Annotated in this window: 49 protein-coding genes, 1 tRNA gene, 1 pseudogene and 1 riboswitch (2 of these 52 only partly in view); of the genes and pseudogenes, 36 read left to right on the forward strand and 15 right to left on the reverse strand. The window is 59.8% G+C overall.

What is annotated here, in order from left to right; translation table 11 throughout:
* On the reverse strand, positions 1–1,181 hold the 5' portion of the coding sequence (locus tag ACZ9BX_RS16610) for an MDR family MFS transporter (protein ID WP_476218972.1). 358 nt of this gene lie to the left of the window's left edge; 1,181 of the gene's 1,539 nt are visible here — the first part of the coding sequence; it begins with the start codon at positions 1,179–1,181; the stop codon falls past the left edge of the window.
* 117 nt (positions 1,182–1,298) lie between these two features.
* Here ACZ9BX_RS16610 and ACZ9BX_RS16615 point away from each other — a divergent pair, with 117 nt between their 5' ends.
* The 3 genes and pseudogenes from ACZ9BX_RS16615 to ACZ9BX_RS16625 all read left to right on the forward strand — a co-directional run bounded on the left by ACZ9BX_RS16615 (position 1,299) and on the right by ACZ9BX_RS16625 (position 4,352).
* Entirely contained in the window at positions 1,299–1,844 is a 546-nt protein-coding gene (locus tag ACZ9BX_RS16615) for a MarR family winged helix-turn-helix transcriptional regulator (RefSeq protein WP_476218973.1), read from the forward strand.
* 21 nt (positions 1,845–1,865) lie between these two features.
* Complete coding sequence (locus tag ACZ9BX_RS16620) at positions 1,866–2,522, forward strand: thiamine diphosphokinase (RefSeq protein WP_245505754.1); 657 nt, start codon at positions 1,866–1,868, stop codon at positions 2,520–2,522.
* 2 nt (positions 2,523–2,524) lie between these two features.
* A pseudogene (locus ACZ9BX_RS16625) lies at positions 2,525–4,352 on the forward strand (ABC-F family ATP-binding cassette domain-containing protein).
* Positions 4,353–4,400: 48 nt separating this feature from the next.
* Here the strand turns inward: ACZ9BX_RS16625 and ACZ9BX_RS16630 are convergent.
* On the reverse strand, positions 4,401–6,236 hold the full coding sequence (locus ACZ9BX_RS16630; RefSeq protein ID WP_476218974.1) for an ABC transporter ATP-binding protein/permease: 1,836 nt from the start codon (positions 6,234–6,236) through the stop codon (positions 4,401–4,403).
* A 152-nt stretch (positions 6,237–6,388) separates the two neighbouring features.
* Positions 6,389–6,466, forward strand: a riboswitch (SAM riboswitch).
* Between the two features lie 60 nt (positions 6,467–6,526).
* Between ACZ9BX_RS16630 and metA the strand changes: the two genes are divergently transcribed.
* From metA to ACZ9BX_RS16660, 6 genes are all read left to right on the forward strand, one after another.
* Positions 6,527–7,450, forward strand: a complete 924-nt coding sequence (metA, locus tag ACZ9BX_RS16635) for a homoserine O-acetyltransferase MetA (protein ID WP_476218976.1) — start codon at positions 6,527–6,529, stop codon at positions 7,448–7,450.
* A 120-nt stretch (positions 7,451–7,570) separates the two neighbouring features.
* Positions 7,571–8,593, forward strand: a complete 1,023-nt coding sequence (locus tag ACZ9BX_RS16640; protein ID WP_476218977.1) for an aldose epimerase family protein — start codon at positions 7,571–7,573, stop codon at positions 8,591–8,593.
* Between the two features lie 116 nt (positions 8,594–8,709).
* Positions 8,710–9,483: a GntR family transcriptional regulator gene (locus ACZ9BX_RS16645; RefSeq protein WP_476218978.1), complete on the forward strand. Its 774-nt coding sequence runs from the start codon at positions 8,710–8,712 to the stop codon at positions 9,481–9,483.
* Positions 9,480–10,511 carry an SIS domain-containing protein gene (locus tag ACZ9BX_RS16650; RefSeq protein WP_476218979.1) on the forward strand — a complete coding sequence of 344 codons (1,032 nt, stop codon included), beginning with the start codon at positions 9,480–9,482 and terminating at the stop codon, positions 10,509–10,511. Before ACZ9BX_RS16645 ends, ACZ9BX_RS16650 begins: the two co-directional genes overlap by 4 nt.
* Positions 10,511–11,662: an N-acetylglucosamine-6-phosphate deacetylase gene (nagA, locus tag ACZ9BX_RS16655; protein WP_476220052.1), complete on the forward strand. Its 1,152-nt coding sequence runs from the start codon at positions 10,511–10,513 to the stop codon at positions 11,660–11,662. The genes ACZ9BX_RS16650 and nagA overlap by 1 nt, the downstream gene beginning before the upstream one ends.
* Positions 11,663–11,677: 15 nt before the next feature.
* Positions 11,678–12,406 carry an SIS domain-containing protein gene (locus ACZ9BX_RS16660; RefSeq protein ID WP_476218980.1) on the forward strand — a complete coding sequence of 243 codons (729 nt, stop codon included), beginning with the start codon at positions 11,678–11,680 and terminating at the stop codon, positions 12,404–12,406.
* Between the two features lie 56 nt (positions 12,407–12,462).
* On the opposite strand, the gene efp is transcribed toward ACZ9BX_RS16660, so the two are convergent.
* Positions 12,463–13,032: an elongation factor P gene (efp, locus tag ACZ9BX_RS16665; RefSeq protein WP_027512097.1), complete on the reverse strand. Its 570-nt coding sequence runs from the start codon at positions 13,030–13,032 to the stop codon at positions 12,463–12,465.
* Positions 13,033–13,183: 151 nt separating this feature from the next.
* On the opposite strand from efp, the gene epmA reads away from it, so the two are divergent.
* The 9 genes from epmA (at position 13,184) to ACZ9BX_RS16710 (ending at position 25,993) form a co-directional block, all read left to right on the forward strand.
* Positions 13,184–14,248, forward strand: a complete 1,065-nt coding sequence (epmA, locus tag ACZ9BX_RS16670; RefSeq protein ID WP_476218982.1) for an EF-P lysine aminoacylase EpmA — start codon at positions 13,184–13,186, stop codon at positions 14,246–14,248.
* Positions 14,245–15,297: a lysine-2,3-aminomutase-like protein gene (locus ACZ9BX_RS16675; protein WP_476218983.1), complete on the forward strand. Its 1,053-nt coding sequence runs from the start codon at positions 14,245–14,247 to the stop codon at positions 15,295–15,297. Before epmA ends, ACZ9BX_RS16675 begins: the two co-directional genes overlap by 4 nt.
* 266 nt (positions 15,298–15,563) lie before the next feature.
* Complete coding sequence (locus ACZ9BX_RS16680) at positions 15,564–15,815, forward strand: acyl carrier protein (protein ID WP_027512100.1); 252 nt, start codon at positions 15,564–15,566, stop codon at positions 15,813–15,815.
* On the forward strand, positions 15,815–16,996 hold the full coding sequence (locus tag ACZ9BX_RS16685) for an acyl-CoA dehydrogenase family protein (RefSeq protein WP_476218985.1): 1,182 nt from the start codon (positions 15,815–15,817) through the stop codon (positions 16,994–16,996). Before ACZ9BX_RS16680 ends, ACZ9BX_RS16685 begins: the two co-directional genes overlap by 1 nt.
* A gap of 5 nt (positions 16,997–17,001) precedes the next feature.
* Positions 17,002–17,910 carry an amino acid--[acyl-carrier-protein] ligase gene (locus ACZ9BX_RS16690; RefSeq protein WP_087001840.1) on the forward strand — a complete coding sequence of 303 codons (909 nt, stop codon included), beginning with the start codon at positions 17,002–17,004 and terminating at the stop codon, positions 17,908–17,910.
* Between the two features lie 8 nt (positions 17,911–17,918).
* Positions 17,919–18,881, forward strand: a complete 963-nt coding sequence (locus ACZ9BX_RS16695) for a DUF1839 family protein (protein ID WP_476218986.1) — start codon at positions 17,919–17,921, stop codon at positions 18,879–18,881.
* 16 nt (positions 18,882–18,897) lie between these two features.
* Positions 18,898–21,375, forward strand: coding sequence for a glycosyl hydrolase 2 galactose-binding domain-containing protein (locus tag ACZ9BX_RS16700; protein ID WP_476218987.1), 2,478 nt, complete (start codon positions 18,898–18,900; stop codon positions 21,373–21,375).
* Between the two features lie 47 nt (positions 21,376–21,422).
* Complete coding sequence (locus tag ACZ9BX_RS16705; protein ID WP_476218988.1) at positions 21,423–22,607, forward strand: glycosyltransferase family 4 protein; 1,185 nt, start codon at positions 21,423–21,425, stop codon at positions 22,605–22,607.
* Positions 22,608–22,687: 80 nt separating this feature from the next.
* Positions 22,688–25,993, forward strand: a complete 3,306-nt coding sequence (locus tag ACZ9BX_RS16710; RefSeq protein ID WP_476218989.1) for an oligosaccharide flippase family protein — start codon at positions 22,688–22,690, stop codon at positions 25,991–25,993.
* Positions 25,994–26,010: 17 nt separating this feature from the next.
* On the opposite strand, the gene ACZ9BX_RS16715 is transcribed toward ACZ9BX_RS16710, so the two are convergent.
* The 3 genes from ACZ9BX_RS16715 to ACZ9BX_RS16725 all read right to left on the reverse strand — a co-directional run bounded on the left by ACZ9BX_RS16715 (position 26,011) and on the right by ACZ9BX_RS16725 (position 28,514).
* Entirely contained in the window at positions 26,011–27,192 is a 1,182-nt protein-coding gene (locus tag ACZ9BX_RS16715; RefSeq protein ID WP_476218990.1) for a glycosyltransferase family 4 protein, read from the reverse strand.
* 119 nt (positions 27,193–27,311) lie between these two features.
* On the reverse strand, positions 27,312–27,548 hold the full coding sequence (locus ACZ9BX_RS16720; protein WP_027512108.1) for an Lrp/AsnC ligand binding domain-containing protein: 237 nt from the start codon (positions 27,546–27,548) through the stop codon (positions 27,312–27,314).
* Between the two features lie 72 nt (positions 27,549–27,620).
* Positions 27,621–28,514: a LysR family transcriptional regulator gene (locus tag ACZ9BX_RS16725; protein ID WP_476218993.1), complete on the reverse strand. Its 894-nt coding sequence runs from the start codon at positions 28,512–28,514 to the stop codon at positions 27,621–27,623.
* A 91-nt stretch (positions 28,515–28,605) separates the two neighbouring features.
* Here ACZ9BX_RS16725 and hglS point away from each other — a divergent pair, with 91 nt between their 5' ends.
* The 6 genes from hglS (at position 28,606) to ACZ9BX_RS16755 (ending at position 37,017) form a co-directional block, all read left to right on the forward strand.
* Positions 28,606–30,036, forward strand: coding sequence for a 2-oxoadipate dioxygenase/decarboxylase HglS (hglS, locus tag ACZ9BX_RS16730; protein ID WP_476218995.1), 1,431 nt, complete (start codon positions 28,606–28,608; stop codon positions 30,034–30,036).
* A 67-nt stretch (positions 30,037–30,103) separates the two neighbouring features.
* The gene (locus ACZ9BX_RS16735; protein WP_476218996.1) at positions 30,104–31,387 is read left to right on the forward strand and encodes an NAD(P)/FAD-dependent oxidoreductase; all 1,284 of its coding nucleotides are present in this window, start codon (positions 30,104–30,106) and stop codon (positions 31,385–31,387) included.
* Between the two features lie 43 nt (positions 31,388–31,430).
* Entirely contained in the window at positions 31,431–32,969 is a 1,539-nt protein-coding gene (gene amaB / locus ACZ9BX_RS16740) for an L-piperidine-6-carboxylate dehydrogenase (protein WP_476218997.1), read from the forward strand.
* Positions 32,970–33,227: 258 nt separating this feature from the next.
* A complete protein-coding gene (locus tag ACZ9BX_RS16745; RefSeq protein ID WP_476218998.1) occupies positions 33,228–34,244 on the forward strand; it encodes an iron ABC transporter substrate-binding protein in 1,017 nt (338 codons plus the stop codon).
* 221 nt (positions 34,245–34,465) lie between these two features.
* Positions 34,466–35,980, forward strand: a complete 1,515-nt coding sequence (locus tag ACZ9BX_RS16750; protein WP_476219000.1) for an ABC transporter permease — start codon at positions 34,466–34,468, stop codon at positions 35,978–35,980.
* On the forward strand, positions 35,977–37,017 hold the full coding sequence (locus ACZ9BX_RS16755) for an ABC transporter ATP-binding protein (protein ID WP_476219001.1): 1,041 nt from the start codon (positions 35,977–35,979) through the stop codon (positions 37,015–37,017). The genes ACZ9BX_RS16750 and ACZ9BX_RS16755 overlap by 4 nt, the downstream gene beginning before the upstream one ends.
* Here the strand turns inward: ACZ9BX_RS16755 and ACZ9BX_RS16760 are convergent.
* Entirely contained in the window at positions 37,014–38,345 is a 1,332-nt protein-coding gene (locus tag ACZ9BX_RS16760) for a glucoamylase family protein (protein WP_476219002.1), read from the reverse strand. The genes ACZ9BX_RS16755 and ACZ9BX_RS16760 overlap by 4 nt on opposite strands.
* Before the next feature lie 627 nt (positions 38,346–38,972).
* A tRNA-Gly gene (locus ACZ9BX_RS16765) sits at positions 38,973–39,047 on the reverse strand.
* A gap of 253 nt (positions 39,048–39,300) precedes the next feature.
* Here ACZ9BX_RS16765 and ACZ9BX_RS16770 point away from each other — a divergent pair.
* The 4 genes from ACZ9BX_RS16770 to ACZ9BX_RS16785 all read left to right on the forward strand — a co-directional run bounded on the left by ACZ9BX_RS16770 (position 39,301) and on the right by ACZ9BX_RS16785 (position 41,821).
* Positions 39,301–39,810 carry a prolyl-tRNA synthetase associated domain-containing protein gene (locus tag ACZ9BX_RS16770; RefSeq protein ID WP_476219003.1) on the forward strand — a complete coding sequence of 170 codons (510 nt, stop codon included), beginning with the start codon at positions 39,301–39,303 and terminating at the stop codon, positions 39,808–39,810.
* A gap of 52 nt (positions 39,811–39,862) precedes the next feature.
* Positions 39,863–40,834: a thioredoxin gene (gene trxA / locus ACZ9BX_RS16775; RefSeq protein WP_476219004.1), complete on the forward strand. Its 972-nt coding sequence runs from the start codon at positions 39,863–39,865 to the stop codon at positions 40,832–40,834.
* Positions 40,835–40,938: 104 nt separating this feature from the next.
* The gene (locus tag ACZ9BX_RS16780) at positions 40,939–41,622 is read left to right on the forward strand and encodes an LON peptidase substrate-binding domain-containing protein (protein WP_476219005.1); all 684 of its coding nucleotides are present in this window, start codon (positions 40,939–40,941) and stop codon (positions 41,620–41,622) included.
* A gap of 10 nt (positions 41,623–41,632) precedes the next feature.
* Positions 41,633–41,821 carry a Trm112 family protein gene (locus ACZ9BX_RS16785; protein ID WP_027511792.1) on the forward strand — a complete coding sequence of 63 codons (189 nt, stop codon included), beginning with the start codon at positions 41,633–41,635 and terminating at the stop codon, positions 41,819–41,821.
* Here the strand turns inward: ACZ9BX_RS16785 and ACZ9BX_RS16790 are convergent.
* Positions 41,818–43,080 (reverse strand): ubiquinone biosynthesis hydroxylase, encoded by a 1,263-nt coding sequence (locus ACZ9BX_RS16790; RefSeq protein ID WP_476219006.1) that lies wholly within the window; start codon positions 43,078–43,080, stop codon positions 41,818–41,820. The genes ACZ9BX_RS16785 and ACZ9BX_RS16790 overlap by 4 nt on opposite strands.
* Before the next feature lie 35 nt (positions 43,081–43,115).
* Here ACZ9BX_RS16790 and tesB point away from each other — a divergent pair, with 35 nt between their 5' ends.
* The 6 genes from tesB to ACZ9BX_RS16820 all read left to right on the forward strand — a co-directional run bounded on the left by tesB (position 43,116) and on the right by ACZ9BX_RS16820 (position 50,658).
* The gene (gene tesB / locus ACZ9BX_RS16795; protein WP_476219007.1) at positions 43,116–44,000 is read left to right on the forward strand and encodes an acyl-CoA thioesterase II; all 885 of its coding nucleotides are present in this window, start codon (positions 43,116–43,118) and stop codon (positions 43,998–44,000) included.
* A gap of 223 nt (positions 44,001–44,223) precedes the next feature.
* Complete coding sequence (locus tag ACZ9BX_RS16800; protein ID WP_027511789.1) at positions 44,224–44,562, forward strand: P-II family nitrogen regulator; 339 nt, start codon at positions 44,224–44,226, stop codon at positions 44,560–44,562.
* A 28-nt stretch (positions 44,563–44,590) separates the two neighbouring features.
* On the forward strand, positions 44,591–46,027 hold the full coding sequence (locus ACZ9BX_RS16805; protein ID WP_476219009.1) for an ammonium transporter: 1,437 nt from the start codon (positions 44,591–44,593) through the stop codon (positions 46,025–46,027).
* Between the two features lie 243 nt (positions 46,028–46,270).
* Positions 46,271–48,931 (forward strand): FtsK/SpoIIIE family DNA translocase, encoded by a 2,661-nt coding sequence (locus ACZ9BX_RS16810; RefSeq protein ID WP_476219011.1) that lies wholly within the window; start codon positions 46,271–46,273, stop codon positions 48,929–48,931.
* Between the two features lie 136 nt (positions 48,932–49,067).
* Positions 49,068–49,736, forward strand: a complete 669-nt coding sequence (locus ACZ9BX_RS16815; RefSeq protein WP_476219012.1) for an outer membrane lipoprotein carrier protein LolA — start codon at positions 49,068–49,070, stop codon at positions 49,734–49,736.
* Between the two features lie 118 nt (positions 49,737–49,854).
* Positions 49,855–50,658, forward strand: coding sequence for an exodeoxyribonuclease III (locus ACZ9BX_RS16820; protein WP_027511785.1), 804 nt, complete (start codon positions 49,855–49,857; stop codon positions 50,656–50,658).
* A 3-nt stretch (positions 50,659–50,661) separates the two neighbouring features.
* Here ACZ9BX_RS16820 and ACZ9BX_RS16825 read toward each other — a convergent pair whose 3' ends face one another.
* On the reverse strand, positions 50,662–51,117 hold the full coding sequence (locus ACZ9BX_RS16825; protein ID WP_476219014.1) for a cyclic nucleotide-binding domain-containing protein: 456 nt from the start codon (positions 51,115–51,117) through the stop codon (positions 50,662–50,664).
* A gap of 13 nt (positions 51,118–51,130) precedes the next feature.
* Complete coding sequence (locus tag ACZ9BX_RS16830; RefSeq protein WP_476219015.1) at positions 51,131–51,814, reverse strand: response regulator transcription factor; 684 nt, start codon at positions 51,812–51,814, stop codon at positions 51,131–51,133.
* A gap of 142 nt (positions 51,815–51,956) precedes the next feature.
* Between ACZ9BX_RS16830 and ACZ9BX_RS16835 the strand changes: the two genes are divergently transcribed.
* Both ACZ9BX_RS16835 and ACZ9BX_RS16840 read left to right on the forward strand, forming a co-directional pair.
* Positions 51,957–52,505 carry a L,D-transpeptidase family protein gene (locus ACZ9BX_RS16835; RefSeq protein ID WP_476219016.1) on the forward strand — a complete coding sequence of 183 codons (549 nt, stop codon included), beginning with the start codon at positions 51,957–51,959 and terminating at the stop codon, positions 52,503–52,505.
* Between the two features lie 129 nt (positions 52,506–52,634).
* Positions 52,635–53,465, forward strand: a complete 831-nt coding sequence (locus ACZ9BX_RS16840) for an aldo/keto reductase (protein WP_476219018.1) — start codon at positions 52,635–52,637, stop codon at positions 53,463–53,465.
* A 56-nt stretch (positions 53,466–53,521) separates the two neighbouring features.
* On the opposite strand, the gene ACZ9BX_RS16845 is transcribed toward ACZ9BX_RS16840, so the two are convergent.
* From ACZ9BX_RS16845 to ACZ9BX_RS16860, 4 genes are all read right to left on the reverse strand, one after another.
* Positions 53,522–54,064: a SixA phosphatase family protein gene (locus ACZ9BX_RS16845; protein ID WP_476219019.1), complete on the reverse strand. Its 543-nt coding sequence runs from the start codon at positions 54,062–54,064 to the stop codon at positions 53,522–53,524.
* A gap of 103 nt (positions 54,065–54,167) precedes the next feature.
* Positions 54,168–55,577: a 3-isopropylmalate dehydratase large subunit gene (gene leuC / locus ACZ9BX_RS16850; protein WP_476219021.1), complete on the reverse strand. Its 1,410-nt coding sequence runs from the start codon at positions 55,575–55,577 to the stop codon at positions 54,168–54,170.
* Positions 55,578–55,813: 236 nt separating this feature from the next.
* Positions 55,814–56,635, reverse strand: coding sequence for an amino acid ABC transporter permease (locus ACZ9BX_RS16855; RefSeq protein WP_476219022.1), 822 nt, complete (start codon positions 56,633–56,635; stop codon positions 55,814–55,816).
* Between the two features lie 16 nt (positions 56,636–56,651).
* Positions 56,652–57,116 carry the 3' portion of a transporter substrate-binding domain-containing protein gene (locus ACZ9BX_RS16860; RefSeq protein ID WP_476219023.1) on the reverse strand. Its footprint extends 333 nt past the window's final position, so only the last 465 of its 798 coding nucleotides appear in the window; its start codon lies off the right edge, out of view; the stop codon is at positions 56,652–56,654.

Raw genomic sequence — 57,116 nt, forward strand, 5'->3', positions numbered from 1 at the left:
GGAGCTGCATTCTGCACGCCGATCACCGGCACCTGCTGAGCGAGACCGATGCCGATCCCATGTATCATCATGAGCGCCCCGATGAAGGCGATCGGCGTACCCGCATGAACTTGCGAGAGCGTGGCGAAGGCGACCGCACTGCACGAGAAGCTTGCAACTGCGAAGGGTTTGTAGCGTCCTGTCTTCGAGATGATCCGCCCGGCGGAAAGCGAACCGCAAACCAGCCCGCCCGTGAGAAGAATGAAGAGCAAGCCCGCCCGCGATGGCGAAAGGCCCGTGGTCGTCTGCAGAAACAGCGCAAAATAATTCACCATGCCGATCGCGATTCCACCACTCATGACGGAGATCACCAGCAAGAGGCTGAAGGTCGAATTGCGAAAGAGCGGCAGCGGCAGGATCGGCTCGGGCGCACGACGCTCCACAAAAACCCAGGCGATCGCGCAGATGGCGCCGAAGCCGATGATGCTCAGACTTAAAGGCGAAACGAGAGAGCCGAAAAGTTGGCTGCCATCGGCCGTCAACACAATGCTCGTCGTTGTCATCGCCAAAAGTGCTGCGCCGGCGTAGTCGATCTTCGGGCGGCGATGCGGCTTGCGGTAGGGTAGCATGAAGGCAAGGCCCGCGAGCACCGCAAAGCCGATTGGCACATTGATGAGAAAGATCGAACGCCAGCCGAAGAGGTCGCTCATCATGCCGCCAAGAACTGGACCAACGGCGCTCGACGCCATCAGGACGAGGCTGGAGTAACTCTGGTAGCGGGCTCTTTCGCGCGGTTCGAAGAGATCGGCATTGACGGCAAAGATTGAAACCATAATGCCACCACCGCCAAGTCCCTGCAGAATGCGAGCAGCAATCAGCGTATTCATCGATACGGCCAAACCGCATACGGCCGAGCCGATGGTGAATATGGCGACTGACGTCATCATCACATATTTGCGGCCAAACAGATCGCCGAGCTTGCCGTAGACCGGCATGACGGCGCTGAGCGACAGCAAATAGGCCGAGCCGATCCATCCGAAGCGTTCCAAATGGCCGAACTCGCCGACGATCGTTGGAAGTGCCGTCGAGACGATCTGATTATCGAGCGTCGCCATGAACATGGCCGTCATCAGGAAAAAGAAGAGTATGAGCCGCCGCCGGTGATCCGTCACGAGCGGCGTGGGCACTGTTTGCATATCCATGAAAAAATTGTTCCGACTTTTACGGGTTGTTTATGTGCCTATGGCATATAAATGTCAATGGCATGCGAATGACACAAGCATGTTCTCATTTGGCAAACGCTCTGTTATGATTCATATATGAGCGAAACCGCGTCCCAACTTGATGAATCCGACGCCACTTCTCTTGATGTGGACGGCGTTCCCCGCATTGGCCGGAGCATGACCCGCATGCGCCTGATGACCGGCCGCCGGCTGATTGGGCGGCTGGCGATCCAGAGTGTGGCGCCGGGTCTCGAACTCTCCCATCTCGATGTTTTGGATGCGATCCGCAGGGCCCAGCCGGCCGGCGAAGTCACAGTTGGCGCGATCGCCGAGATGCTGCGCATCGACCCATCTCGCGCAAGCCGCGTGGTCGCGGATATGGTCGGACGCAACGTGCTTCGCCGCGAGGCATCGCAGGCGGACGCACGGCGCATCATCGTCGTGATGACTCCGCTTGGACAGCGGCTTCTTTCGGAAATCAAGGCGCAGAAGCTGTCGATCGTTTCTGAGATCGTGGCCGATTGGCCGAAAGAGGATGTGGATACCTTTGCCGCGCTCTTCGAGCGTTTCATCGGCGGCTACGAAAAGGTCTTCCTGTCGCGCGACAAGGATATGCCCGGCCGACCTGCCCCTTTCCCTTGACCCCCGCTTTGCGCTATGGGCATGCCCATGAGCCAATCCATCTTCACGATCCTGCTCGGCGGCGAACTCAGCCCGACCGAACGTCTGCGTTCTGCAATCTCGGGCAGCCGCTTCATCGCGGCCGACGGCGGCATGCGGCATGCGGCAGCACTCGGCGTGGTTCCGGAGCTTTGGGTCGGGGATTTTGATTCGACGCCGCCGGATCTGGAAGGCACGTTTCCGGATGTCCCGAAACAGCCCTACCCCGCCGCCAAGGCCGCAACGGACGGCGAAATCGCCGTGGCAGAGGCAATTGCCCGCGGTGCACGGCGCCTGGTCCTTGCCGGCGCGCTCAGTGGCGAGCGCTCGGACCATGCGCTGCAGCACCTGCTCTATGCCGTCAGCCTCGCCGAACAGGGTTTTGACATTCTGCTCACCTCCGGAACGGAGGAGGCCGTGCCGCTTCTCGCCGGTTCGATCGCGCTCGACTTGCCGAAGAACAGTTTGTTTTCGGTGTCCGGCTTCAGCGAGCTGCATGGTCTTTTCATCGAGAATGCACGCTACCCGCTCGCCGATTTTCATTTGCCCTTCGGCTCCTCGCGCACCATTTCCAACGTTGCGGAAGGCAAGGTTCGCTTCACGCTCGGCAGCGGCCGGGCGATCATCCTTGCCCGTCCCTATGATCTTTCCGGAGTCTGATTTTGGCCCCTCCCATTCTGAAACTCGATGATATCTTCCTGAACTTCGGCGGCACGCCTCTCTTGGCCGGCGCGAACCTGCAGGTCGAGTCCGGCGACAAGATCTGTCTGGTCGGCCGCAACGGTTCGGGCAAATCGACCCTTCTGAAGATCGCGGCCGGGATCGTTGAAGCGCAATCGGGCGAGGTTTTCCGCCATCCGTCCTCGACGGTGCGCTATCTGGAGCAGGCTCCGGATTTTGCGGGGTTCAAGACCGTGCAAGCTTACGCGGAAGCCGGTCTCGGACCGGGCGATGATCCTTATCGCGTGGCCTACCTTCTCTCGCATCTCGGCCTCACCGGCGAAGAGGACCCGAACAACCTCTCTGGCGGCGAAGCGCGACGGGCCGCGCTCGCCCGCGTGCTGGCGCCCGAACCGGATATTCTCCTACTTGATGAGCCGACGAACCATCTCGACCTTCCGACCATCGAATGGCTGGAAGGTGAACTTCAGAAAAGCCGGAGCGCGCTGGTCCTAATTTCCCACGACCGTCGTTTCCTCGAAAAGGTCTCGACCGCGACCGTCTGGCTCGACCGCGGCACGTCGCGGCGGCTCGACCGTGGCTTTGCGCATTTCGAAGCGTGGCGCGATCAAGTGCTTGAGGCGGAAGAGCTGGAACAACACAAACTTGGTAAGGCGATCGAGCGCGAGGAGCATTGGCTGCGTTACGGCGTGACGGCGCGGCGCAAGCGCAATATGCGCCGCCTCGGCGAACTGCAAACGATGCGCTCCCAGTATCGGGGCCACAAGGGGCCTCAGGGAACTGTGCAGGCTGCCGTGTCCGACGCGCAGGAATCCGGCAAGCTCGTGATCGAAGCAGAGAAGATTACCAAGACCTTCGGCCACCGTTTGATCGTGGCGCCGTTTTCGATCCGCGTCCATCGCGGCGATTGCATCGGCCTGGTCGGGCCAAACGGCGCGGGAAAGACGACGCTTCTGAAGATGCTGACGGGACAGCTCGCGCCGGATAGCGGCACGGTGAAGCTCGGCACCAACCTCGAAATTGCAACACTCGACCAGAAGCGCGACGATATCGATCCAGAGAATACGCTCGCGAACTACCTGACAGACGGGCGCGGCGAGAGCCTGCTGGTGAACGGCGAGCAGCGGCATGTGACCGGTTACATGAAGGAATTCCTCTTTCAGCCGGAACAGGCGCGCACGCCGATCAAGAACTTGTCGGGCGGCGAGCGCGCGCGGCTGATGCTGGCGCGCATCCTCTCTCGGCCGATCAACCTTTTGATCCTCGATGAACCAACCAACGATCTCGATCTCGAGACGCTGGACCTGCTGCAGGAAATCGTGGCGGGGTTCCCCGGCACCGTCATCCTCGTCAGCCACGACCGCGATTTTCTCGACCGCACGGTGACATCGACCATTGCACCCACCGTTCCCGATGCGCCCGATGGGCGCTGGATCGAGTATGCCGGCGGCTATTCCGACATGCTTGCCCAGCGCAAGGGCGCAATGGAGGAGCGAAGGAGGGCCGAAAAGGCCGGCGGAAAAGCCGAGAGCGGAGCCCACGACGCCTGCAGCAGACACCTCGAAGGGCAAGGTCAAGCTCTCCTACAAGCAGAAATTCGCCCTCGACAACCTGCCGAAGGAGATAGCCAAAGCAGAAGCTGAAATCGCAAAGCGCGAAGAAAAGATGGCAGACCCCAATCTCTTCAGCAAGGATTCCGCTACCTTCAATCGGCTTGCGGCGGAGATGGAAAAGCTACGCGACAGCTTGACGACAATGGAAGAGGAATGGCTGGAGCTCGAAATGCTGCGCGAAGCGCTGGAAGGCTGACACGAAAGTGCGTCCTCCCGTTTCATGTGGCAGATGTGAACCAACTATTCAAAGGGCAGGAGCCGGTGCATGTGCTGTGCCAGTCCCGGTCTTCGGAACAGTCGGTTGCTCGATTTTTTCCGCCAGCGGGTGCAAATGCAAGGTGCGCGGATTGAAAGCTTCGAGGTAAGCGTCGGATCTTCCGATATAGATCATGGTGGACCCGGACAGCATCGTTAGTACTGCCATCAGCGTTGATTGCCATTCCAGCTCAAGCCCTTCCAGCACTTCATCGAAAATGATCCAGCGCGGGCGAACGAGCAGCAGGCGGGCAAAGCCGATCGCCTTCTGCTCGTCGGAATCCAGCACCTTGTCCCAGCGGGCTCGTGTATCGAGACGTGTGACGAGGTGACCAAGGCCGGTTTTTTCAAGTGCTGTTTCGACATCTTCCTTATTGTAGGTGGTCGCCGGTTCCGGGAAGGACAGTGCTTCGCGTAGCGTGCCGCCCGGTACATAGGCTACCTGCGGAAAGAAGAGAATGTCGTTGGCAGGCGGCAGCCCTATCTTGCCGTGGCCGCAGGGCCAGAGGCCGGCGAGCGCCTGGAACAGCAGTTTGCGATTCACATTGTGATCGCCATTGATCATGACCTTCTCGCCGGCCCTGATCGTGACATCCGTCTCGCGAACGGCAAAGCCGCCGCACTGGTCGATCTCCTCGCCGAGCTTGGCTGCGATCGTGACATTCCTGAGGGTCAGCGTATCCGCGTTATCCTCGTAGGCGATCGCATTCTTCGGATTGAGCGGCTCGTCCATGCCCTGCAAGGCGTGGCGGAAATCAGTCACGCGCATCAGCGTGGCACGCCATTCGGCAATCGGACCAAAATTGGCGACATACCAGCGCAGTGCGGTGTTCACCTGGTTAAAGGCGCCGACGGACATCATCAGTTCACCGAATGTCAGGCTTCCCGAAAAATAGGCGGGAGCGGCAACGATGATCGGAATGACGATGACCAGCCAGCCGTAGCCGGCCGAAACCCAGGTGAGGTTGGTGGTCGCCATCGTCAGGCGCTTCAGGATGGCGAGTACCGAGGTGATGTCTCCATTGATCCGCTGACGTTCGTTTTCCTCGCCGCGGGCAACGGTAATCGCCGGCATATTCTCGTTGGCATGCATCAGTGAAAAGCGAAGCTCCGCCTCCTTGGAAAAGCGGTCGGCGTTCAGCCTCACCAGTTTCCGGCCGACGATCTGGCTGAGAATCGAGGCGGACGCCGCATAAAAGATCGCGGCCCAGACCATATATCCTGGGATGGCAAAGGCATAGGTGCGGAAATGGAAGACGAAGCCGCTCGAAAGCTCCCAGAGAACGCCGATGAAGCTGACAAGCAGGATCGTCGACTGGAGGAGGCCGAGCGTGAGGCCGGTCGTGCTTTCCGCAAGATTGCGGGCGTCTTCATGCAATCGCTGGTCCGGATTGACGCCGATCAGCCCGGTTGAAGCGAGGCGCAGCGCACGCTTGCGTTTCAGCCATTGATCCACGAGATCGCGGGTTAGCCCTTCGCGCATGTAAAGCGCGGTCATCTGATTGAGCCACGCCTGGCCGACGTTCAGGAGCAGCAGTGAACTGGCAATCAGCGCGAAAACCTGAAGCTGATGGAAGAATTCGGTGACGTCCCGGCGTTGCAGGGAATCGTAGAACGGCGCATTCCAGCGATTCAAGATAACCTGGCCATAAGCGGTCGCCAGAATCACAGCAACTAGAATCAGCGCGAGAAGTACGATCTTGCTGCGAACCTTCGAATTCCAGAATGCCGCAAACATCAGCTTCAGGCGATATCCGAGGCTCAGATCGTAACCTACCCTATCCTGTCCTTGAATGCTCGGTCTGACTTTGACGTCGTCTGCCATTATGCTCTTCCATGCGGATCATGATCTTTGATTAACATGGTGACGCGCCCTGTCTATCAACAGATTCTACCAGTCATTAACGCGTGAGTTACCTTGGTTCAACGCGCCACTTCGAGAATCGCGATTGATTCGCGTGGGCTCCAGCGCTATTTAGTGTGCTCCGTGGTGATTTGGCCGGCCGGCTTGCAGCCACGTTAAATAAATCGCTAAAGGGCCGCGTGCGGACCGGTAGCGATTCTTTCGCCGCCGGTTTTTGTTTGCCGGTACCTTTGTTTGATCGAGTGACCGCAATGCCTATCAAGATCCCCGATACCCTGCCCGCTTTCGAAACTCTCGTTCATGAGGGCGTGCGAGTGATGACCGAAACGGCGGCGATCCGTCAGGATATCCGCCCTTTGCAGATCGGGCTTCTCAATCTCATGCCGAACAAGATCAAGACGGAGTTGCAAATGGCTCGCCTCGTGGGCGCTTCGCCGCTGCAGGTGGAGCTCTCGCTGGTCCGCATTGGAAACCATAGGGCCAGGAACACGTCCGAAGATCATTTGCTTGCCTTCTACCAGACCTGGGAAGAGGTAAAGCATCGCAAGTTCGACGGCTTCATTATCACCGGCGCGCCGATCGAGGCTCTGCCTTACGAGGACGTGACCTATTGGAAAGAAATGGAGCAGATCTTCGATTGGACCGAGACGAACGTTCATTCGAGCATGAATGTTTGCTGGGGCGCAATGGCGGCGATCTACCATTTCCACAAGGTTCCGAAATACGAGCTCAAGGAAAAGGCCTTCGGCGTCTATCGTCACAAGAACCTCAAGCCCTCATCTGTCTACCTCAACGGCTTTTCCGATAATTTCGAGGTGCCGGTTTCACGCTGGACCGAGGTCCGGCGCGCCGATATCGAAAAATCCGCAAACCTCGAAATCCTCATGGAATCCGATGAGATGGGCGTGTGTCTCGCGCACGAGGAAAAAGGCAAGCGGCTCTACATGTTCAACCATGTGGAATACGACTCCACGTCGCTTTCGGACGAATATTTCCGCGACGTGAATGCCGGGGTGCCGATCAAGATGCCGCACAATTATTTCCCGCATAACGATCCGTCGCTCGCACCCCAGAACCGCTGGCGCAGCCACGCGCATCTGCTCTTCGGCAACTGGATCAACGAGATTTACCAGACGACGCCTTATAATCTCGACGAAATCGGCACAAAAATCTGAGCTGCAGCCGCCGCTGACCTTGCGGCTGCAGCGTTTCTTTTTGTGCTTGGTGGTTGCGGTCCTTGGCAAATGGGGGCAGGTTCGCGACCTGAAATCAACACAGATTGGGAATGGCGGACCATGTCAGAAAAGCTGGAACGGGAAATTTTCGGAACGGCGAAAGACGGCGAAACCGTCTATCGCGTCGAGATCAAGGGCGGCGGTCTCACCGCCAAGATCATGACGTGGGGTGCGGTCATACAGGATCTCCGGCTCGATGGGCATGATGCCCCTCTCCTGCTCGGCTTCGACGACTTTGCCAGCTATCCGGCCCATTCCTCCTATTTCGGCGCGACGCCCGGCCGCTGCGCCAACCGCATCGGCGATGGCAAGTTCATGCTCGATGGCAAGGCCTATCAGCTCGAACTCAACGAAAAGGGCGTTTCGCATCTGCATGGCGGAAGCGACAATATCGCCAAGCGCAACTGGACGATCGTCGAGCATGAGGTCGATCGCGTCGTGCTGAAGATCGTCGATCCGGACGGCCGTGCCGGCTATCCGGGCAATTGCACGGTCCAGGCGACTTACCGGGTCCATGGCAATGGCGAGTTCTCGGTTCTCTATGAAACGACCACCGACCAGCCGACGCTCGCCAATGTCTGCCAGCATGCCTATTTCAACCTCGACGGCCGCGAGGATGCGCTCGGCCACGACATCATGATCGCTGCCGATCATTATCTACCGACCAATGACAAGCAGATTCCGACCGGCGAGGTCCGTCCGGTCGAAGGCACGGTGTTCGATTTCCGCGAAATGGCGCCGATGAAGCGGCTCGAAGGTGGAGAGCAGGCGCTTTACGATCATAATTTCTGCCTTTCGACGGAACGCACGGCAAAGCGCTCCGTCGTTCTGGCACGCAGCGTCAATTCCGGTGTCTCGCTGGAGGTTCGGACTACCGAACCGGGCGTGCAGTTCTATGCCGGCTTCAAGCTCGACGTTGCGGTACCGGGCATCGGCGGCCGGAAATACGGGCCCTTTGCCGGTTTCTGCCTTGAAACGCAGGTCTGGCCGGATGCGATCAATCACGAAGGCTTTCCGAATGCGGTGCTGCACCCAGGCGACGTGCTGCGGCAGGAGACGGACTACATCTTCACGAAGAGCTGATCTCTGCGGGGATTATTGCTTCGCCCTTGACCCCTCGTGCCCCGTCACGAGGGTTTTATTTTGCCTATATAGATTCAACTTGAAAAGTGGTTCTAAATAGGTTCTATTGCCTATCCATGGATAGAACCAGTCTGGTAGCGGAGCTCAATGCCCGCGGTCTGCGCGATGACGTGATGGCGGGACCGCTGTACAAGCGGTTGGCACTGGCTTTGACGGGCCTCATTCAGGAAGGCCTTCTTAAGCCGGGGGCGCCTCTTCCCGGAGAGCGTGACCTCGCCGAGGCCCTGAAGCTTGGCCGCGTGACAGTGCGGACCGCCTATCGTGATCTGATGAGTTCCGGTGCATTGGAGTCGCGACACGGCAGCGGTACTTTCGTTTCCAGCAAGGTCGAGCGCATGGAGCAGCCGCTCTGGCGTCTTTCGTCTTTCTCGGCCGATATGCGGTCACGTGGCCGTTCGCCGGCGGCAAGGATACTGTCCCGTACGATCAATTCGCCGTCGCCGGAAGAATCCTTCCTCCTCGGTTTGGGGCAGGATGAGACCGTTCTGCGCTTGGATCGTCTGCGCCTTGCGGATGGCTTGCCGCTGGCGATCGAACGGGCAGTTGTGCCGGTCAAGTTCCTCGGCAACAATGCTGGCGGCGAGGGATCGCTTTATGATGCGCTGGCGGCAAGCGGCCACAGGCCGGTGCGTGCTCTGCAGCGGCTAACCGCCGTGACGCTCGACCCTTCCTCGGCCTCGATGCTGAATGTGAAGACCGGTGCGCCGGCGCTTTTGATCGAACGGATTTCCCGCCTGGAAGATCAGCGCGTCGTGGAATACACCCGCTCGCATTACCGCGGCGATGCCTATGATTTCGTAGCCGAACTGAGAATTGGAGATGACCTATGAGTGAGAACCAGTCGCTGATGCTGCAGGAGGCGGGTCAGTCGCCGGACGTGGTCGCCTCGCTGCTTCAAAAGGAAAAGCCGGTGTTCGCCGAGATCGCCAAGCTGTTTTCCTCGGCTCGTCCGAGCGTCGTGACGACGGCCGCGCGCGGCTCTTCGGACCATGCCGCAACCTTCTTCAAGTATCTCTTTGAAATCACCACCGGTGTTCCCGTGGCCTCTGTCGGCCCATCGATCGCGTCTGTCTATGGTACACCTCTGCAGCTGAAGGGTGGCGTTCACTTCACGGTTTCGCAATCGGGCGCCAGCCCGGATATCGTCGCCCTTCAGGAAGCCGCCAAACGCGGCGGCGCGAAGACGATCGCCGTCGTGAACGTCACTGACAGCCCGCTTGCGAAGCAGGCGGATATCGTTCTGGACCTCAATGCGGGTGCAGAAAAGAGCGTTGCCGCGACCAAGTCGTTCATTGCCTCGGTCGCAGCGCTTGCCGGCGTCACGGCTGCGATTGGCAGCAAGGCTGATCTGCAAGCCTCATTGGAGAAATTGCCGGAGGCTCTATCGGCGACTGTGGGTATCGATACAGGTGCCGCAGAAGACGTGCTCTTCGATGCGACCTCGCTTTATACAGCAGGCCGCGGTCCGGCATTCGCGATCGCGCTTGAGGCCGCGCTGAAAGCCAAGGAAACGTCCGGCCTTCACGCGGAAGCCTTCTCGCTGGCCGAACTGATGCATGGCCCGATGCGTCTCGTACAGCCGGGTTTCCCGATCGTCGCCTTCATGCCCGACGATGCGGCCTATGCCAACAACGTTCAAGCGCTGGAACGGTTGCAGAAGCTCGGCGCAACGACGGTGCCGTTTTCGGCGCAACCGCTTTCCGGGGTCAATCTGCGCGTGCCGACGACGGGCAACGGCCTGCTCGATCCGCTGGTGTCGCTTCTCGTCTACTATCGCCTGATCGAGTCGGTTACGCGCCGCAAGGGTTTCGATCCGGATAAGCCGGCGAACCTGCTCAAAGTCACGGAGACGATATGATGCCCCGCAAGATTTTCACCGGTGCCCGCATCTTCGACGGCGAGAGGTTCCACGACGGAAAAGCGCTGATCGTTACTAATAGCCGGGTCGAGGCCATCGTTCCGCGCAACGGATTGCCCGAGCGCGAGACGATCTTGCTTGACGGCGGCGTGCTTTCGGCAGGTTTCGTCGATGCGCAGGTGAATGGCGGCGGTGGGCGTATGCTGAACGATGAGCCGTCGGCATCGTCAATGCATATCATCGCCGAGGGGCACCGGCGTTACGGCACGACGGCACTGCTGCCGACGCTGATCACCGATACGGCAGAGGCGACGGCGGCGGCGATCGAGGCAGCGAAGGATGCGGTCAAAACCAACCGCGGCGTGGCCGGCCTTCATCTGGAAGGTCCGCATCTGGCACCCGCCCGTAAAGGTGCGCATCTTGCCGAACTGATGCGCTCGGTCGAAGACAGGGATGTCAAAGCCTTAATCCGCGCCCGCGAGGCCATCGGTACGCTGCTCGTGACAATGGCGGCCGAGCAGGTGACGGTCGCGCAAGTTCGCGAACTGAGCGAAGCCGGCGTCATCGTTAGCATCGGTCATTCGGATTGTTCCAGCGAAGCCGCGGAAGAGCGGTTCGATGCCGGTGCGCGCGGCGTCACTCATCTTTTCAACGCCATGAGCCAGATGGGCCATCGCGCGCCGGGTCTGGTCGGGGCCGCGATCGACCATCCGTCGACGTGGTGCGGCATCATCGCCGACGGCCACCATGTCGATCCGAAAGCGCTGCGCACGGCACTTCGTGCCAAGCGCGGGGAGGGTAAGCTCTTCTTCGTGACGGACGCCATGTCGCTGGTTGGATCCGAAAAAGATACGTTCACATTGAACGGCCGCACCGTTCGGCGTGAGAAGGGGGGCTTCTGCTCGAAGCTGGTGCTTTCGGACGGAACGCTTGCCGGATCCGATGTCGATATGGCGTCGACCATCCGCTATGGCGTCACCTATCTTGATCTGACGCTTTCCGAGGCACTGCGCATGGCAACGCTTTATCCGGCCCGCTCTCTCCGGCTCGATGATTATGGCCATCTTTCACCGGGAGCGCGCGCCGACCTCGTGCATCTGACGGATGCGATCGAAGTTACTGCCACTTGGATCGGCGGCGAAGCGGCCTGAAGTGAAGGAAATGCCATGACCGCGGTTACGGATGCTTATTTTTCCAATCTGATCGGCCGTTTGGAGGCTTTGAAGAAAAGTCTTGAAGAACCGATGGCGAAGGCGGCCGCAGCAATCCTCGATGCGGCACGTGACGACAAGCGCGTTTATGTATTCGGCACTGGCCATTCGCATATGCTGGCTGAGGAGGTGCACTATCGCGCCGGCGGTCTGGCCTTCACCGTGCCAGTTCTGGTCGGCTCTGCCATGCTGCACGAGGGGGCGGTCATCAGCTCAGTCTATGAGCGCACGGAGGGTCTCGTCCGTCCGGTGTTGGAGCGCTACGGCATGCAACCGGGCGATGTCATCGTCATTGCTTCGAACTCGGGCGTGAATGCCGCACCGATCGAGGCTGCGGATTATGGCCGCGAGATCGGCGCCAAGGTGATTGCCATTACCTCGCTTGCCTACTCAAGCGCGATTGCCAACGGCCGCCGGCGGCTCGCGGATATCGCAGATGTAGTGCTGGACAACGGCCTTCCGCCCGGCGATGCCGTGCTCGATCTGGCTGGAAGCGGCCTCAAGGTCGGCCCGGTGTCGACGGCAGTCGGAGCAACGGTGCTGAATGCGATCTTTGCGGAGGTCGCGGCGGAGCTTTCGAAGTCCGGCGATGCACCGGTCTATCTCAGCGCCAACATGCCGGGGGCTGCTGCCGTCAACCAGCAGCTCGTCAAGAAATACCGGCCGCGTAATCCTCATCTCTAAGCACAACAAAAAAGGCCGGCGTCAGGCCGGCCTCTCTGTCTGACATGTCCGAAGGATCAATCCTTGGCGCGTTCGACGTAGGAGTTGTCTTCCGTTGCGACAACGACGCGGGTGCCGGCGTTGATATGCGGCGGCACCATGGTGCGCACGCCGTTCGAAAGCATTGCCGGCTTGTAGGAGGAAGACGCCGTCTGCCCTTTGACGACCGGTTCCGTCTCGACGATCTCGAGCGTGACGTGGCGCGGTAGTTGGATCGCCAGCGGAATGCCTTCATGGATCGACAGAACGCACGTCATGCCTTCCTGGAGGTAAGCCTTCTGGTCGCCCATCGTTTCATTGTCGACGACAACCTGGTCGTAGTTCGCCGGGTTCATGAAGTGGAAGCCTTCGCCGTCTTCGTAGAGGAACTGGAAGTTCACGTCTTCGACGAAGGCGCGCTCGACCTGCTCTGTCGTGCGCCAGCGCTCGGAGACCTTTACGCCATCAACGATCCGGCGCATGTCCACCTGGGTGACTGGCGTGCCCTTGCCAGGGTGGAAGTTCTGCGCGGTGAGAACGACGTAGAGTTTGCCGTCGACGTCGAGAACGTTGCCCTTGCGGACCGAAGAGGCGATGACCTTGACCATAAGACTTCCTTGTAACTCGGCTTTTGGCGTCGTAGAGGGACTGTCGAAAAGGCCCCGATGACGCAAATTGTTTTTCGTTGGGGCGCAACTAACCTAAAATCCGGCAAAAGGCCAGCCCTCGCATTGGCTGGCTAGACGAAGAAAGCTGAGTATGAACCTTGTCAGCGCCAAAGCGTCTCCCTGGTGGACGCCGAGCGTCCATGCGGATCGCCGCCCTTTCCTGATCGGGCGGAATGCAATCCAGGGGGCGCTGCGCGGCTACTTCGCTCGCGAGGATTTCATCGAGGTTGACACGGCGACACTGCAGGTTTCGCCGGGAAACGAGGCGCATCTGCACGCTTTCGCAACGGAGGCGCTGACGACAGACGGACAGGCGACGCCATTCTACCTGCACACTTCGCCGGAATTTGCCTGCAAGAAGCTGCTCTCGGCCGGCGAGCAACGCATTGCCTGCTTCGCGCATGTCTATCGCAACCGCGAGCGCGGCCCGCTGCATCATCCCGAATTCACGATGCTGGAATGGTATCGTGCTGGCGAAAGCTACGAGACGCTGATGATGGATTGCGTGCGGCTTCTGGCGCTGGCCGCCGAAACCATCAAGACGCCGAAGCTGGCCTACCGGGGCGCCGAGACCGACCCCTTTGCTGGGCCTGAACGCATCAGTGTCGCAGAGGCATTCGAGCGCTATGGAGGCATTGACCTGCTGGCGTCGATCGCCGCAGATGGATCGACTGACCGGGAGTATTTGGCTTCCGAACTGCGCCGGAATGGCATCCGCGTTTCTGCCGACGACAGCTGGGCTGATCTTTTCAGCCGCGCGCTTGTTGAAAAGATAGAGCCGCACTTAGGTTTCGGGCGGGTGACCATTCTTGACGAATACCCGGTTTCCGAGGCCGCACTTGCCCGTCCCTCGGCGCGCGATCCGCGAGTGGCGGAGCGTTTCGAGCTCTATGCCTGCGGTGTCGAGTTGGCGAACGGCTTCGGCGAACTTACCAATGCGGCAGAACAACGCCGCCGTTTCGAGATCGAGATGGCTGAGAAAGCGCGCATATACGGTGAACGCTACCCGGTCGACGAGGATTTCCTTAATGCGCTTTCGATCATGCCGGAGGCAAGCGGCATTGCGCTTGGCTTCGATCGGCTAGTGATGCTGGCAACGGGCGCATCGCGTATCGACCAGGTGCTCTGGACGCCGGTTGCGGAGTACGGCCGATGAATATCGTCCGGCCGATCAAAAGCGTCGATGACCTGGCGAATGCCGGGTTGGTATCCGATCGCGATCGGCAGGCATTGGAAGAGGTGGCCGCACGATATGCGATCGCTCTGACACCAACCGTTACCAAACTTATCGATCGGACCGATGCGGTCGATCCGATCGCGCGTCAATTCGTGCCCGATACAGCCGAGCTTATTGCAACGCCTGAGGAGCGCGCCGACCCGATCGGCGATCATGCGCACAGCCCGGTTGAGGGCATCGTGCACCGCTATCCGGATCGCGTGCTGCTGAAGGCCGTGCACGTCTGCCCGGTCTATTGCCGCTTCTGCTTCAGGCGAGAGATGGTCGGTCCTCAAGGCCTTGGCACGCTTGAGCCGGCGGCGATGAAGGCTGCTTTCGACTATATAAGCAGCCATCCGGAGATATGGGAAGTAATCCTCACGGGCGGCGACCCGCTCGTCCTTTCGTCGCGGCGGCTTGATGAGATCACGCGGGAGCTTGCAGCTATCGATCATGTGAAGATCGTCCGGTTCCACACGCGCGTACCCGTTGTCGATCCGCCGAAGATCGATGCCGCATTGATCGCCGCCTTGAAAGCGAGCGGCAAGACAACTTATGTCGCGCTCCATGCCAATCATCCGCGCGAGCTGACAAGCGAGGCCCGCGCAGCCTGTGCACGGCTCGTAGATGCCGGTCTCGTCATGATCAGCCAGTCCGTACTTTTGAAAGGCGTGAACGACGATGCTGCTGTTCTGGCAGATTTGATGAAGGCCTTCGTCGAGACGCGTATCAAGCCTTACTACTTGCATCATCCCGATCTGGCACCCGGCACCAGCCATTTCCGGCTGACGATCGAGGAGGGTCAGAAGATCGTTTCTTCGCTGCGCGGCCGTATCTCGGGCCTCTGTCAGCCAGCCTATATTCTTGATATTCCAGGTGGTTACGGGAAAGCAGTGATCGGCGAGAGCGCTATCCGGAAGAGCGCGGATGGCTGCTTCTCCGTGTCGGATTACCGGGGCGGCGAACATTCCTACCCTCCCTCCGAGTGACAGAAAGCAAACACGAACGTCTCATTTCCGCACTTTCACCCCGGATACCAATTTTATCATTTGCGGCAGGAGTAACGGCTAAGTATCTGTCACGAAAAAGATAAAAGCTGTTGCGGCAAGGTATTTGCTAAGATTTTAAGTGCGAGTCTTCCTCATATTTAACCAGACAAGTTAGCGGAATATTTGGTTTTCCGGCCTAAAAGAACGCTCATGATGAAGGCGATAATCGCCAGCTCGGGATCATGACAATCTTGGAGGTGCTAAGGATGAACAAGACAATCCGCGAACTGCTCGCCAAATTCGGCAAGCTGCCCGTTTCGATCGATCAGGTGGCCGACGACGCCGATCTTTATGCGGTTGGTCTAACGTCCTTTGCTTCCGTGCAACTCATGCTCGGTATCGAAGAAGCCTTCGATATCGAATTCCCGGACAATCTCCTCAACCGCAAGTCCTTTGCCAGCATCTCCGCGATCGAAAAAACCGTCGATATCATCAAGGACAACCGGAAGGTCGCGTGATGAACTTTCCGGTCAAAATCACGGAAGAGAGTTTTACCGTCAGAACGGCGCGCGTTGCCGAGATCGCCGCGAAATATGCCGACGATGTCGACGCCGAAAGCCGCTTTCCGCGCGAGGCTGTCGACGCAATGAAAGCCGAGCGGCTGCTCGGCATTCAGGTGCCGCGCCATCTCGGCGGCGAGGGCGCTTCAACGACCGAAATCGCCGAACTCTGCTCCGTTCTCGGCCAGGCCTGCGCCGCGAGTGCCATGGTTTTTGCCATGCACCACATCAAGCTTTCGAGCGTTGCCGAGCACGGTACCGAAAGCGAATGGCATGCAGGCTTCATGCGGCGCATCGCGGCCGAGCAATTGCTGATCGCATCGGCGACAACCGAAGGCGGTATCGGCGGCAACCTGCGCAACAGCATCTGCGCCATCGAAGTCAGCAGCGATAGCTGCCGTCTCGAAAAGGACGCGACCGTCATCTCCTACGGCTCGCATGCCGACGCGATCCTTGTTACCTCGCGCAGCCATCCGGAGGCTGCCTCCTCCGATCAAGTTCTGACCGCCTTTCTCAAGGACCAATACACGCTCGAGCGCACGCACGTCTGGAATACGCTCGGCATGCGCGGCACCTGCTCCGACGGCTTCCTCTTCAAGGGGGAAGCGCCCGCCGTTCAGATCCTGCCGAAGCCTTTCGCCGAGATCGCCGCACAATCGATGCTCGCTTCGTCGCACCTGCTCTGGAGCGGCGTGTGGTATGGCATCGCGGTCGATGCCGTTTCCCGCGCGCAGGCTTTTGTCCGCGCCGCCGCCCGCAAGTCTCCCGGTACTCCACCTCCCGGTGCGCTGCGGCTCGCCGAAGTCTCCAACCTGCTGCAGATGGTGAAATCGAACGTCGTGGCCGGTCTCAAAGCCTATGAAGATGCCAAGGCCGATCCGGACAAGCTTTCCTCGATGGGCTTTGCGGTGGCAATGAACAACGTGAAGATTGCGTCGTCGAAAACGATCCTGGAGATCGTCAACCACGCCATGCTGATCTGCGGCATCATGGGCTACAAGAACGGGACGCCCTTCAGCCTCGGCCGTCATTTGCGCGACGCCCATTCCGCACAGCTTATGATCTCGAATGACCGCATCCTCGGCAACACGTCGAGCATGCTTCTCGTCCACAAGCAGGACACTAGCCTATTGGGGTGACAGTCATGGATATGCAGACCTCGTTTTTGGACCGGCTCTTCGAATCCGGCCTTTTGATCGATACCGGTATCGATGGTCTTTATGGCCGCAGCGGACAGTTCGAAGACGTGATTACTGCCTTCGAGCGCCTGATCGACAAATTCGGCGGTGCCGATGGTGCCGAAGCCATGCGCTTTCCGCCCGGTATGAACCGTGCCCTCTTCGAAAAGAGTGGTTACATGAAAAGCTTCCCGCAGCTTGCTGGCACTGTCCACAGCTTCTGCGGCAGCGAACTTGACCACATGAGCCTGCTTCAGTGCATAGAAGTCGGCGACGACTGGACAAAGGGCCAGGAAGCGACGGATATCGTGCTTACGCCGGCCGCCTGCTATCCGCTTTACCCAGTGATCGCCAAGCGCGGCAATCTGCCTGCCAAAGGCGGTCTCTTCGACCTGCAGTCCTATTGCTTCCGCCATGAACCATCGAAGGACCCCGCCCGCCAGCAGCTTTTCCGCATGCGCGAATATGTCTGCATGGGCACGGAAAGCCACGTCACCGACTTCCGCCAGCGCTGGATGGATCGCGGTGTCGAGATGATGAAGCAGGTTGGCCTCGAAGTCGTCATCGACGTCGCCAATGACCCATTCTTCGGCCGCGCGGGCAAGATGATGGTCAATAACCAGCGTGATCAAAACCTGAAGTTCGAGCTGCTGATCCCGATCACATCGACCGCCAAGCCGACGGCCTGCATGAGCTTCAACTATCATCAGGACTCCTTCGGCCAGAAGTGGGGTCTCAATCTCGAAGACGGCAGCGTCGCACACACTGCCTGCGTCGGCTTCGGTCTCGAGCGCATCGCGCTTGCGCTGTTCCATCATCACGGACTCGACGTGAAGGAATGGCCGGCGGATGTCCGCAACGCGCTCTGGGGCTGAGCGGTCTCATGTCCTCCGTCTTCCTGGCCATCCGCCCAGATGGCTACCGTCAGCATGCACTGCACTCCAGCGAGCGCATGTGGCCGGAAACAAACTGCTATATCGACCTCTGGATCGAAGTGCTGAACACGTTAGGTCTGCCGCCTGAAGCGATGCTCGGCTTCACGCTGACGCAGGATTTCGAGGGGGATCAGTTCACCTTCTTCAAGGTGCCGCTCGAAGATCTCGAGGCGCTCTACGACATCCGTGTCACCGAACTCGCAATCTTCGACCGCGTCGAGCGTCACATCGAAACGCAGATCGGGCGGGGCCGTCTCTGCCTGATCGAGATGGACTCCTTCTATATGCCGGACACTCAGGGCACGGCCTATCGTTCCGAGCATGGCAAGACGACTGTGGCCATCAATCGGCTGGACACTGCCGCGAAGCGTGTCGAGTATTTTCACAATGCCGGCTATTTTGAACTCGAGGGTGAGGATTTCGACGGTCTCTTCCAAGCGCAACTGACGGACAAGGATCGGCCCTTCCTGCCTTATACCGAATTTGCAAAATTTCCGCGAACGTTTGCCGGCGAGAATTATATTCGGGATGTGGCTGGCCGTCTTTTCAAGGTCCATTTTTCGCGCCGGCCCGCCGAAAATCCGATCCGCGCCTTCGCCAAACAATTCCCGCAGCAGGTGGAGGCTGTCGCAGAGCGGCCTTTCGGCTTCTTTCACAAATACGCCTTCAACACATTGCGACAGTTCGGCGCCAATTTCGAGCTGGCTGCAGATCATCTCGCGTGGCTTTCGCGGGGCAAGTTCGTGCAAGCCGAAGAGAGTGCCCGGCGCATCTCCGAAGTGGCGAAGTCGGTACAATTCCAGCTTGCCCGTGCCGTCACGCGCAGGAAGTTCGAGCCATTGCAGACGGCGCTTGATCCGGCGGCAGATGCGTGGGATGCCATGATGACGTCGATTTCCGATCGGCTTTGATACCGGGGGCTTGAGCATGCGGGGGCGGTTGGCGAGCGTCGGTGCCGAAGAGGTCTTGCTTTCCGAAGGCTGGAACCTGGTTCTGACGGAACCGGGAACCTGCGCGACGCCGCGCGACATTCCGCCTTCTTCGAAGTTCATTGCCGCGCCCGTTCCCGGTACAGTGGCTGACGCTCTGGAGCGCGCGGGTCTCTTCGATCGCGAAAATCCGGAGCCGCTGAATACGAAGGACGCGTGGTATGTCTGCAGGCTCTTCGACGCCGTGCCTGGCGATGCTATCCTTCGTTTTGAAGGGCTTGCGACGCTCTGCCATGTTTTTCTGAACGGCCAGGAAATCCTTTTTTCCGAGAGCATGTTTGCGGCGCATGAGATCCCGGTCACGCTTTTGGGCGGCGATGATGTCGCCCTTTGCTTCCGTGCCCTCGGTCCCCGTCTAACGGAGCCCGGCGCCCGTGCCCGCTGGCGTCCCCAGATGATAGTACCGCAAGGGCTCAAGAATGTTCGCACGACGTTGCTTGGCTATATGCCTGGCTGGTGCCCCGAAATTCATGCTGTCGGTCCTTGGCGGCCGATTACGCTTGTCCGCCGCAGCGTGATGTCGATCGACAACGTCTCGATCCGGGCTGTGTTGGAAGAGAGCGGCATCGGCCGTCTCAGCGTTTCGCTGCACACGGACGCTGAAAATCCCGAGATGCTGTTTCGCTGCGGAGAGGTGGAGCAAAAATTCGAGAAGGTCGGCGGAAATCATTATTCGGCGATCCTCAAGCTTCCGCAGGTCACGCCGTGGTGGCCGCATACGCATGGGACCCCGCATCTTTACGGACCGATGCTCGTTGCGGATGGCACCGAATATTCGCTCGGAAGGACCGGCTTCCGGCGGATCGAAATCGATCATGGTGTCGATGGCAACGGGTTCGGCCTTCGGGTGAATGGCGAGCCCGTCTTCTGCCGTGGTGCTGTCTGGACGACGGCCGACATCGTTCGACTGCCGGGTGTGCGCGCGGACTACGAGCCCTTCCTGCGCCTTGCTGCCGGCGCGGGTATGAACATGATCCGCATCGGCGGCACGATGGCCTATGAGACGCCAGAGTTCTTCGGGCTCTGCGATGAACTCGGCATGCTCGTTTGGCAGGACTTCATGTTCGCCAATTTCGACTATCCGCGAAGCGACAAATCATTCATGGGCCATGTCCATGCAGAGGTCGAAGGGTTCCTTCATGGAGTCCAGGCCTCTCCTTCGCTTGCGGTTCTTTGCGGCGGGAGCGAGATTCATCAGCAAGCCGCGATGCTTGGGCTACCGCAGGAATTCTGGAACAACCCCCTGTCGGAGGACGTCATTCCGGCGATTGCAGCGCGTATGCGCCCCGATGTGTCCTATGTGCCGAACTCCCCTCATGGTGGGGCCATGCCTTTCTCGCCAAATGCTGGCGTTACGCATTTTTACGGCGTCGGCGCCTACATGCGCCCGCTCGAGGACGCCCGTCGCGCCGATGTTCGCTTTGCCGCCGAAAGCCTCGCCTTCGCCCATGTTCCGCAGCAAAAGACGCTGCGGCGGCATCTGGATGTCCCGGCGGTCCATAGTCCGCTGTGGAAGGCTCGCGTTCCGCGCGATCGAAGTGCCTCCTGGGATTTCGAGGATGTTCGCGACTTCTACCTGAAGGAACTTTATGACGTCGACCCAGCGGCGCTGCGCCGCGAAAATCCTGAGCACTATCTCGATTTGTCCCGTGCCGTCACCGGCGAGGTTCTAACGGAAACCTTCGCCGAATGGCGGCGCAAGGGTTCGAACTGCAATGGTGCTCTTGTCTGGACGCTTCAAGATATTCTGCCCGGTCCCGGCTGGGGCGTTGTCGATTCCACCGGGGAGCCGAAGCCCGTCTGGTATGCCATGCGCCGCGCCTTCCGCACGGTTCAGGTGCTGCTGACGGACGAGGGCACGAACGGCCTCGACGTCCATGTCATCAATGAGACCGGCGAAAGCTTGCCGGTTGAACTTGAAGTCGTCTGCCTGCGAGACGGCAAGCAGAGGGCCGTCGGCGGCAGCCGTGCATTGGCAATCGCGCCAAGATCCAAGGAAAAACTCGCGGCAACCGAGCTCTTCGGTGCATTTTTTGACACGACCTATGCTTTCCGTTTCGGTCCGCCTTCCCATGACGTGACCGTCGCGCGGCTGCGCTCCGCCGATGGCGACCTTCTTGCCGAAGCATTCCATTTCCCGCTCGGACGGTCGAAGGCGCTTCATGACGCGACGATCGAGGCATCGGTCCTAAGGGATGGCGATGCCTGGCTAATCGATCTGAGGACCGATCGGCTGGCACAATCGGTGCATCTCGATGTCGATGGTTTCCGGGTGGATGAGGATTGGTTCCACCTCGCGCCCGGCACTTCCAAGCGCGTCCAGCTGCAACCCATCCGCGGGATGGCGAAAGATGAAGTGCCGACGGGCGATGTCAGAAGTCTAGGCAGTTCGCGCCGTTTCGGGCTTCAGGCTTAACGGTCCATGCAGAAGGCCAAGATCGACACAACCGGAAAGGCTGCAGCTTGAGAACGACGTACCGCTTTCTCCGCGCCCATGTACTTCAGCGGCTCGTCCCGAAATCACGTCTCGCCTTCGATCCCGACAAGCCGTTGGAGGTCGTGGGCTATTTTTCCATGGCCGCGGGGGTCGGGGAATCCGCTCGGCTGTGCGTTAGCGCCTTGTCTGATTCAGGACTTGGCATCCAATCTGCTGATGTCAGCACACGTTCAGGCGAGAGCTCGCTTGTCGAATGGGCGCCGTCACGGGTGCCAGCCACCCGTCCGGGTACGCGCATCTGGCATCTCAATCCCCCCATGTTGCCGCGCGCTATCCTAAGGAAAGGTATTGGGAATTTTCCTCGTGCCTTCAATATCGGTTACTGGGCCTGGGAACTGGAAGAAGTGCCGGCCGAATGGCGGAACGCCATGCGTTACATGAATGCGATCTTCGTCCCGTCGGAATTCACCAAACGGGCGATCCAGCCGTTTACGTCCGCACCCGTCATCATTGTCCCGCATCCGGTAACGGAAAAACCCGCCGCCGAAGGCGTTCGTCGGAAATTCGCCATCGAGGAGAATGCCTTTCTCGTCAGTTTCATTTTCAGCGCCGGCTCGTCAATCAATCGAAAGAACCCGCAGGCGGTCATCAAAGCCTTCCAGATCTTCAGCGCCGAGTACCCAAACGCCTTTTTGCTGATGAAGACCAGTGGCGATATCGGCAAGGACGAGGGGTTGCAGGCGCTCGCGCGCTCCGTCGAGGGAAGCAGCCGAATCAGGGTCGTCACAGACAACCTCACAAGTTCCGAAATCAACGGGCTTATCCGGGATTCCGATGCCTATCTTTCACTGCACCGTTCCGAAGGCTTTGGCCTGACGGTCGCCGAGGCTATCATGCAGCGAACACCGGTCGTTTCCACCGACTGGTCGGGCACGGTGGATTTCTGTGATTCCGAAAATACTTGGCTGGTCGAGTCCCCTCTTGTTCCGGTGGCGGATGAACATCCGGAATTTGCGCGGTTGAAAAACGCGGTCTGGGCAGACCCTTCGCCGGAGCAGGCCGCGGCGCATCTGAGGCAGATATTTCTCGCGCCCGAGGCCGCCCGGCAAAAGGCTGAAAACGCCCGTACATTCCTGTTGAGCTATCTGGCGGCGCATACCTACGAGAAGGCGTTTTCGGCGCTTGCGATGACGCGCAGCCAGCCAAGCTGACGCTGCTCTGCTTTGTTTTAACATTTTCACTTTAAGGGTGATTTAATCCGGGCCAACCCGGCCTTCAGGCGGATGGATAGATGTCGAAAGGAATTATAGGAAACTCGATGATGAATGGGGCTGCAGGCATGCTGCTGCTTCTGACCGGTTTCGTTTCCTCGATCATAACCGCCCGCATGCTCGGTCCCGAAGCCAACGGCATCGTCGCCTTTTCCCTCTGGCTGGTGGTGATCGGCGCTTCAATCGCCGAACTCGGTTCCAGCATCACCCTGCTCAAGACATTGCCGCAGCTATCCGCCCAAGGGTTTGATGAAAGGCGGCGACGCGGTTTTGCCGCCATCCTCGTCACCTTCATGGTCTGTTCGACGATAGTGCTTCTGGCGCTTTATGCCGCTTTTTTCCTGACATCGGAGGAAATGCACTGGGCGGAAACCGCGCCCTCCGTTGCGCTGGTGACGGGTATCCTCTTCTTCATCCAGGCGATCGGCTCCTTCGTTAAATTCTACCTGATCGGCGAGAAGCGGCTTGGCGCCTTCTTTCGGCTGACGGTCGTCGTCTCCCTCATCCAGCTGGTCGGTGTAGCCATCGGCGCGGTCACTCATGGTGTCGAAGGCGTCCTGATCGGTTATGCCGCCGGCCAGCTTGTGCTTTTTATTGCTACGCTGCCGGTCCTTCTCGCCCAGCGCGACTGGTGCGGCATCTCGCTGAAATATCTCGCCTCGTCGTCGGCCATCCTGTCGATTCAGTTCATCATCGATTCCATCTTTCTCAACCGTCTCGAACTTTTGTTCCTGCAGCAATTCTGGTCGGTGGAGATGGTCGGCTACTATGCTGTCGGTCTGTCGATCGCCAATATCGCCCTGCAGCTTCCCATCCAGATGACGGGCAGCCTGCTGCCCTATTATTCGGAGCGGCGGCACAAAAGCGACGACTCGACGCTTCCGGTGGAAGTCTTCTCGGCGGTCACGCGCAGCATGGCCTATATCGTCCTGCCGATGAGTTTGGGGCTCGCCGCAATCTCCAGCGAGCTCGTGGTGGTGGTGTTCGGCGAGGCTTTCCGCCGGAGCGGGCCGGTCGTCGCCCTGCTGGCGCTTGTCGCTCCCGCCTATACCTGCATGCAGATCCTCAGCCTCTACCTGCTGTCGATGGACAGAGCCCGCGCCCGTCTCACCATCAGTGTGATTGGTGGCCTAGTAATGGTAGTGGGTTGTTTACTGATTGTACCTAGGCTTGCAGCCGAGGGTGCCGCGCTCGTGCGCATAGCCGTCTTTGTTGCGATGTCGGTTATGATGATCAAGCAAACCGGATTTGGATATCGACTTTCAGGACTCTATGTCAGCCTGATCAAGGTCACTCTGGCCTCGATTCTGTGCGCCTGCGGAGCTCTCGCCGTGCTAGCCTTCATTCAAGGTCCTGTCGGACTTGTCGCTGCTATTGCGTGTGGAGCGCTCTCCTATTTTGCTGCGCTGAGGGTCCTTCATGCTGTGCCGCACGAAGACATCGAGGTGATCCGCTCTATCCTCGACAAGGTGCCGATGCTGCTTCAGGTGCCTGCAAGGCGTGCGGTCGATTTCATCACGGCGTCTTCGAACGGCCGGAAAAATGACACACCCTCCGACGAGGAATTTTCACAGGAGCCGGCCGAGGGGGCGGGGCGCAGCGCTGCCCTACCGGTCGTCTTTGACGGCACGATTGGCCTGTTCATGCCTGAAAGCTCTGCGGCTACCAAGCGCTCGGCTGCGGTTCTCTTCGTCAGTCCCTGGGGCTTCGAGGAAATGTGCAGCCGTAAGTTCTTTCGTGTCGCAGCGGAACATTTCTCGGATATCGGCGTGCCGAGCCTGCGTTTCGACTACCGCGGCACTGGCGATGCGCTGGATTTCGGCGCCCTGCCGGCAAGGCTGGAGACTTGGGAAAACTCGATCCGTGCGGCTGCAGCAAAACTCAAGTCGCTCAGCGGATGCGACCGGATCATCCTTATAGGACAGGGTCTTGGCGCCACGCTCGCTCATCGAATCGGTCATGCGATCGAGGACGTGGACAGCGTCGTCATGCTCGCGCCGGTCCTGAGCGGCCGAGGTTATCTCCGCGAAGTCAACATGTGGTCGAAGCTCATTCATGCAGATCTCGGCCTCGGAAACGAGCACGTCCAGAGTGATATGGTACAGATCGCCGGCCTGATCATGCCAGAGGCAATCGCCGCCGAAATCGGGAAGCTCAAGATAACCTCGCCGCAGAGCCTTGCCGCGCCGAACTACCTGATCGTCGAACGTCCGACGCGCGCTGAAGATACCGGCTTTGCAGAAGCCCTGAAGGCGCTCGGCGCGAATGTCGAGCAGAAAGTTTTCGAAGGCTATGACGAGCTGGCAACCAATCCGCTCTTTGCCAAGACGCCAATGGCCGTCGTGGGTTTTCTAACGCAATGGCTTGAAAAGACGACGGCTTTCTCCTCCAGCCATTATCCCATTGTGCTTGAGAACCAGGCGCTCGTCGGCGACGGATTCGAAGAAATCCCGGTGCGCTTCGGAAGTCATGACCATCTCGTCGGCGTCGTTAGCAGGCCACTTGGTCAGGCGAAGGGAAATGCGGTGCTTTTCATGTCGACGGCTTACGATCGGCATGCGGGCTGGGGCAGAACGACGGTCGACATGAGCCGCGAGCTGGCGCGTCAAGGCATCGTCTCGCTACGTTTCGACTCGGCGAACGTCGGAGACAGCGTGCCGCGTCCGGATGCGCCTGAGCAGGTCCTCTATTCAGCTAGCCAGACGGATGATGCGATCGCTGCACTCGACCTGCTCGAGACGTTCACTTCGGGACCGGTCATGGTCGCCGGCCGCTGCAGCGGCGGCTATCTTGCTTTCCGTGCCGGGGTCGCCGACGAAAGGCTAAAGGCTGTGATTTCGATCAATCCCTTCGTCTACTATTGGGACCCGAAGATGCCGGTTCGCAAGGAACACGTCGTTTCGGTGCCCCGCAGCTTCGACGATTACGGCCAGCGGCTTGCCCGGCTGGATACAATGAAGCGGCTGCTGCGCGGGGAGGTGGACGTGTTTGCGGCGCTGCAGAATATCTTCATCGCCGCCGGTCGCCGGCTGTCGCCGAGGATCGCGCCGCTGATCGAGTTGCTTCCCGAGCGGGGGCATATCGCCCGCGAGGTCCGGCAATCATTCACGCTCTTCGGCGAGCGCAAGGTGCCTTTGACGCTGATCTATAGCGAAGGCGACGTAGGACTTGACCATATGTATTTCCATTTCGGCCCTGGCGGTCGCAAGCTGTCGCGCTATCCGAATGTGCGGATGTTGATGCTGCAGAATGCCGACCACAATCTGACGCCGCCGGAATCGCGCCGCATCGTGCTCGATGAGATCCTTCGTCTCGCCAAGGCTTGAGCGGCATCCCACGTGGATCAGGTCTTGGTGGCGGCGCCGATCGCTAGAGATTTATAGAGGTCGATATAACGTTCGGCGACTACATCCCAGGAATATCCCCGGGCAGCATCAAGCAGGGCTTGGCGCAATGCATTCCCTTCGAAGGAGAGTCGCCGGTAGGCCGCTTCGATTGCATCGGCGGCCGCTTGAGGGCTGGTGAAATCGGCAAGCGTGATGAGGTCGTGCCGGTTTGCAAGAGCGGTATAGGCCTCGTTGGCATTCAGGACCGGCAGCAGCCCTGCGCTCATGGCTTCCAGCGCAACCAGGCCGAACCCTTCGTATTCCGAAGCCGAGGCAAAGATCGAGGCGTTCGAGATGATCTCCCGAGTCTTATCGTTATCCGGCGAAATATGAAGCGTGACGCTTCCCCGAAGACTTTTGTTTTCGATCTTCCGTTCGAGATCCGAACGATTCAGATCGGATTCGGTCCCGACGATATCGAGATGCCAGGCCGCATCGCGCCCCTTTAAAGCGACCATGAGATCCAGCAGATGATCCAGCCGCTTGTTGACGGAAAAGCGGCCGATGGTGACAAGGCGGCGCCGCTGTTTTTGAGATGCGCCGTCGGCGAATTTGCCGATGTCCACGCCGTTCTCGATCAGGATGCTGGTCTTTGGCGAGATTTTGCGAAACTGTTCCAGATCGGAAACGCTGCAGCCGACGACGCGTTTGTACGCCCTTGCTGACATGCGTGTCAGCGTCTGGAACCACACTTTCTTGATCGCAGCATATTTCCGTGTGTGGAAGAAGGCGCCATGGGTGGTCGCGATCATCGGCTTGCCGTGCAGGAAACGTCCCAGCGCCAATGCATCGAAAAAGAAGTCGATTGCGTGCACGTGAATGAGCGAGGCATCTCCCAGGTGACGGAAGACTTGGGGTGCGATCGGATAGCGAGAGCTGCCCGACCAGGAGATGCGGACGACCTCGATACCGTCGATCACCTCGCGGGCCAGCAGTTTGTTGTCTCGCGTTGTGAAGAGCGAATCGAGCGTTATCACGCGGACGCGGTAGCCGTGTTTAATCGTCTGGCGGGCGAGATTGGCGACAACGTCCTCGAGGCCGCCACGGTTAGGCAGGAACTGGCGGACGACATGCACGATCAGCGGCGCAGCGTGCGTCTTCGGCAATGATGTGACGGTCTCTGTTTCCACTGCTGACATCGCGCCCACCTACCGGCCACATGGCCGCATCTCTCTGACCAGATACTGGATGGCGTTAAAGCGCGGTTTACGAGGAGCCCGACGAAGCGGTTGTTGCGGAAGAAGGTTAACCGCGTCTGTCAGAAGGCCTTGAAGGTCAGCGTCGTCAGCGACCGTACGATGCCGGGGATATTGGCGATGTTGTCGTTGATGAATTTGCCGATATCCTGGCCCTCTTCGATGTAGATCTTCAGAAGCAAGTCGTAGTCGCCGCTCGTTGAATAAAGCTCCGAGACGCGTTCCGTTTTGTAGATTGCGTCGGCAACGTCGTAGGTCTTGCCGGGCGCGCATTGGAGCTGGACGAAAATGGGCTTCATGGGGGTTTCCTGCGAAAAAATCTGATTGGGCGCATAATGCTCGAAAGCGCTCTTCCGATGCAAGACGTTCCGTTATCCCGCTTTGGCTTCGGCGATGATCCAGCCGCGAAAGGCTGAAAGCGGTGCATAGTCGGCCCGCTCGGGAGGATAGGCGAGATAATAGCGTTCGCTGCTTTCCATTTCCCGGTCGATCGCTGCGACAAGATCACCGCGCCTCAGTTCGTCCTGAATGAGAAATGTCGGAAGCAGCGCTACGCCGAGACCGGCGATCGCTGCCTGTGCGGCAGTCGCAAACTGGTCAAAGAGCATACCGTGCACGTTCTGGAAGGCGACGCCGTTGCCCGCGAACCATTTTTCCCAAGCGTCAGTCCGCGTCGTCAGATGCAGAAGAGGAACATTCAGAAGATCCTCCGCCTTGACGATGCCGTGTTGCTTCAAGAATTCCGGGCTGCAGGCGGGAACCGTCTTTTCCGACATCAGGAATGTGAGTTCCGCTCCCGGCCATTGCGGATGACCGAAATGGATCGCGGCATCGATGGAATCGAGCCGGAAATCGAAGGAGGACAGCCGGGTGACGAGATTGATGGTCACGCCCGGGTTCTGGCTCAGGAACCGGCCGAGGCGCGGTGCCAGCCAGCGGGTGCCGAAGGTCGGCAGGATGGCGAGGTTCAGCGTTCCACCATGCGGATTGGCGCGGAGGTTCAGGGAAGCGCTGGATATACGGCGAAGCGCTTCGCGGATCTCGCGCGCATAGCTGTCGCCTGCAAGCGTGAGGCGCACTGTCTGGCGTTCGCGAAGAAACAGTTCAGCGCCGAGCTGTTCTTCCAGCGCCTTAATCTGGCGGCTGACGGCGCTTTGGGTGAGGTCGAGTTCACGTGCTGCCGTCGTCACGCTGCCGGTTCGGGCGACGGCCTCGAAGGCGGCGAGCAATGAAATCGACGGCAGAAAACGTCGTGAAGGCAGCATGGTTCATTCCGATTGAGAATGATCTGTTTCCAAAACGTCGATATTCATGGCGCTGAAGCCCTTGTAAAGAACTTTATCCTGCAAAATCGGAATGACCCGGAGTTCTTTCATGCCGAGCGCCTTCGTTTCCACCGACCGCATCCGTTCGCTTTTCACCGAAGCGATGTCTCAGATGTATCGCTCGGAGGTGCCGCAATACGGCACGCTGATAGAGCTTGTGGCCGACGTGAATGCGGAGGTATTGGCAGGGAACCCCGAATTGCGCAAGCGGCTGGACCGCGCGGGTGAACTCGACCGCATCGATGTCGAGCGCCATGGGGCGATCCGCCTCGGCACGGCAGATGAGCTTTTCACCATCCGCCGTCTCTTCGCGGTCATGGGCATGCAGGCGGTCGGCTACTACGATCTTTCGGTTGCGGGCGTGCCGGTGCATTCCACCTGTTTCCGGCCGGTCGACCAGGCCGCACTCAACGTCAATCCGTTTCGCGTCTTTACCTCGCTGCTGCGACTTGAGCTGATCGAAGATCAGAGACTTCGCGCCGAGGCGGAACGTATCCTGGCCAAGCGCCGGATCTATACACCGCGTGCCATCGAACTGATCGAGCACCATGAGCAGGGCGGCGGCCTGACGGAGGCCCAAGCCGTCGAATTCGTTGCCGAGGCGCTCGAAACCTTCCGCTGGCATGGCGAAGCGACTGTGAGTGCGGAAACCTACAAGCGTCTGCACGATGCGCATCGCCTGATTGCCGATGTCGTCAGCTTCAAGGGCCCTCATATCAACCATCTGACGCCACGTACCCTCGATATCGACGGCGTACAGCGGCGCATGCCGGAACGCGGCATCACGCCGAAGGCCGTCATCGAAGGTCCGCCGCGCCGAGACTGCGATATCCTGCTGCGTCAGACGAGCTTCAAGGCGCTGGAAGAGCCGATCGCTTTCGCCGGCGAGGCGGACAAGACGCAGGGCACGCATACGGCCCGCTTCGGGGAGATCGAGCAGCGCGGCGTTGCGCTGACGGCGAAAGGAAGGGCGCTCTACGACCGGCTGCTTGCTTCCGTCCGCAGCGAAGTGCAGGTCGGTGCTGCGGGAGCCAAGGCCAATGATTATGATTCTGAGCTTACGGGGCGCTTCAAATCGTTGCCGGACAGTTGGGACGCGCTGCGCCGCGAGGAGCTAGCCTTCTTCCACTATTCCACGACGCCTGCCGGCATCGCGGCTGCCGCTGAGGGCAGGCTGCCGCGCGATACTGAGTCGCTGATCGCCGACGGCTATCTGGCTTTCGACCCGATCGTCTATGAGGATTTCCTGCCGGTCAGTGCCGCAGGCATCTTTCAATCCAATCTCGGCACAGATCAGCAGCAGAACTACGCGACGCGCTCCAACCGCGCAGCATTCGAAGAAGCACTGGGCGTCGCCGTGCAGGACGAGCTGAGGCTCTATGCCGAGCGCCAGTCTGCCTCTGTTGACGCCGCGATGACGATGCTGGGGGTTGCGGCTCTGGAGCTGAAAACCGTTGTCTGAGGCTGCTTCCGCAATGCCGTGGACGGCGCTAGAGTGCCTGCCGCGTTTGCTTGGAATGGACTGACCGATGCTGAATGATCCACGCTCCCACGGGCTTTGGGAAAAGACCGCACCATTGCCGCCGGAGACATCCGCGCTTCGGGGCGCGGTGCCGGCCGATGTGGTGATTGTCGGCGGCGGCTACACGGGGCTGTCGTCCGGTCTTCATCTTGCCGAAGCCGGTTCGAAGGTCGTGCTGTTGGAGGCTCAGGAGATCGGTTTTGGCGGGGCTGGCCGCAATGTTGGACTGATCAATGCCGGCATGTGGGTGATGCCGGACGATCTGCCTGGCATTCTCGGGCAGACCTACGGCGATCGCCTGCTCGATATGCTGGGCCACGCGCCGCGCCTTGTCATGGAGCTGATCGAAAAGCACGATATCGCCTGCGAACTTGAAAAGAACGGCACGCTGCATTGCGCCGTCGGCGCGGAGGGATTGAAGGAAATTGAGGCGCGTGCTGCGCAGTGGTCCGCGCGCCAGGCCCCAGTGACGCTGCTTAATGCCGCCGAGACCGCACGTCGCGTTGGCAGCAGCGCCTATGCCGGCTCGCTGCTCGATATGCGCGCGGGAACACTGCAGCCGCTCGCTTATGCGCGGGGTCTGGCGCATGCGGCTGTCAGGGCAGGCATTTCGATCTATACGTCGAGCCCTGTTATCGCAACCGAACAAAACGGCAGCCGATGGACGGTGAAGACCAGGAGCGGGCAGGTGACCGCTGACTGGATTATCGTCGCGACGGACGCCTACAGCACCGGGCCGTGGGAACAAGTGCGTTGCGAGCAGGTACATCTTCCCTATTTCAATCTCGCGACGCCGCCGCTCGGCGATACTCTGCGCAAAGCGATCTTGCCCGGCCGCGAAGGCTGTTGGGATACAAAAGAGATCCTGTCCTCTTTCCGGATGGATCATGCCGGGCGCCTCGTTTTCGGTAGTGTCGGGGCGTTGCGCAATACCGGCGCTGCAGTTCATAGAAGTTGGGCGAAGCGCTCGCTGAAGAGGCTCTTTCCGCAGATCGGCGACGTGGAGTTCGAATACGAATGGTACGGCAAGATCGGCATGACCGACAATGCGCTGCCGCGCTTTCACAAGTTCGCTCCGAATGTCGTTGGCTTCTGCGGCTATAATGGCCGGGGTATTGCGCCTGGCACGGTATTCGGCCGTACGCTGGCGCACCATGTACTGGGCAGGATCGCGGAGGCCGACCTGCCCTTGCCGGTTACGGACCTGCGGGAGCCCGGCTTCCGCGCGCTCAAGGAAATATGGTACGAAGCCGGCGCCCAGGTCGCCCACTTCGCCGACGCGCGCTTTTGAGTAAAAGCTCGCAATCAAGAAGAAGAAAGTTGGAAACACGACAATGACCACTGCTACACTCGATCTCGCAGCCGAAACGAAGAAAGTGCTTTCCGAACTCGGTGTCGATGCGGCCCGCTATACCGGCGGCACCCTGCGTGTCACTTCGCCGGTCACCGGCAAGGAAATCGGCCGGCTCAAGGAGCATTCCGTCGCGGATGCCAAAAAGGCGATCGACGAAGCGCACAACGCTTTTGCCGCATGGCGCGCGGTTCCGGCGCCGAAGCGCGGCGAACTCGTCCGCTTGCTCGGCGAAGAGCTTCGCGCCGCCAAGCCGGCACTTGGCCGCCTTGTTTCGATCGAAGTCGGCAAGATCACGTCCGAAGGTCTCGGCGAAGTCCAGGAAATGATCGATATCTGCGATTTTGCGGTCGGCCTTTCGCGCCAGCTCTATGGCCTGACCATTGCAACCGAGCGCTCCGAGCACCGCATGATGGAAAGCTGGCATCCGCTCGGCGTCGTCGGCATCATTTCGGCCTTCAACTTCCCGGTCGCCGTCTGGTCGTGGAATGCGGCGCTGGCGCTGGTCTGCGGCAATTCCACTGTCTGGAAGCCGTCGGAAAAGACGCCACTGACGGCACTTGCCGTGCAGGCGCTGTTCGAAAAGGCGCTGAAGCGTTTCGTCGCTGAGGGCGGGCAGGCGCCGGCGAACCTCTCGACGCTGCTGATCGGCGGCCGCGCAGTGGGCGAAGTTCTCGTCGATCATCCGAAGGTGCCGCTGGTTTCGGCAACTGGCTCCACGGCCATGGGCCGCGCCGTCGGCCCGCGCTTGTCGCAGCGTTTTGCCCGCGCAATTCTCGAACTCGGCGGCAACAATGCTGCCATCATTTGCCCGACGGCGGATCTCGATCTGACGCTCCGCGGCGTTGCCTTCTCGGCGATGGGGACCGCCGGCCAGCGCTGCACGACGCTTCGCCGTCTCTTCGTGCACGAGAGCATCTACGACAAACTCGTGCCGCGCCTGCAGAAGGCCTATGGCTCGGTCACGATCGGCAACCCGCTGGAAAACGCTACGCTTGTCGGTCCGCTGGTCGACAAGGCAGCCTTCGAGAAGATGCAGTCGGCTTTGTCCGAAGCAAAGTCGGCTGGCGGCAAGATCACGGGCGGCGAGCGCGTCGAAAACGGCGCTGCCGATGCCTTCTATGTGCGTCCGGCGCTTGTGGAGATGCCGTCGCAAACCGGCCCTGTCGAACACGAGACCTTCGCACCGATTCTCTATGTCATGAAGTACACGGATTTCGATGACGTGCTGGAACTGCACAATGCCGTGCCGCAGGGCCTCTCATCGTCGATCTTCACGAACGACATGCGTGAAGCCGAAACCTTTGTTTCCGCCCGCGGCTCGGATTGCGGTATCGCCAACGTCAACCTCGGTCCATCGGGTGCCGAAATCGGCGGTGCTTTCGGTGGCGAAAAGGAAACCGGTGGTGGCCGCGAATCCGGCTCGGATGCCTGGAAGGCCTACATGCGCCGCACGACGAACACGATCAATTACGGCAAAACGCTGCCGCTCGCTCAGGGTGTCAAGTTCGACGTCGAGTGACCTACGAACACATTGGATCGGAAAGGGACGATGACGGTGACCCGCCATCTCCCTTTCTTGCTCAACGAATCCGGCATTTGCCACAGCCGCGGGTGATCACCGCCACTCAAACAATATAGAATAATTCTAAAGTTGATTGATAACTTCAAGTATTTGTGAAGAGGCTTAGCAAGGCAAAACTTGAAAAGCTGGATCAAGAAAAATATACGAGCACGCATCACCCGGGGAGTTTGGGTGACACGGCCATGGAGGGCATCAATGAAAATTTCTCTTACGCGCTTTTCCGCGCTTGCTTTTGCCGCCTCGCTTCTTGCTGCGACGACGCTGGCTTCCGCCGCGAGTGCGCAGGACGCCGAAGGCATCGTCGTCTATAACGCCCAGCATGAAAGCCTCGGCCGCGAATGGATCGATGCCTTCACCAAGGAGACTGGCATCAAGGTCACCATGCGCCAGGGCAGCGACATGCAGTTCGCCAACCAGATCATTCAGGAAGGCGACGCTTCCCCGGCCGACGTATTCCTGACCGAGAACTCTCCGGCAATGGCGCTCGTCGATAGCGCGGGTCTCTTTGCCCCGGTCGACAAGGAAACGCTTGATCTGGTTCCGGCGCAGTACCGTCCGGCCGACGGGATGTGGACCGGCATTGCCGCCCGCTCGACCGTCTTTGTCTATGACAAGACGAAGCTCACCGAAGACAAGCTGCCGAAGTCCCTGCTCGATCTCGCCGATCCGGCCTGGAAGGGCCGTTGGGGTGCGTCGCCTGCCGGTGCCGATTTCCAGGCGATTGTGGGTGCGCTGCTACAGTTGAAAGGCGAAGAAGCAACGGCTGCATGGCTAAAGGCCATGAAGGAAAACGCAACGCCCTACAAGGGCAACAGCGTTGCCATGAAGGCGGTCAACGCCGGCGAAGTCGAAGGCGCGGTCATCTACCACTACTACTGGTTCGGCGATCAGGCGAAGACAGGCGAAAACAGCAAGAATGTCGGCCAGCATTACTTCAAGAACCAGGATCCCGGCGCTTTCGTCAGCGTTTCGGGTGGCGGCATTTTGAAGTCCACCCAGCACATGAAGGAAGCCCAGGCATTCCTGAAGTTCGTCGCCAGCAAGGGCGGCCAGGACATCCTGAAGAACGGTACGTCCTATGAATACGCGGTCAGCGGTGAATCGAACGACAAGCTCGTCCCACTTGCCGATCTCAATGCACCGAAGGTTGAGGCTTCCGAACTCGACAGCAAGAAGGTCGTCGAGCTGATGACGGCTGCTGGCCTGATCTAAGCCTTTCTGCCGCAGGCGGATCGAGTCAAAACTATTGCTTTTGGCTCAAGAAAACCTTAGGGCATGATCAAACTAGGCAACCGCTTCAGATAGAGGCGGTTGCCTTCCTTTTTCAGCGTATAAAGGCGCCGGCCTTGCTGCAAGACAACAGATCCCTTGTTTCCGAGCTCGCGCCCGGCAATAGGGCGCCAGTCAGCGGAACAGGTTTGCTGCGCGGGCGCATGCCCCACGCCTCCGTCGTCGTCTTTGCAACGCTGGTCGCAATTATGAGTCTCTTACCGCTCGGCTTCATCGGCTGGATTACCGCCGATGTCGGCTGGCAGACGGTAAAGGCACTGGTCTTCCGTCCGCGTGTCGGTGAGCTGCTCGTCAACACCATCTTCCTTGAAGCACTCACCATTCCTTTGTCGATTGTGCTTGCCGTGACGCTCGCGTGGCTGACGGAGCGGACCAATGTTCCGGTTCCGCGGTTGTGGTCCTGGCTTGCTGTTGCGCCGCTTGCCGTTCCGGCCTTCGTGCACAGCTATGCCTGGGTGAGCCTCGTTCCCGGCATGCGCGGCCTGCAGAGCGGTGTCTTCGTTTCCGTGCTTGCCTATTACCCTTTTCTCTACCTGCCGGTCGCTGCCGCCCTTCGCCGCCTCGACCCGGCGATCGAGGATGCGGCGGCGTCGCTTGGCCTTGGCCCTTGGCGCGTCTTCTTCCGCGCGATCCTGCCGCAGCTGCGGCTTGCGATCTGTGGAGGCTCGCTCCTGATCGGGCTGCATCTCCTGTCGGAATACGGGCTTTACGTGATGATCCGCTTCGACACTTTTTCGACCGCGATCGTCGATCAGTTCCAGTCTGCCTATAACAGCCCCGCAGCCAACATGCTCGGCGGTGTGCTCGTCGCTTGCTGCCTCTTCCTGCTCGGCCTGGAAATTCTGCTCCGCGGCAACGAGCGCTACGCCCGCGTCGGCTCCGGTTCCGCGCGTCCCGCCGATCGCCGCCATCTCGGCTGGTTTGTGGTACCTGGTGTTCTGCTGCCGGGAACGCTTAGTGTGCTGACGCTTGGCGTGCCGCTCATGACGCTCGGCCGCTGGCTCTATTTAGGCGGCACGGAGATCTGGCGGCTGGATGCTGTCGGAAATGCTTTCGTTCAAACGGTCGTCCTTGCGGTCGCTGGCGGCGTCTTGACGACGATCGCGGCCGCGCCGATGGCCTGGTTGTCGGTCCGCGCACCGGGACGATTCCAGCGATTGCTCGAAGCCTGCCATTATTATGTCGGCTCGCTTCCCGGCGTCGTTGTGGCACTGGCACTGGTGACGATCACCGTGCGGCTGGCGCTGCCGCTCTACCAGACTTTTGCGACCCTCATCGTTGCCTATGTCCTGCTCTTCCTGCCGCGCGCGATGGTCGGCCTTCGTGCCAGCATCGCGCAGGCACCTGTAGAGCTGGAGCGGGCCGCCATGGGCCTGGGTCGCACGCCATCGCAGGCCGTACGCCAGATTACCATGCGCCTTGCTGCCCCGGGCTTTGCTGCAAGCATTGCGCTGTCGGCGCTCGGCATCACCAACGAGCTGACGGCAACGCTGATGTTGTCGCCGAACGGTGTTGAAACGCTGGCAACGAAATTCTGGTCGCTGACCAGCGAAATCGACTATGTGTCGGCCGCTCCTTATGCGGTGATGATGATCGTGCTGTCATTGCCGCTGACGCTTCTTCTTTATGCCCAATCGAAACGGACTGCCGGCCAATGACACTGCTTACGATCCAGTCTGTCAGCAAGCGCTATGGCCCGGTGAGAGCTTTGGACAAGGTGACGCTGGACGTTGCCGCCGGCAGCCGCACCGCCGTCGTCGGCCCCTCGGGTTCCGGCAAGACGACTTTGCTGCGCATTGTTGCCGGCTTCGAGCGGCCAGATGAAGGGCAAGTCATCCTGAATGGCGAAGTGCTCGCGGATGGCTTGGCAACCGTTCCCGCCCACAAGCGCGGCATCGGCACCGTTTCGCAAGACGGCGCGCTTTTTCCGCATTTGAGCGTTGCCGACAATATTGGCTTCGGTTTCGAGCGTGGCGCTCGCGATCGCGAAAAGCGGATCGTCGAACTGCTGGATATGGTCGAGCTCGACCGCAACATGCTGACGCGCCGTCCTCACCAGCTTTCCGGCGGTCAACAGCAGCGTGTGGCGCTCGCGAGAGCCCTCGGCCGCAAGCCGCGTCTCATGCTGCTCGACGAGCCCTTCTCGGCGCTCGATACCGGTCTTCGCGAACACATGCGCAAGGCCGTTGCCCGCGTCCTCCAGGCGGCGGACATCACGACGATTCTCGTCACCCATGATCAAGCAGAGGCTCTCTCTTTTGCAGATCAGGTCGCGGTGCTCAGGGAAGGCAAGCTGATCCAAGCGGGTTCACCGCAATCGCTCTACCTGCAGCCGAAGGACCGCGAAACCGCACTCTTCCTCGGGGATGCGGTGATGCTTCCGGCGATCATCCGCAATGGCTTTGCCGATTGCGCGCTCGGCCGCGTCGCAGTGGAAGGCGGCCATCAAGGCAAGGCCGAGATCATGCTGCGGCCGGAGCAGATTCGCGTCGTTGCCGATGAAAGCGAGCCCGCCTACGGAGGCCGCGTCGTTGAGGTGGAGTTCGGCGGTGCGACCTGCACCGTGGCGGTGTCGCTGGAAGGGGTGGCGCTGCCGCCGATCCTCATCAAAACATCCAGCGTGGCTTTGCCCGAGCGCGGCGATCGTGTTCGCCTTGATATCGCCGGCAAGGCGCATGTCTTCGGCGGCCGTTAAGCCGTCTTTCGCGAAACACTTTCCGTTTCCGCCTGCTCCAGCCAGCCGCCCGTAAAGCCGGCACGTTCGAGGCCGAGCCGGATGATCGGCGACCGTTGCATCAGGCTCCAGATGAACTCCGACCGATCGTTTTCGATCGTCATCACCAGCAGTCCCTGGTCGATCGCGACGCACCGGTCGTCCACCCAACCTTCGGGCCGGGCGGTCTTCACTGATGGATTGAAGCCGCCCGGAAAGCGGCCTTCGCAGAGCAGATTGGGATAGGCAGCCAGCAGCGCCTTCAGGCCGTCGACCGCCGCCTGCCGGTCATAAGGCAATGCCGCAAGCGCCGCCCAGGGTGCGATTGTCCCGTCGTCCGGGCCAAGTGGTGCACCGCGTGCGGCGTAACCCAGAACCTTCGGATGCCGGCCGCTACGCATGTTCCGCGTTGGCGGCGGACCGTCGGAGGCGGAAAATCCCCAGACATTCCTGTTGTAGCCGACGAAGTGCCCGGGATTGCGCTCGGCATAATCGCGCTGCACGGCGATCGAAACCTGGGTGTTGCGGAAATAGTCCCAGTCGCGTGCAGCCATCTCCCTGTCCTGAATCCCGCGGAAGCCGATCCAGGCATGGGAGAAAAGGTGAATGAAAAACGGTCCGGCATAAAGATAGGGCTGCTTGCCGAAGAGCATCCAGGAATAGCTTGAGACGAAGGCATCGTAGCTCGATTGCGGGATCGGATGGGTGGGCGAAGCGAGCGCTAGCGTGTAGAGCAGGATCGCCTCGTCATAGCCCTGCCAGCGCCAGCGCAGAAAGCCGCTTCCAGGCTTCCAGCCCATGCAGACAGTCTGTCCTTTATTCAACGCCCAATGCCAGTCGATGCGCTCATAGATCAATGTCACCAGTTCGCGGATTTCCGTCTCGATCGGATCGGCGCCATCGAAGTAGGCCGCAGCCGTCAGCATGCCGGCGACGAGCAAGGTCGTGTCGATCGTTGAGAGCTCGCTGTTCCATGCACGGTGGCCGGTATCCATATGCAGGAAGTGGTAATAAAAGCCACGATAGCCGGTCGCATGGCGCTCGCGCCCTTGATGGCTCCCGGCAAAGAAGCGCAGCGTCGTGATCGTCCTGCCTGCCGCTTCCGCCTGCGTAATCCATCCGCGTTCGACGGCGACCGTATAACTTGAAAGCGCAAAGCCGGTGGCAGCGATGCTGCAGGGAACGTCGGGTATGGACGTATCCGCGACCAGGCCGTTTTCGGGATTGGAATACTTCAGAAAATAGTCGAATGCGGATTTCTGCAGCCTGTCGATCAGCGCGGCATCCGTGTCGTCAAATCGTTGCAGCATACATCAAACCAACCGTTGTCCGCCCTCGTTCAACATGGCGATGCATTGCGCACAAATCAAATTCTTTTCAGATAATGCGACAAATGGCTGCGACCGGTCGTTTGGCGCTGGCGCGGCGATATCGGTGCACAACAACAAAAAAACGCCTTTCGGCGGATTATTAAGTATCTGATGTTATTGTGTCCGACCTGAGCAGGTGACGTTTTGTGGTGCGCCGACTTCAAGGGCGAGTTCAAGCTCGGCGACGGTCGATACTGTTACCCGCTGACGGTCACCGACCATCCATCGTGCCCTCGGCACTGAGTTCCCCGATCCATTGCACGTCCTTCACGCCGGGACCAAACGGCTCCCGAACATGGATGATTTCGTGCTAGGGAGCGCGCGAGCGCGGGTGGAAGGTTTTCGTCTACCAAAAACTTCACGCAGCTCTCTTCAATCGCACCGCGTCGCGAACCACGCTGACTGGCACTTCGAATATTCGTGCGACATCCTCGACCGATCCCTCTGCCTCGACGGCATCAACGCCAGATCCCTTTTCGCGGTAGCGACAAGGTAGCGACACGAGAAAAACCCTTTCGGACTTCTCAAGACGTCGCATCCGTAAAGGATTGATTTTACTGAGAAAATTGGAGCGGGCGAAGGGATTTGAACCCTCGACCCCAACCTTGGCAAGGTTGTGCTCTACCCCTGAGCTACACCCGCTCAATCCGCATCGGTCCGGGGTAGTTGATGGACCGTGGGCTGCCACCTTGCGGCGACGGGCGCTATATGGCCCAATCGATTTTCAAATGCAACAGGGAAATGACGGAAAGGCCAAGAAAAATTCGGAGTGCTCGGAAGCTCCTTCGCAAACCGCCGCAAATTCAAGGAAAAGCGTCGATCACGAACATTGCAAAACATGTTCCTCCGACTTAATCAGGGCGCCTTACCCCTTTCATTCCAGACGGATGCCGCGATGACCGAAGCCAAGCCGAAAAACAGAGACGATCTTTTCGCTTTCCTCGACGGGCTCGGTATCGCGCACAGCACGCGGCAGCATGCTCCGGTCTTCACCGTGGCCGAATCGGTGTCGCTGCGCGATGAAATCCCTGGCGGGCATACAAAAAACCTTTTCGTGAAGGATAAGAAGGATCAGTTCTTCCTGCTGACCGTCGAAGAGCATGCCGTTGTCGATCTCAAGACCGTGCATGCATCGATCGGTGCGGCCAGCAAGGTTTCGTTCGGCAAACCGGAAAGGCTGATGGAATATCTTGGCGTGATCCCCGGCGCGGTCACGGCCTTTGGCGCTATCAACGACACCGGCAACAATGTGACCTTCGTGCTCGATGTGGACTTGATGAAGGAGGAGATCGTCAATTGCCATCCGTTGTCCAACGATGCGACGACGTCGATTGCAAGCGCAGACCTCATCCGCTTCATGGAAGCGACCGGCCATAAGCCGCTTGTCTTGAAAGTGACGGCCTGACATACGATTTTAGCGCTAGAAAAGCCGGGCACCGGCATGGCGGGAGATACCAATGAGCGGCAGCAACAATCCTTACGGCAATTCCTTCGGCACGCAGATGTCGGCAACGGCGAACTTCGGTTCGGCGCCGCTGCCGGCGGCAGGCGGCGGACATATCAAGGATACGACAACCGCCACTTTCACGACGGACGTCATCGAGGAATCGCGCAACCAGCCGGTGCTCGTTGATTTCTGGGCGCCTTGGTGCGGCCCCTGCAAGCAATTAACGCCGGTGCTCGAAAAGGCGGTCAACGAGGCGCAAGGCCGCGTGAAGCTCGTGAAGATGAATATCGACGACCATCCGTCGATCGCAGGCCAACTCGGCATTCAGTCGATCCCGGCCGTGATCGCCTTCGTCGGCGGCCGCCCGGCCGATGGTTTCATGGGTGCTGTGCCGGAAAGCCAGGTTCGCCAGTTCATCGACCGCCTCGCCGGTCCTGCCGGTGCGGATCAGGCTGCGGAGATTGAAGCGGTGCTTGAGGAGGCGTCTGGCCTTCTTGCCGCGGGCGACGTCAATGGTGCCGCGCAGCTCTACGGTGCAGTGATGCAAGCCGATCCGGAAAATGCCAAGGCGCTTGCTGGGATGGCCGAATGCATGATTGCCGCCAACCAGCATCAGCGCGCTCGCGAAGCGTTAACCGATCTGCCGGAAGGGCTTGCCAATGACGCCGGGATTCAAGCCGTCATCACGAAGCTCGATCAGATCGAAGAAGCTCGCAAGCTCGGCGATCCCGTCGCCCTGGAGCAGGACCTTGCGCTCGATCCGGACAATCACGACGCACGCATGAAGCTTGCCAAGATCCTGAACGTCGAGGGAAAGCGCGATGAGGCGGCAGACCATCTGCTCCACATCATGCGCAAGGACCGGACCTTCGATGACGATGGCGCGCGCCGTCAGCTCCTGCAGTTCTTCGAAGTCTGGGGCTTCAAGGACCCGGCAACCGTGTCCGCGCGGCGCAAGCTTTCAGCGATGCTCTTCTCATAACTTTAGAAACCTTGCCCTTGCGTTTTTGGGCAAGGGCACCACATTTCAGAGGCAGAACAGGAGTATCGTTTCGCTCCTGCCGGTTGGTTGCGGGACAAGTTTTGATGCAAGTCGGGAATGCAAGATATTTAAAGCCCGGCGATCTGCCAGATTCGATCGCCGTCTTTCCTCTGACCGGCGCTCTTCTTCTGCCTACGGGACAGCTTCCGCTGAATATTTTCGAGCCACGTTATCTCGCGATGTTTGACGCCGCTCTGGCCGGCAACCGGCTGATCGGCATGGTCCAGCCCGCGCTTGGCGATAACGATTCGATGGCGGGCGAGAAGGGTGGCGAACCTCATCTCGCTCCCGTCGGCTGCATCGGGCGGATCACCTCTTTTGCGGAGACGGGCGACGGGCGCTATATCGTTTCGCTGACGGGCGTTTGCCGCTTTCGCCTACTTGGCGAGAAAATGACGCATGAGCCGTTCAGAAGCTTCCATATCGCTCCCTTCATTTCCGATCTCTCCGCACGCGATGAGGAAGACGCCGTCGATCGTGGCGCCTTGCTCTCCGCGTTCAGGGCTTATCTCGATGCGAACAAGCTGGAGGCCGATTGGGAAAGCGTTGAGCGCGCCAGCAATCTGACTCTCGTGAATTCGCTTGCGATGATGTCGCCCTTTGGCCCTGCAGAGAAGCAGGCGCTGCTGGAGGCACCCGATCTTAAGACCAGAGCGGAAACCCTGATCGCCATTACCGAAATCGTGCTGGCGCGCGTCTTCGGTGACTCCGATACGGTTTTGCAGTAAATCATCGGGCATGGACGAAAAACTCAGCCGTGTTGACCCGAAACTGCTTGAGCTCTTGGTTTGCCCGCTGACCAAGGGAAGGCTCAGCTATGACCGGGAGCACAACGAACTCGTCTCGGAAAAGGCGCGCCTTGCCTATCCGATCCGTGACGGCATCCCGATCATGCTGGTGTCAGAGGCACGGAGGCTTGACGATTAGATCGTCTCGCCTGCCAAAAGCCTTGGATTGTTCCTGGCCGCCGTGCCGGCCGCCTGCCCGATGAAGAAGGACTTGAGGCTCGGCAGCCTGTCGACGATGCCGAGGCCGACATCGCGGGCAATGCGCACCGGCATTATGTCATTCGAGAACAGCCGGTTCAGCACGTCGGTCGTAACCCCCATGCGGAAGGTGTCGAAGCGGCGCCAGGCCTGGTAGCGTTCGAGAATATTGATCGAGCCGATATCGAGCCCGAGGCGGTCGGCCTCGACGACGGTCTCAGCCAGCGCGGCCACGTCCTTGAAGCCGAGATTGAGGCCCTGGCCGGAAATCGGATGAATGCCGTGTGCCGCATCGCCGGCAAGTGCAACGCGCGGTGCCACGAAGGCGCGGGCAAGCGTGAGGCCGAGCGGGAAGGCACGCTTTTCGCCAATGACCTTAAGCGCGCCGAGCTTGTGCCCGAAACGGCGCTCCAGTTCCTCCTCGAAAATCAGGTCGTCGTCGGAAACAAGCCGGTCGGCATCGTGCGTGCGTTCGGTCCAGACAAGGGAGGAGCGGTTGTTGGTGAGCGGCAGGATCGCAAACGGGCCGGACGGGAGGAAATGCTCTTCGGCGCAGCCATTGTGCGGCCGCTCATGCTCGACGGTCACAACGATGCCGGACTGGCCGTAATCCCAGGTGACCGTCTTTATGCCCGCCAGATCGCGGAGCTTCGACCGCACGCCGTCACAGGCCACGAGCAGGCGTGACTCCAGCATGCTGCCATCGGACAGCGTGATGGAAATCCGGTTTTCTTCCGTCTTCAGGCCGGAGGCGCTCAGTCCATGCCGGATTTCGATGCCGAGCCGGTCGCAGACGCCGCGCAGCGCGCGGACCATGACGGCGTTCGGGATCATGTGCGCGAAGGGGCGGCCATCTTCCACTTCACCGTCGAAGGTAAGGAAAACCGGACGCACCGGATCGGAGGTCCTGGAATCGGTCACAATCATCTTGGTGATCGGCTGGGCTTCCGGAAGGATTTCTTCCCAGATGCCGAAGACCTCCAGCATCTTCGTTGCCGCGGCGATGACTGCGGAGGCGCGCATATCCTTCTGCCAGACATGCTCAGGCGATGCTTCAACGACCGCAATCTCAAGGTGGGGGGCTGCCTGCTTGACCGCGACCGCCGCGGAAAGGCCGACATAACCTCCGCCAACAACCAGCATGTCCAGCATCGCCCGCTCCCCGCGCTTGTGATTACAATGACGATCTATATAGATCATCGCATCCCCACTTCCTACCGTCGGGAGCTGAACAAATGATGGAAGACGCAGCCAAGCCCACGGCCATGGAAACGCTGCTCGCGACGCTCGATCTCGAGCCGATCGAGGTGGATATCTTTCGTGGTCGCAGCCCGCAGGTTGGCTGGCAACGCGTTTTTGGCGGACAGGTGATCGGTCAGGCACTGATGGCTGCCCAGCGGACGATCGAGACAGAGCGCTTCGTTCACTCGCTGCATGCCTATTTCATGCGGCCGGGCGATCCTTCCGTGCCGATCGTCTATCAGGTGGAACGCATTCGCGACGGATCGAGCTTCAATACGCGCCGGGTCGTGGCGATCCAGCACGGCAAGGCGATTTTTGCGCTCTCGTGCTCCTTCCAGATCGAGGAACCGGGTTTCGATCACCAGATCGTAATGCCGGATGTTCCGACGCCGGAAAAGCTGCTCGGCGAGCAGCAGATCAAGGAACAGTATCTCGCGCATGCGCCGCCGGCTGTGCGCAAATACTGGGAGCGCGAACGGCCGATCGAAATCCGGCCGGTTTCGCTGACGCACTATTTTTCCGACAGGAAGCTCGATCCCCGCCAGGACGTCTGGGTGCGCGCGACGGGGACGGTCCCGGATAACCGGCTCTATCAAGCCGCAGTGCTTGCCTATCTCTCAGACATGACGCTGCTTGATACCTCGCTCTACGCTCACGGAACGTCGATCTTCGACCAAAGCCTGCAGGTTGCGAGCCTCGACCATTCCATGTGGTTTCATCGGCCTGATAAACTTACGGATTGGCTGCTTTACACGCAGGATAGTCCATCTGCTTCCGGCGCTCGTGGGCTCACGCGCGGTAGCCTGTTCACGCGGTCTGGCGTTCTGATTGCGTCAGTCTCGCAGGAAGGTTTGATTCGGAAAAAGGCAAATGAATAAAAAATGTGCAATTTCTCAAATTTGGGCATTATTTGGGCGGTTCTTGCCCTACCATTTGCCTCTTAAATAGCATCGTTCATTATACTCTTTATTTTTCAATAGCTTATAGTCTGCTTCGAATCTGGCACGCCCTTTGAATGTATATCCCCAGTCGCTGTTCGTGAACGTCAGCGGCAAGGAGAGTCGGCTCCGCGCCGAGGATAACGAAGGATGGGAAAACCAGATGAAAATTGTGATGGCCATTATCAAGCCGTTCAAGCTCGATGAGGTCCGCGAAGCCCTCACGGCGATCGGCATCCAAGGCCTGACCGTGACCGAGGTGAAGGGCTACGGACGCCAGAAGGGGCATACCGAAATCTATCGCGGTACGGAATATGCAGTCAGCTTCCTGCCGAAGCTCAAGATCGAAATCGCCGTCGCATCAGAAATCGTCGACAAGGCCGTCGAAGCCATCGCGTCGTCAGCCAAGACCGGCCAGATCGGCGACGGCAAGATTTTCGTCTACTCGATCGACCATGCCGTCCGTATCCGCACGGGCGAAACCGATACCGAAGCGCTGTAAGAACGGCTGAGCAAGGAGCTTTATTCCAATGTCAATTTCGAAGTTTTCCTCCACATTTGCGCGGCTCGGGGCTGCGTCTGCCGCGCTTTTCGCGCCGGTCGTCGCCTTCGCGCAGGAGACCGCGCCGGCTGCTGCCGATGCCGCGGCTGCAGCGGCTCCGGCCTTCACCATGGACAAGGGTGACAATACCTGGATGCTCGTCTCATCGGCGCTCGTGCTGTTGATGACCATTCCGGGCCTGGCTCTCTTCTACGGCGGTCTCGTGCGCGCCAAGAACATGCTCTCCGTGCTGATGCAGGTCTTCATGATCACCGCCGTTGTGTCCCTGATCTGGGTCACCTACGGCTACTCGCTGGCCTTCACTGACGGCGGCTCGCTGAACAGCTTCGTCGGCGGTTTCTCCAAGGCCTTCCTCGCCGGCGTCAACACGTCGTCGCTTGCCGAGACCTTCTCGAAAGGCGTCGCCATTCCGGAATACACCTTCATTGTGTTCCAGATGACGTTTGCCTGCATCACGCCCGGCCTCATCGTCGGTGCGTTTGCCGAGCGCATCAAGTTCTCTGCCGTCATCCTGTTCGTTATCCTGTGGGTCACCTTCATCTACTTCCCGATGGCGCACATGGTTTGGTTCTGGGGTGGTCCGAGCTCGTACACTTCGCCGTCCGGCCTGATCTTCTCCTATGGTGCAATCGACTTCGCCGGCGGCACGGTCGTTCACATCAATGCTGGTATTGCCGGCCTCGTCGGCGCCATCATGCTCGGCAAGCGTACGGGCTATAAGAAGGAAATCATGGCTCCGCACTCGATGACGCTCACCATGGTCGGTGCAGCGCTTCTGTGGGTCGGTTGGTTCGGCTTCAACGCCGGCTCCAACCTCGAAGCAAATGCCTACGCTTCGCTCGCCATGATCAACACTTTCGTCGCAGCGGCTGCTGCCGCTGTTTCCTGGTGCATCGTTGAAACCTTCGCCCGCGGCAAGGCTTCCATGCTGGGTGCTGCTTCGGGTGCAGTTGCCGGTCTCGTTGCCGTTACTCCGGCAGCAGGCTTTGCAGGTCCGATGGGTTCGATCGTTCTCGGCCTCATCGTTTCGCCGGTCTGCTACTTCTTCGTCGACGTTGTAAAGAACAAGTTCAACTACGACGACAGCCTTGACGTCTTCGGCGTCCATTGCGTTGGCGGCATCATCGGCGCAATCGGCACCGGCATTCTCGTCAACCCGGCTCTCGGCGGTGCAGGCATCGTCGACTATTCGACGGCGGATTTCGCTGCTTCTTATGCTGGTACGGCAACTCAGGTCTGGGCTCAGTTCAAGGGCGTCCTGACGACCCTCGTCTGGTCGGGCGTCGGCTCTGCGATCCTCTACAAGATCGTCGACCTTATCATCGGCCTGCGCGTAACCCCGGAGGCAGAACGCGAAGGTCTCGACCTGTCGACCCACGGCGAAGCTGCCTACCACTCTTCTTGATCACAGGGATTGCGGCGCCCGGCAGAGGGCGCCGCAGAACAGCCCGTCGCGGCCGATCGAAATATATAGGCCGCATCTTGGCCCGGACCTTTTCAGGTTCGGGCCTTTTTATTTGCCGGTCGGGCCTATCCGATCTCTCATGGTTAACATCGCTTTAACCCTCCTTTGATTAGGTGGAGCGGACGCATATTGCGTGGCGACGCCTCGGCGATTCGCGCGCTCAGCATTGGACGGGTTGGGTATATGGCAAGAAGCACTTCGCCGGTGATCGATAACCGGCCGGACCGTTTCTCCCTCTCAGGGTTCGTGCTCAGGCAGGCGCAAGCTCTCCTGGGCTTTACGATCTTCCTGCTGTTGGCGCTCGCGGTCGCAGCACTGGCGACATGGAACGTCTCAGATCCGAGCTATTCCTACGCAACCGGCAATCCGCCGGCAAATGTCCTGGGATATGGCGGCGCCGCCTTTGCCGATATCGCGATGCAGTTCTTCGGGCTTGCCAGTGTTGTGGCGCTGCTGCCGGTCGTCGCCTGGGCCCTGGCATTGATTTCCGGCCGCCGCATCAGCCGCATTCCGGCGCGAGCCGGCGCCTGGGCCCTAGGTTCGGTCCTTTCGTCTGCCGTGATCGGTTGCATCCCGCCGCCGCTGACATGGCCGATCCCCAACGGTATAGGCGGCGTCATCGGCGATATGATCCTTCGTTTTCCGGCTCTCTTCGTCGGCGCCTACCCGAGCGGCGCGTTCGCGACGGCTGTCGGCTGCGTGTTCGCGCTGCCCACCGCCTGGATGATGCTGTTTGCTGCAGGCATCGTTGGCCGCACGGAAGCCGACGAGGACGAGAGCGATGCATTCGTGGCTGCACCTTCCAAAGCCCGCTCGATTGGTGATGAGGATGAAGACGATGAAGAGGGTGGGTGGCTTGCATTCGGAGCGTTGACGCATGCCTGGTACATGAGCCAGGCGCGGATGCGCCGCATCTTCGGCCTAGGGCCGCGCAAGCGCCGTCAGAGCGATTTCGAATCGCCCTATGACTTCAACGACGATGAATTCGGTACCCTGAACGAGCCCGTCCGCGCCAAGGCGCCGGCAGGTCGCGGCGAGCGCCTGGAGCCGTCAATGGAACCACGCAACGGTTCGCTCCGCCGTGTCGTCTCCGCGCCGTCGATTTCGCTCAACGACGATGATGATGACGATGTGCCGTTCGATAGCGACATGCCGCCGCGTCCGGCCGATATTCTGCCGGACGACGACGAGGGCTGGATGATACGTGCACCGGCGAAGACCGCTGGCGGCAAGCCCGAGCCGCGCGTCGTGCCGCAGGTCTCGCGGCCGAAGCCTGGTGCTCGCATTGAGCGCGAGTCGCAAGGTTCCTTCATTCGCCCAGAGGGCTTCCAGGTTCCCTCGATTCATCTGCTTGCCGAGCCAAAGAACGTCGTTCGCGACTCGTCGCTTTCGGCCGATGCGCTGGAGCAGAATGCCCGCATGCTCGAAGGCGTCCTCGAAGACTTCGGCGTCAAGGGTGAAATCATCCATGTCCGCCCCGGCCCGGTCGTCACGCTCTATGAGCTTGAGCCGGCTCCCGGTATCAAGTCCTCACGCGTCATCGGCCTTGCAGACGACATTGCCCGCTCCATGAGCGCGATCGCCGCCCGTGTCGCCGTGGTTCCCGGCCGAAACGCGATCGGAATCGAATTGCCGAACTCGACGCGTGAAACGGTGTACCTGCGGGAACTGATCGCATCACGCGATTTCGAAGGCTCGAAGGCAAAGCTTGCGATGGCGCTCGGCAAGACAATCGGCGGCGAAGCCGTCATCGCTGATCTTGCGAAGATGCCGCACCTGCTCGTTGCCGGTACAACTGGCTCCGGCAAGTCGGTTGCCATCAACACGATGATCCTGTCGCTACTCTACCGTCTGACGCCGGAACAGTGCCGCCTGATCATGATCGACCCGAAGATGCTCGAACTCTCAGTTTACGACGGCATTCCGCATCTGTTGTCGCCGGTCGTCACCGATCCGAAGAAGGCTGTCGTCGCGCTCAAATGGACCGTCCGAGAGATGGAGGAGCGTTATAAGAAGATGTCGAAGATCGGCGTCCGCAACATCGACGGCTTCAATGCGCGCGTCGAGCAGGCGTTGGTCAAGGGTGAGGCCATTTCGCGAACCGTGCAGACAGGGTTTGACCGTCACACCGGCGAAGCGATGTACGAAACCGAGGAATTCGACCTGCAGCCGATGCCCTACATCGTCGTCATCATCGATGAAATGGCCGACCTCATGATGGTCGCCGGCAAGGATATCGAGGGCGCCGTCCAGCGCCTGGCGCAGATGGCGCGCGCCGCCGGTATTCACGTGATCATGGCCACCCAGCGTCCGTCCGTCGACGTTATCACCGGCACGATCAAGGCCAACTTCCCGACGCGCATCTCCTTCCAGGTCACGTCGAAGATCGACAGTCGCACGATCCTTGGCGAACAAGGTGCCGAACAGCTGCTCGGCATGGGCGATATGCTCTACATGGCGGGCGGCGGACGCATTCAGCGTGTCCACGGTCCCTTCGTGGCCGATATGGAAGTCGAGGAGATCGTTTCTTATCTGAAGACGCAGGGCGCGCCGCAATATCTCGAGGCGATCACTGCAGATGACGAGGACGACGATGATTACGGCGGCCCTGCGGGCACCTCCAATCTGGCGGATTCCGATGACCCCTATGATCAGGCAGTGGCCATCGTGCTTCGCGACGGCAAGGCTTCGACGTCTTATATCCAGCGCCGTCTCGGCATCGGCTATAACCGCGCCGCTTCACTGATCGAGCGCATGGAGCAGGAAGGCGTCATCGGCCCTGCGAACCATGCGGGCAAGCGCGAAATCCTGGTTCCGACCGAAGGCGATATCCTCGATCGCTAGCGGCCGGAAAAACCGCCGGGGCAATGGCTTCACGGAAACCTGATAGCCTCGAAAGCGTTACCTTCTGCAGCGATGCGTCTGCGCCATGAAGACGCCGCCTTTCGGCAGCATGCAGGTCGCATCAAAGGAGACCCAGATGACCAATTCGGATTCCGGCTTCAAAGGCCTCTCGCTCACGCGCCGCCATCTTATTGGTGTGCTGGCGCTGGCTGCCGTTTCAACTGCAATTCCAGTCGAAGCCTTTGCGCAAGCTGCTGCCGGCGGTTCCGCGACGGCACAGGCGATCGCTGATCATTTCTCTGGCGTCGCCACAATGCAGGGTGATTTCGTCCAGTTCGGCCCACGTGGCGAACAGACAGGCGGCAAATTCTACATTGAGCGCCCCGGCAAGCTGCGCTTCAACTATGACAATCCGTCGCCGATCAGGGTGATCTCCGACGGCAGGAATGTCGCCGTCGGCAACCTGAAGCTTAAGACCTGGAGCCTCTATCCGCTTTCGAAGACGCCGCTCAGCCTGCTGCTTGCACGGAGGATCAACCTGTCTGACGGTTCGGTGAAGAGCGTGAAGGAAGAATCGGATCTGACCACGATTGCGCTCGGCAACAAGACGATCTTCGGCAATTCGACGATCACGATGATGTTCGATCCGAAGACCTACGATTTGCGCCAGTGGACGATCACCGACAATCAAGGCAAGAACACGTCGGTGATGGTGTTCAACGTGAGGACCGGCGTTCAGTTTGATCAGAAGGTCTTCAGAGTGCCGTATGAAAGCATTCCAGGTACTGCCGCTAACCGCGACTGATGCCATATGACTTTCTGTGAAAAACGCCCGGTGAAAGCCGGGCGTTTTCGTTTGCGGACGTTCCATCCGACGTGCCTTTGCTCTAAGGCCTTTTCGATCTCTTTTTAAAGGCAATGGCATGAGCTTCTCGATTACCACCTGGAACATCAATTCGGTGCGGCTGCGCATGCCGATCGTTGAGCAGTTCGTGCTCAAGCACAGGCCGGATATCCTCTGCCTGCAGGAAACCAAGGTTCCCAACGAGCTCTTTCCGGCGGCTCCGCTTCGCGCCATGGGTTATGAGCACATCATCGTGCATGGCCAGAAAGGCTATCACGGCGTTGCTATTGCATCGCGCATCCCGCTCCGTGAGGATCATCGCCTGGACTACGGCAATGTCGGCCATGCCCGCCATATCTCCGCGATCTTCGAGCGGGAAGGGCGCCGCGTCAGGCTGCACAACTTCTATGTGCCCGCCGGCGGTGACGAGCCGGACCCGGCCGTCAATCCGAAGTTTGCCCATAAGCTGGATTTCGTCGAGGAAATGAAGCTGCTGAAGGCTAACGGCGAAGCGAATACCTCGGCCATCCTCGTCGGTGACCTGAACATTGCGCCGCTCGAGCACGACGTCTGGTCGCACAAGCAGTTGCTGAAGATCGTCAGCCATACGCCGGTCGAAACCGAGGGTCTGCTGGAGGCGATGAAGCGCGGAGCCTGGCTCGATCTCATGCGTCAGCAGGTGCCGGCGAGCGAGAAGCTCTATACTTGGTGGAGCTACCGCGCCAAGGACTGGGAAGCCGCCGATCGCGGCCGCCGCCTCGATCATATCTGGTCGTCATCGGACCTCGGTCCGTTGCTGCAGCGCATCGACATCCTGAAGGAAGCTCGCGGATGGGACCGCCCGTCCGACCACGTGCCGGTGACCGCGCATTTTAATCTCTGAGATCTACGAAAAGCGGTGAAGCTGCGCAGTCGCCCGCGCCGCCAATTCCGCGATGTTGTCGCGTATGCGGCTCTCTATGATCCGGGCTGCGTCCGGATATTCCTCGATCAGCCTGTGGAAGAGCGCCCGCGTGATGCGGATGACGCTGGAATCCTCTCGAGCCACGGCCGTAAATTTGCGCTCCACCAGCGTTACCAGCGCGAGTTCGGACAGCAATGTGCCGGGACCGGCGATGTGCTTGACCTTGGGATGGCCATCGGGGCCGGCCGTGCTGAGCTCCAGCGCACCGCCGGCAACCACGTAAGCGCTTTCGGCGGGCGATCCCTCGCGGAAAAGCATCTGTCCCGTGGAAATCAAACGCCGGTCGGCGCCGAAGGCGATCAACCGCAGTTGATCGGCAGACATGCCTCTGAAGAGCTGCTGCTGCGAAAGCAAGTTGATATCGTCTGTCAGCGCCATCCGGCTCTTTGCCCTACGGTATGATTTTGTAGCCGCCGTTTTCCGTCACGAGGATTTCGGCGTTCGAGGGATCGCGCTCGATCTTCTGGCGCAGGCGGTAGACGTGTGTTTCAAGCGTATGGGTCGTCACGCCGGAATTGTAGCCCCATACTTCCTCAAGAAGCACGTCGCGGGTAACGACCTTCTGCTCTGCGCGATAGAGGTAGCGGATAATCGCCGCTTCCTTCTCCGTGAGACGAATCTTCTGGCCGTTCTCTGCGGTGAGCAGCTTTTGGCTCGGCTTGAAGAGATAGGGACCGACTGTGAAGGTCGCGTCCTCGCTCTGTTCGTGCTGCCGAAGCTGAACGCGGATGCGCGCCAGAAGCACTGCAAAGCGGAATGGCTTCGTGACATAATCGTTGGCGCCGGCTTCCAAACCAAGGATGGTGTCTGAATCCGTGTCGTGCCCGGTCAGCATGATGATCGGCGCCTTGAAACCGCCCTTGCGCAGAAGCTTCACGGCTTCGCGCCCATCCATGTCCGGCAGTCCCACATCCATGATGAGAAGGTCGATAGGCGTGCTGCGCGCAACCTGTACGCCCTTGCCGGCTGTTGCCTCTTGCAAAACCGTGAATTCCTCATAGAGCGCAAGCTGCTCGGTGAGTGTTTCGCGGAGGTCGCTATCATCATCCACCAGTAGAATGGTGCGTGCGGTCATGCGGTTCTGTTCCTCAATTCCGTCCAATCAAGTCCTACGACATATTCAATCGTTGGCAAAGACCAGAAGACGTGCTGTTGCCCAGCTGGGGCCGATGTGATTTCAATTGAACTCACAAGCAAAACAAGAACATGTGAGAAAGATGGAGAAAAAAAGGCGAACCCGAAGAACCGTGCCATCCACCATTATTGTGCGTCCGGCGCCCAGCAGGCAGAGCCGTGCACTGGTTCAATGCGGTCCTCTCGTCGTTCCCGCTGCAATCGGCCGCTCCGGCCGCACCATCTTGAAGCGCGAGGGCGACGGTGCAACGCCGATTGCTTCGTTGAAGCTGCTTTACGGCTTCCGCCGCGGCGAGCATCCGAGCCGCCTCGAAACACCGCTCTCGATCCGCCGCATCCGGCAGGACATGCTCTGGTGCGACCAACCCGGCGATCCGAACTACAATCGCCTCGTCAGGGCGCCGTTCCGTCCAAGCCACGAGGAGTTGAAGCGCAAGGATGGACTCTACGATATATGTGTCGTCATGGATTGGAATATCACATCCCGCACCCGCAATCGGGGATCGGCAATCTTCTTCCATCTCATCAGGCCGGGCTATGAGCCGACGGCCGGTTGCATCGCCGTCCATCCACGCGACATGCGCCGGCTTCTGCCGCATATGCGCAAGGGGACAACGATACGCGTTCTCTGAGGCGTCAGGGGTGATAATTCGTACGCCGTCTCCTATATCCCGTTTTGACCGGCACTCAGGCTGCCGGGAAATCCGCTTGCGGATTCAATTTTATGCCCCTCCAATTCTTCAAACTTCCGGAGATATATTGTGGCCAATCAACCCATCATCACTTTCCATGACGGACATTCCATTCCCCAGGTCGGCCTCGGCGTATGGCAGACGCCACAGGATATCGCGGCGCCGACGGTCCGCAAGGCCCTCGAAGCCGGCTACCGCCATATCGATACGGCTTCCGGCTACGACAACGAAGAGGGTGTCGGCGAGGGTGTGCGTTCCTCCGGTCTCGATCGTAAGGATGTTTTCATCACCACCAAGCTTCGCAACCCGGATCAGGGTTACGACAGCACGATGCGCGCCTTCGAGGGCAGTCTGAAGAAGCTCGGCACCGAATATGTCGATCTTTACCTGATCCACTGGCCGTCGCCGCACCGCGGCCTCTATCGCGAAACCTGGAAGGCTTTCGTCAAGATCAGGGCAGAAGGCCGCGCTCGATCGATCGGCGTCTCCAACTTCTATCCGGATCATCTGGATCACATCATCGGCGATACCGGCGTGGTTCCGGTCATCAACCAGATCGAGCTGCACCCGGATTTTCAGCAGAAGGCCGCGCAGGACGCGCACCGGAAACTGAATATCGTCACTGAATCCTGGAGCCCGCTCGGTCAGGGCAAGTTCATTGCAAATCCGGTTGTCGGTGAGATCGCCAAGAAGCATGGTAAGACGCCGGCGCAGGTCATCATCCGCTGGCACATCGATACCGGTCTTGTCGTGATCCCCAAGTCGGTAACGCCGTCGCGTATCGAGGAAAACTTCCAGGTCTTCGATTTCAAGCTCGATGCCGAGGACCTGGCGGCGATTGCCAAGCTCGACGACAGGAATGCCCGCATGGGGCCGGAACCCTATACGGCAACGTTCTGATCAAGAGGCCTTCTATCTCCTCCTCCCCACCATTGCGGAGAGGAGGAGACGTTTGCTCACCTGAGTTCACGCGGCGTCACGAAGCGTTCGAGGCGTCCGCTTCCTGGCGATATATCCCCCCAACGGTCCGCCTCAAACGCAATGATTGCCAAGCCGGCAGTGGGGAATTTCTCCTTCAGGCGCGCGCAAGCGTCCGGATCGCCATTGCCGATGAGATTGTTCGCGAGGTCCTGAAAACCGGGATTGTGTCCGACGAGCATGACTGTCCGGGCCGACGATTCAATCTTCTGGAGGATGCCGGCAATCCGCCCCGCCGGGGCTTCGTATAAGTCCGGCACGTCGCGTTCAGCAATCGAAGCGGAAAGTTTTTTCGCGACACGCTTCCATGTTCCCTGCGCGCGCTGAGCGGTTGATACCAGGACGAGGTCGGGAAAGAGCTTTTCACGCGCCATATAGGCGCCGATCAAGGGTGCAGCCTTTCGCCCGCGCTTTGCTAGCGGGCGGTCATGATCCGCGATATCGGCCGGCCAGGCGGATTTTGCGTGACGCAGAAGCAAAAGGCGAAGGTACTTCGGCGAAGGCTTGTTTGGCGCATTCATGCTGCTCACCTGAAAGGGCAGGACCTATTGTCTCACCGAATGCGCAATTTGTCTTCTGGAGACGGCATGCCTCCCCTTCTAATCGAAGGGGAGGCAATGGTCGTCAGTTCCACTCGCGGATATCGACGAAATGGCCTGCGATCGCAGCGGCGGCGGCCATAGCCGGGGAGACGAGGTGTGTGCGGCCCTTGAAGCCCTGGCGGCCTTCGAAGTTGCGGTTGGACGTCGAGGCGCAGCGCTCGCCCGGCTTCAAGCGGTCGTCGTTCATGGCGAGGCACATGGAACAGCCGGGCTCGCGCCAGTCGAAGCCGGCCGCCTTGAAGATCTTGTCGAGGCCCTCGGCTTCCGCCTGTTCCTTCACGAGGCCGGAGCCGGGAACGATCATGGCGTTGACGGTCGAAGCAACGGTCTTGCCTTCAACGACCTTGGCAACGGCGCGCAAGTCTTCGATACGGCCGTTGGTGCAGGAGCCGATGAAGACGCGGTCGATGTTGATTTCGGTCATCGGCGTGCCCGGCTTCAGGCCCATGTAATCAAGCGCGCGCCACTTGGAGGCACGCTTCGTTTCGTCCCGGATCTCGTCCGGGTCAGGAACGACGCCCTGAACCGAGACGACATCCTCCGGCGAGGAGCCCCAGGAAACGATCGGCGGCAGCTCGGCAGCGTTGAGCTTCACGACGCGGTCGAAATGTGCGCCTTCGTCCGACTTCAGCGTCTTCCAGTAGGCAATCGCCTGTTCCAGCGCCTCGCCCTTCGGCGCACGCGGCTTGCCCTTGATATATTCGAAGGTCGTCTCGTCGGGCGCAATCAGGCCGGCGCGGGCGCCGCCTTCGATCGACATGTTGCAGATCGTCATGCGGCCTTCCATCGACAGTGCGCGGATCGCTTCGCCGGCAAATTCGATGACGTAACCCGTACCGCCGGCGGTGCCGATTTCGCCGATGATGGCCAGCACGATGTCCTTGGCGGTGACGCCTGCCGGAAGCTGGCCGTCGACCTGCACCAGCATGTTCTTCGCCTTCTTCTGGATCAGCGTCTGCGTCGCCAGGACGTGTTCGACTTCAGACGTGCCGATGCCGTGGGCGAGCGAGCCGAAGGCGCCGTGGGTGGACGTGTGGCTATCGCCGCAGACGATCGTCATGCCCGGCAGGGTGAAGCCCTGTTCCGGCCCGATGATGTGCACGATGCCTTGGCGCTTGTCGTTCTCGGAGTAGTACTCGACCTTGAACTCGGCGGCGTTCTTGGCCAGCTGCTCGACCTGGATACGGCTTTCCTCGTTCTTGATGCCGAGATGGCGATCGGGCGAGGTCGGAACGTTGTGGTCGACGACGGCGAGCGTCTTTTCCGGGGCGCGAACCGTGCGGCCGGTCATGCGCAAGCCTTCAAACGCTTGCGGCGAGGTCACTTCGTGGACCAGATGGCGGTCGATGTAGAGAAGACAGGTGCCGTCTGCCTGTTCGTCGACCAGATGGTCGTCCCAGATTTTGTCGTAGAGGGTACGCGGTGCGCTCATGGCTTTTCAGTCCGTTTTGGATGCAATGGGAAGGAATTGGCGGCAAGGCCGGCCGGCCGTCATTCGATCAGCGAAGTCGGCTGCTGAGCGCACCGGAAACGGTCGCAAAGAAGCGCGCCGGCAGGCGATAATGATCCTGCAGCACGAAAACATGCGCGCCAATGCATCTGAACTTGGATTCCATGGGCCTGCATATAGCGATTTTTCTCGGAAACGGCAATTCGAATCATGCAGCGTTACCGGCTGTGAGCCTTGCGCATCCGCTGCTCGACCTGCCGCAGCGCGAGCGACAAGCCGATCGTCAGGATCAGATAGATATAGGTGACGATCGAATAGGTCTCGAAGAAGCGGAAGGAGCCGGAGGCATAGACCTTGCCCATCTGCGTGATGTCGGAAACACCGAGCACGGAAACGAGGGAGCTGTCCTTCACCATCGAGACGAAGTCGTTGGAGAGCGGCGGAAAGATGACGCGGACCGCCTGCGGAAAGACGACCAGCCGGAAGCGGTGGTAGCGTGATAGGCCAAGCGCCTTGGCCGCTTCGATCTGCCCATGGTCGAGCGATTGAATCCCGGCGCGGAAAATCTCTGCGATAAAAGAGGAATATCCGATCATCAGAGCGATGATCGCACGCCACATCAACGAGAGGTCGCGTACCAGGATCGGTTCCGCCAGTCCGGCTTTCACAAACGGCGTGATCAGGAAATTATACGCGGCGACAATGCCCGGAGCGCCGACAAAAGCCACATAAAAGAGCAGCACGAGCATTGGGATGCCACGGACGATCTCGATATAGAAGCGGGATACTTGGCGCAGCGCGACGCTATCCGAAAGCCCGAGAAGAGCGATGCCGAGGCCAAGCAATGTCGCCAGCGCAAAGGCGACCAGCGTCACGAAGACGGTGACCCATACCCCGTTGACGACCGTGCGGAACACCTGCGCATAGACGCCGTTGGTGACGATGACGATCGCAAGGATGGCGCCGATCGTGGCAAGGGCGACCAGCCACCAGGGATAGTCACCCTTGAGAATTCCGGCAGGAGGAGGCTGCAGTGCCATCAGCGGCTGACCTGCATCATTCGCCCATCTTGTAGTCGAGGAACCACTGCTTGTTCAGCGCGTCGAGCGTGCCGTCGGCCTTCAATGCGGCGATTGCGGCGTTGACGGGGGCAACGAGATCGGAGCCCTTCGGGAAGATGAAGCCGAAATCCTCGGTGCCGAGCGGGCCGCCGATAACCTTGAGCGTGCTGCTCGAGGCATCGACATAGCCTTTCGCGGCAACGCTGTCGGTCAGCACGACATCGACGTCGCCGGCCTTCAGCGCCTGCACGGTGGCGCCGAAGGTTTCGAAGAGCTTGATGCGCGGGTTCTGCTCGTTGCCGTCAAGGATCTCATAGACGGCCGTGTAGAAAGGCGAGGTGCCCGGCTGTGCACCTACGAGGCCGTCCTTGAACTCACCGAAGGTCTTCGCGTCCGTGAAGCGGCTCTCATCGGCCCGGACCAGCATGAATTGCTGCGAGCGCATATAGGGATCAGAGAA

It is taken from the genome of Rhizobium sp. USDA 3886, assembly GCF_056279785.1.

Coding starts and splice junctions, on each gene's coding strand:
- ACZ9BX_RS16615 (WP_476218973.1), top strand. CDS start 1,299: ATGAGCGAAACCGCGTCCCAACTTGATGAATCCGACGCCACTTCTCTT.
- ACZ9BX_RS16620 (WP_245505754.1), top strand. CDS start 1,866: ATGCCCATGAGCCAATCCATCTTCACGATCCTGCTCGGCGGCGAACTC.
- ACZ9BX_RS16630 (WP_476218974.1), bottom strand. CDS start 6,236: ATGGCAGACGACGTCAAAGTCAGACCGAGCATTCAAGGACAGGATAGG.
- metA (WP_476218976.1), top strand. CDS start 6,527: ATGCCTATCAAGATCCCCGATACCCTGCCCGCTTTCGAAACTCTCGTT.
- ACZ9BX_RS16640 (WP_476218977.1), top strand. CDS start 7,571: ATGTCAGAAAAGCTGGAACGGGAAATTTTCGGAACGGCGAAAGACGGC.
- ACZ9BX_RS16645 (WP_476218978.1), top strand. CDS start 8,710: ATGGATAGAACCAGTCTGGTAGCGGAGCTCAATGCCCGCGGTCTGCGC.
- ACZ9BX_RS16650 (WP_476218979.1), top strand. CDS start 9,480: ATGAGTGAGAACCAGTCGCTGATGCTGCAGGAGGCGGGTCAGTCGCCG.
- nagA (WP_476220052.1), top strand. CDS start 10,511: ATGCCCCGCAAGATTTTCACCGGTGCCCGCATCTTCGACGGCGAGAGG.
- ACZ9BX_RS16660 (WP_476218980.1), top strand. CDS start 11,678: ATGACCGCGGTTACGGATGCTTATTTTTCCAATCTGATCGGCCGTTTG.
- efp (WP_027512097.1), bottom strand. CDS start 13,032: ATGGTCAAGGTCATCGCCTCTTCGGTCCGCAAGGGCAACGTTCTCGAC.
- epmA (WP_476218982.1), top strand. CDS start 13,184: ATGAACCTTGTCAGCGCCAAAGCGTCTCCCTGGTGGACGCCGAGCGTC.
- ACZ9BX_RS16675 (WP_476218983.1), top strand. CDS start 14,245: ATGAATATCGTCCGGCCGATCAAAAGCGTCGATGACCTGGCGAATGCC.
- ACZ9BX_RS16680 (WP_027512100.1), top strand. CDS start 15,564: ATGAACAAGACAATCCGCGAACTGCTCGCCAAATTCGGCAAGCTGCCC.
- ACZ9BX_RS16685 (WP_476218985.1), top strand. CDS start 15,815: ATGAACTTTCCGGTCAAAATCACGGAAGAGAGTTTTACCGTCAGAACG.
- ACZ9BX_RS16690 (WP_087001840.1), top strand. CDS start 17,002: ATGGATATGCAGACCTCGTTTTTGGACCGGCTCTTCGAATCCGGCCTT.
- ACZ9BX_RS16695 (WP_476218986.1), top strand. CDS start 17,919: ATGTCCTCCGTCTTCCTGGCCATCCGCCCAGATGGCTACCGTCAGCAT.
- ACZ9BX_RS16700 (WP_476218987.1), top strand. CDS start 18,898: ATGCGGGGGCGGTTGGCGAGCGTCGGTGCCGAAGAGGTCTTGCTTTCC.
- ACZ9BX_RS16710 (WP_476218989.1), top strand. CDS start 22,688: ATGTCGAAAGGAATTATAGGAAACTCGATGATGAATGGGGCTGCAGGC.
- ACZ9BX_RS16715 (WP_476218990.1), bottom strand. CDS start 27,192: ATGTCAGCAGTGGAAACAGAGACCGTCACATCATTGCCGAAGACGCAC.
- ACZ9BX_RS16720 (WP_027512108.1), bottom strand. CDS start 27,548: ATGAAGCCCATTTTCGTCCAGCTCCAATGCGCGCCCGGCAAGACCTAC.
- ACZ9BX_RS16725 (WP_476218993.1), bottom strand. CDS start 28,514: ATGCTGCCTTCACGACGTTTTCTGCCGTCGATTTCATTGCTCGCCGCC.
- hglS (WP_476218995.1), top strand. CDS start 28,606: ATGACCCGGAGTTCTTTCATGCCGAGCGCCTTCGTTTCCACCGACCGC.
- ACZ9BX_RS16735 (WP_476218996.1), top strand. CDS start 30,104: ATGCTGAATGATCCACGCTCCCACGGGCTTTGGGAAAAGACCGCACCA.
- amaB (WP_476218997.1), top strand. CDS start 31,431: ATGACCACTGCTACACTCGATCTCGCAGCCGAAACGAAGAAAGTGCTT.
- ACZ9BX_RS16745 (WP_476218998.1), top strand. CDS start 33,228: ATGAAAATTTCTCTTACGCGCTTTTCCGCGCTTGCTTTTGCCGCCTCG.
- ACZ9BX_RS16750 (WP_476219000.1), top strand. CDS start 34,466: ATGCCCCACGCCTCCGTCGTCGTCTTTGCAACGCTGGTCGCAATTATG.
- ACZ9BX_RS16755 (WP_476219001.1), top strand. CDS start 35,977: ATGACACTGCTTACGATCCAGTCTGTCAGCAAGCGCTATGGCCCGGTG.
- ACZ9BX_RS16760 (WP_476219002.1), bottom strand. CDS start 38,345: ATGCTGCAACGATTTGACGACACGGATGCCGCGCTGATCGACAGGCTG.
- ACZ9BX_RS16770 (WP_476219003.1), top strand. CDS start 39,301: ATGACCGAAGCCAAGCCGAAAAACAGAGACGATCTTTTCGCTTTCCTC.
- trxA (WP_476219004.1), top strand. CDS start 39,863: ATGAGCGGCAGCAACAATCCTTACGGCAATTCCTTCGGCACGCAGATG.
- ACZ9BX_RS16780 (WP_476219005.1), top strand. CDS start 40,939: ATGCAAGTCGGGAATGCAAGATATTTAAAGCCCGGCGATCTGCCAGAT.
- ACZ9BX_RS16785 (WP_027511792.1), top strand. CDS start 41,633: ATGGACGAAAAACTCAGCCGTGTTGACCCGAAACTGCTTGAGCTCTTG.
- ACZ9BX_RS16790 (WP_476219006.1), bottom strand. CDS start 43,080: ATGATCTATATAGATCGTCATTGTAATCACAAGCGCGGGGAGCGGGCG.
- tesB (WP_476219007.1), top strand. CDS start 43,116: ATGATGGAAGACGCAGCCAAGCCCACGGCCATGGAAACGCTGCTCGCG.
- ACZ9BX_RS16800 (WP_027511789.1), top strand. CDS start 44,224: ATGAAAATTGTGATGGCCATTATCAAGCCGTTCAAGCTCGATGAGGTC.
- ACZ9BX_RS16805 (WP_476219009.1), top strand. CDS start 44,591: ATGTCAATTTCGAAGTTTTCCTCCACATTTGCGCGGCTCGGGGCTGCG.
- ACZ9BX_RS16810 (WP_476219011.1), top strand. CDS start 46,271: ATGGCAAGAAGCACTTCGCCGGTGATCGATAACCGGCCGGACCGTTTC.
- ACZ9BX_RS16815 (WP_476219012.1), top strand. CDS start 49,068: ATGACCAATTCGGATTCCGGCTTCAAAGGCCTCTCGCTCACGCGCCGC.
- ACZ9BX_RS16820 (WP_027511785.1), top strand. CDS start 49,855: ATGAGCTTCTCGATTACCACCTGGAACATCAATTCGGTGCGGCTGCGC.
- ACZ9BX_RS16825 (WP_476219014.1), bottom strand. CDS start 51,117: ATGGCGCTGACAGACGATATCAACTTGCTTTCGCAGCAGCAGCTCTTC.
- ACZ9BX_RS16830 (WP_476219015.1), bottom strand. CDS start 51,814: ATGACCGCACGCACCATTCTACTGGTGGATGATGATAGCGACCTCCGC.
- ACZ9BX_RS16835 (WP_476219016.1), top strand. CDS start 51,957: ATGGAGAAAAAAAGGCGAACCCGAAGAACCGTGCCATCCACCATTATT.
- ACZ9BX_RS16845 (WP_476219019.1), bottom strand. CDS start 54,064: ATGAATGCGCCAAACAAGCCTTCGCCGAAGTACCTTCGCCTTTTGCTT.
- leuC (WP_476219021.1), bottom strand. CDS start 55,577: ATGAGCGCACCGCGTACCCTCTACGACAAAATCTGGGACGACCATCTG.
- ACZ9BX_RS16855 (WP_476219022.1), bottom strand. CDS start 56,635: ATGGCACTGCAGCCTCCTCCTGCCGGAATTCTCAAGGGTGACTATCCC.